Origin of the sequence: Pseudomonas oleovorans subsp. oleovorans, assembly GCF_002197815.1 — a bacterium.
Lineage (GTDB): Bacteria > Pseudomonadota > Gammaproteobacteria > Pseudomonadales > Pseudomonadaceae > Aquipseudomonas > Aquipseudomonas oleovorans.
On sequence record NZ_NIUB01000030.1, the window covers coordinates 1 to 57,498 of the forward strand.

The 57,498-nt window shown below is 60.9% G+C and carries 48 protein-coding genes, 2 tRNA genes and 6 pseudogenes (1 of these 56 only partly in view); 38 read left to right on the plus strand and 18 right to left on the minus strand.

Annotated elements, in window-relative coordinates:
- The first annotated feature begins 973 nt into the window (after nucleotides 1-973).
- From gpmI to PSOLE_RS16875, 3 genes are all read left to right on the plus strand, one after another.
- The gene (gpmI, locus tag PSOLE_RS16865) at nucleotides 974-2,506 is read left to right on the plus strand and encodes a 2,3-bisphosphoglycerate-independent phosphoglycerate mutase (protein ID WP_074858558.1); all 1,533 of its coding nucleotides are present in this window, start codon (nucleotides 974-976) and stop codon (nucleotides 2,504-2,506) included.
- Nucleotides 2,507-2,671: 165 nt separating this feature from the next.
- Entirely contained in the window at nucleotides 2,672-3,913 is a 1,242-nt protein-coding gene (locus tag PSOLE_RS16870; RefSeq protein WP_074858563.1) for a murein hydrolase activator EnvC family protein, read from the plus strand.
- A gap of 47 nt (nucleotides 3,914-3,960) precedes the next feature.
- Nucleotides 3,961-5,277 (plus strand): S41 family peptidase, encoded by a 1,317-nt coding sequence (locus tag PSOLE_RS16875; RefSeq protein WP_074858566.1) that lies wholly within the window; start codon nucleotides 3,961-3,963, stop codon nucleotides 5,275-5,277.
- 244 nt (nucleotides 5,278-5,521) lie between these two features.
- Here PSOLE_RS16875 and PSOLE_RS16880 read toward each other — a convergent pair whose 3' ends face one another.
- The 9 genes and pseudogenes from PSOLE_RS16880 to PSOLE_RS16920 form a co-directional block, all read right to left on the minus strand.
- Entirely contained in the window at nucleotides 5,522-6,277 is a 756-nt protein-coding gene (locus PSOLE_RS16880) for a substrate-binding periplasmic protein (RefSeq protein WP_074858570.1), read from the minus strand.
- Between the two features lie 133 nt (nucleotides 6,278-6,410).
- Nucleotides 6,411-7,166 (minus strand): substrate-binding periplasmic protein, encoded by a 756-nt coding sequence (locus tag PSOLE_RS16885; RefSeq protein ID WP_074858575.1) that lies wholly within the window; start codon nucleotides 7,164-7,166, stop codon nucleotides 6,411-6,413.
- An 85-nt stretch (nucleotides 7,167-7,251) separates the two neighbouring features.
- Nucleotides 7,252-7,983 (minus strand): annotated as a pseudogene (locus PSOLE_RS25205) (substrate-binding periplasmic protein).
- Between the two features lie 186 nt (nucleotides 7,984-8,169).
- On the minus strand, nucleotides 8,170-8,940 hold the full coding sequence (hisF, locus tag PSOLE_RS16895; protein ID WP_004374000.1) for an imidazole glycerol phosphate synthase subunit HisF: 771 nt from the start codon (nucleotides 8,938-8,940) through the stop codon (nucleotides 8,170-8,172).
- A 77-nt stretch (nucleotides 8,941-9,017) separates the two neighbouring features.
- The gene (gene hisA / locus PSOLE_RS16900; RefSeq protein ID WP_074858578.1) at nucleotides 9,018-9,755 is read right to left on the minus strand and encodes a 1-(5-phosphoribosyl)-5-[(5-phosphoribosylamino)methylideneamino]imidazole-4-carboxamide isomerase; all 738 of its coding nucleotides are present in this window, start codon (nucleotides 9,753-9,755) and stop codon (nucleotides 9,018-9,020) included.
- A gap of 40 nt (nucleotides 9,756-9,795) precedes the next feature.
- On the minus strand, nucleotides 9,796-10,050 hold the full coding sequence (locus PSOLE_RS16905) for a DUF2164 domain-containing protein (RefSeq protein ID WP_074858580.1): 255 nt from the start codon (nucleotides 10,048-10,050) through the stop codon (nucleotides 9,796-9,798).
- Nucleotides 10,050-10,688 carry an imidazole glycerol phosphate synthase subunit HisH gene (gene hisH, locus PSOLE_RS16910; protein ID WP_074858582.1) on the minus strand — a complete coding sequence of 213 codons (639 nt, stop codon included), beginning with the start codon at nucleotides 10,686-10,688 and terminating at the stop codon, nucleotides 10,050-10,052. The genes PSOLE_RS16905 and hisH overlap by 1 nt, the downstream gene beginning before the upstream one ends.
- Nucleotides 10,689-11,282: an imidazoleglycerol-phosphate dehydratase HisB gene (gene hisB / locus PSOLE_RS16915; protein ID WP_074858585.1), complete on the minus strand. Its 594-nt coding sequence runs from the start codon at nucleotides 11,280-11,282 to the stop codon at nucleotides 10,689-10,691.
- 148 nt (nucleotides 11,283-11,430) lie between these two features.
- Nucleotides 11,431-13,089: an OFA family MFS transporter gene (locus PSOLE_RS16920; RefSeq protein WP_088339331.1), complete on the minus strand. Its 1,659-nt coding sequence runs from the start codon at nucleotides 13,087-13,089 to the stop codon at nucleotides 11,431-11,433.
- A 375-nt stretch (nucleotides 13,090-13,464) separates the two neighbouring features.
- Here PSOLE_RS16920 and PSOLE_RS16925 point away from each other — a divergent pair, with 375 nt between their 5' ends.
- From PSOLE_RS16925 to PSOLE_RS16975, 11 genes are all read left to right on the plus strand, one after another.
- Nucleotides 13,465-15,690: an AsmA family protein gene (locus PSOLE_RS16925; RefSeq protein ID WP_074858598.1), complete on the plus strand. Its 2,226-nt coding sequence runs from the start codon at nucleotides 13,465-13,467 to the stop codon at nucleotides 15,688-15,690.
- A complete protein-coding gene (gene mutY / locus PSOLE_RS16930; RefSeq protein WP_074858600.1) occupies nucleotides 15,687-16,754 on the plus strand; it encodes an A/G-specific adenine glycosylase in 1,068 nt (355 codons plus the stop codon). Before PSOLE_RS16925 ends, mutY begins: the two co-directional genes overlap by 4 nt.
- On the plus strand, nucleotides 16,751-17,023 hold the full coding sequence (locus PSOLE_RS16935; RefSeq protein ID WP_003464177.1) for an oxidative damage protection protein: 273 nt from the start codon (nucleotides 16,751-16,753) through the stop codon (nucleotides 17,021-17,023). Before mutY ends, PSOLE_RS16935 begins: the two co-directional genes overlap by 4 nt.
- Before the next feature lie 174 nt (nucleotides 17,024-17,197).
- A tRNA-Phe gene (locus tag PSOLE_RS16940) sits at nucleotides 17,198-17,273 on the plus strand.
- Between the two features lie 497 nt (nucleotides 17,274-17,770).
- Nucleotides 17,771-18,544, plus strand: coding sequence for an ABC transporter ATP-binding protein (locus PSOLE_RS16945; RefSeq protein ID WP_003464185.1), 774 nt, complete (start codon nucleotides 17,771-17,773; stop codon nucleotides 18,542-18,544).
- A 15-nt stretch (nucleotides 18,545-18,559) separates the two neighbouring features.
- A complete protein-coding gene (locus PSOLE_RS16950; RefSeq protein ID WP_074858603.1) occupies nucleotides 18,560-19,312 on the plus strand; it encodes an ABC transporter substrate-binding protein in 753 nt (250 codons plus the stop codon).
- 54 nt (nucleotides 19,313-19,366) lie between these two features.
- Nucleotides 19,367-20,062: an ABC transporter permease gene (locus tag PSOLE_RS16955; RefSeq protein WP_074858605.1), complete on the plus strand. Its 696-nt coding sequence runs from the start codon at nucleotides 19,367-19,369 to the stop codon at nucleotides 20,060-20,062.
- A gap of 77 nt (nucleotides 20,063-20,139) precedes the next feature.
- A complete protein-coding gene (locus PSOLE_RS16960) occupies nucleotides 20,140-20,829 on the plus strand; it encodes an ABC transporter permease (protein ID WP_074858634.1) in 690 nt (229 codons plus the stop codon).
- Between the two features lie 52 nt (nucleotides 20,830-20,881).
- Nucleotides 20,882-22,096, plus strand: a complete 1,215-nt coding sequence (locus tag PSOLE_RS16965) for a methyltransferase (protein ID WP_074858637.1) — start codon at nucleotides 20,882-20,884, stop codon at nucleotides 22,094-22,096.
- Nucleotides 22,097-22,390: 294 nt separating this feature from the next.
- Nucleotides 22,391-22,466: transfer RNA gene (locus PSOLE_RS16970), tRNA-Thr, on the plus strand.
- 491 nt (nucleotides 22,467-22,957) lie between these two features.
- Nucleotides 22,958-23,263, plus strand: a complete 306-nt coding sequence (locus tag PSOLE_RS16975) for a hypothetical protein (RefSeq protein ID WP_038664426.1) — start codon at nucleotides 22,958-22,960, stop codon at nucleotides 23,261-23,263.
- On the opposite strand, the gene PSOLE_RS16980 is transcribed toward PSOLE_RS16975, so the two are convergent.
- The gene (locus PSOLE_RS16980; protein ID WP_003464196.1) at nucleotides 23,260-23,514 is read right to left on the minus strand and encodes a helix-turn-helix domain-containing protein; all 255 of its coding nucleotides are present in this window, start codon (nucleotides 23,512-23,514) and stop codon (nucleotides 23,260-23,262) included. The genes PSOLE_RS16975 and PSOLE_RS16980 overlap by 4 nt on opposite strands.
- A 96-nt stretch (nucleotides 23,515-23,610) precedes the next feature.
- Here PSOLE_RS16980 and PSOLE_RS16985 point away from each other — a divergent pair, with 96 nt between their 5' ends.
- The 6 genes from PSOLE_RS16985 to PSOLE_RS17005 all read left to right on the plus strand — a co-directional run bounded on the left by PSOLE_RS16985 (nucleotide 23,611) and on the right by PSOLE_RS17005 (nucleotide 27,278).
- Nucleotides 23,611-24,096 carry a hypothetical protein gene (locus PSOLE_RS16985; RefSeq protein ID WP_003464199.1) on the plus strand — a complete coding sequence of 162 codons (486 nt, stop codon included), beginning with the start codon at nucleotides 23,611-23,613 and terminating at the stop codon, nucleotides 24,094-24,096.
- Nucleotides 24,097-24,100: 4 nt separating this feature from the next.
- Nucleotides 24,101-24,826: a phage antirepressor N-terminal domain-containing protein gene (locus PSOLE_RS16990; RefSeq protein ID WP_003464201.1), complete on the plus strand. Its 726-nt coding sequence runs from the start codon at nucleotides 24,101-24,103 to the stop codon at nucleotides 24,824-24,826.
- A gap of 69 nt (nucleotides 24,827-24,895) precedes the next feature.
- Nucleotides 24,896-25,225, plus strand: coding sequence for a DUF6957 family protein (locus PSOLE_RS16995; RefSeq protein WP_226342867.1), 330 nt, complete (start codon nucleotides 24,896-24,898; stop codon nucleotides 25,223-25,225).
- A gap of 54 nt (nucleotides 25,226-25,279) precedes the next feature.
- On the plus strand, nucleotides 25,280-25,606 hold the full coding sequence (locus PSOLE_RS17000; protein WP_045107818.1) for a hypothetical protein: 327 nt from the start codon (nucleotides 25,280-25,282) through the stop codon (nucleotides 25,604-25,606).
- A gap of 227 nt (nucleotides 25,607-25,833) precedes the next feature.
- Entirely contained in the window at nucleotides 25,834-26,082 is a 249-nt protein-coding gene (locus PSOLE_RS23830; protein WP_125835803.1) for a hypothetical protein, read from the plus strand.
- A gap of 404 nt (nucleotides 26,083-26,486) precedes the next feature.
- Nucleotides 26,487-27,278: a site-specific integrase gene (locus PSOLE_RS17005; RefSeq protein WP_230585266.1), complete on the plus strand. Its 792-nt coding sequence runs from the start codon at nucleotides 26,487-26,489 to the stop codon at nucleotides 27,276-27,278.
- 407 nt (nucleotides 27,279-27,685) lie between these two features.
- Here the strand turns inward: PSOLE_RS17005 and PSOLE_RS23835 are convergent.
- Both PSOLE_RS23835 and PSOLE_RS24135 read right to left on the minus strand, forming a co-directional pair.
- Nucleotides 27,686-27,841: pseudogene (locus PSOLE_RS23835) on the minus strand (IS21 family transposase); the annotation flags it as partial.
- 164 nt (nucleotides 27,842-28,005) lie between these two features.
- Complete coding sequence (locus tag PSOLE_RS24135) at nucleotides 28,006-28,164, minus strand: hypothetical protein (protein ID WP_153529665.1); 159 nt, start codon at nucleotides 28,162-28,164, stop codon at nucleotides 28,006-28,008.
- Nucleotides 28,165-28,253: 89 nt separating this feature from the next.
- On the opposite strand from PSOLE_RS24135, the gene PSOLE_RS17015 reads away from it, so the two are divergent.
- Nucleotides 28,254-30,335 (plus strand): S9 family peptidase, encoded by a 2,082-nt coding sequence (locus PSOLE_RS17015; RefSeq protein ID WP_003464215.1) that lies wholly within the window; start codon nucleotides 28,254-28,256, stop codon nucleotides 30,333-30,335.
- A gap of 338 nt (nucleotides 30,336-30,673) precedes the next feature.
- Here the strand turns inward: PSOLE_RS17015 and PSOLE_RS25210 are convergent.
- The 4 genes and pseudogenes from PSOLE_RS25210 to PSOLE_RS17030 all read right to left on the minus strand — a co-directional run.
- A pseudogene (locus PSOLE_RS25210) lies at nucleotides 30,674-31,075 on the minus strand (very short patch repair endonuclease); the annotation flags it as partial.
- A gap of 319 nt (nucleotides 31,076-31,394) precedes the next feature.
- Complete coding sequence (locus PSOLE_RS24280) at nucleotides 31,395-31,559, minus strand: hypothetical protein (RefSeq protein ID WP_010563435.1); 165 nt, start codon at nucleotides 31,557-31,559, stop codon at nucleotides 31,395-31,397.
- Nucleotides 31,559-32,593: an Lnb N-terminal periplasmic domain-containing protein gene (locus tag PSOLE_RS17025; protein ID WP_003464218.1), complete on the minus strand. Its 1,035-nt coding sequence runs from the start codon at nucleotides 32,591-32,593 to the stop codon at nucleotides 31,559-31,561. Before PSOLE_RS17025 ends, PSOLE_RS24280 begins: the two co-directional genes overlap by 1 nt.
- A complete protein-coding gene (locus PSOLE_RS17030; protein ID WP_244597226.1) occupies nucleotides 32,590-34,512 on the minus strand; it encodes an esterase/lipase family protein in 1,923 nt (640 codons plus the stop codon). The genes PSOLE_RS17025 and PSOLE_RS17030 overlap by 4 nt, the downstream gene beginning before the upstream one ends.
- Nucleotides 34,513-34,812: 300 nt before the next feature.
- Here PSOLE_RS17030 and phaR point away from each other — a divergent pair, with 300 nt between their 5' ends.
- Nucleotides 34,813-35,337: a polyhydroxyalkanoate synthesis repressor PhaR gene (gene phaR / locus PSOLE_RS17035; protein WP_074858616.1), complete on the plus strand. Its 525-nt coding sequence runs from the start codon at nucleotides 34,813-34,815 to the stop codon at nucleotides 35,335-35,337.
- 34 nt (nucleotides 35,338-35,371) lie between these two features.
- Here phaR and PSOLE_RS17040 read toward each other — a convergent pair whose 3' ends face one another.
- Nucleotides 35,372-35,938: a phasin family protein gene (locus tag PSOLE_RS17040; protein WP_003464225.1), complete on the minus strand. Its 567-nt coding sequence runs from the start codon at nucleotides 35,936-35,938 to the stop codon at nucleotides 35,372-35,374.
- A gap of 58 nt (nucleotides 35,939-35,996) precedes the next feature.
- Between PSOLE_RS17040 and PSOLE_RS24140 the strand changes: the two genes are divergently transcribed.
- Genes PSOLE_RS24140 through gltS form a run of 6 tightly spaced genes read left to right on the plus strand, consistent with a single transcriptional unit; the run spans nucleotide 35,997 to nucleotide 42,881 of the window.
- On the plus strand, nucleotides 35,997-36,146 hold the full coding sequence (locus PSOLE_RS24140) for a hypothetical protein (RefSeq protein WP_153336801.1): 150 nt from the start codon (nucleotides 35,997-35,999) through the stop codon (nucleotides 36,144-36,146).
- Nucleotides 36,147-36,185: 39 nt separating this feature from the next.
- Nucleotides 36,186-38,735 (plus strand): DUF3141 domain-containing protein, encoded by a 2,550-nt coding sequence (locus PSOLE_RS17045; RefSeq protein WP_074858619.1) that lies wholly within the window; start codon nucleotides 36,186-36,188, stop codon nucleotides 38,733-38,735.
- Nucleotides 38,732-39,664 (plus strand): phosphate acetyltransferase, encoded by a 933-nt coding sequence (locus PSOLE_RS17050; RefSeq protein WP_003464230.1) that lies wholly within the window; start codon nucleotides 38,732-38,734, stop codon nucleotides 39,662-39,664. The genes PSOLE_RS17045 and PSOLE_RS17050 overlap by 4 nt, the downstream gene beginning before the upstream one ends.
- Nucleotides 39,661-40,869 (plus strand): acetate/propionate family kinase, encoded by a 1,209-nt coding sequence (locus PSOLE_RS17055; RefSeq protein WP_003464233.1) that lies wholly within the window; start codon nucleotides 39,661-39,663, stop codon nucleotides 40,867-40,869. Before PSOLE_RS17050 ends, PSOLE_RS17055 begins: the two co-directional genes overlap by 4 nt.
- Nucleotides 40,866-41,645, plus strand: a complete 780-nt coding sequence (gene fabI / locus PSOLE_RS17060; RefSeq protein ID WP_010563431.1) for an enoyl-ACP reductase FabI — start codon at nucleotides 40,866-40,868, stop codon at nucleotides 41,643-41,645. The genes PSOLE_RS17055 and fabI overlap by 4 nt, the downstream gene beginning before the upstream one ends.
- A gap of 15 nt (nucleotides 41,646-41,660) precedes the next feature.
- Nucleotides 41,661-42,881: a sodium/glutamate symporter gene (gene gltS, locus PSOLE_RS17065; RefSeq protein WP_010563430.1), complete on the plus strand. Its 1,221-nt coding sequence runs from the start codon at nucleotides 41,661-41,663 to the stop codon at nucleotides 42,879-42,881.
- 51 nt (nucleotides 42,882-42,932) lie between these two features.
- Here the strand turns inward: gltS and PSOLE_RS17070 are convergent.
- Nucleotides 42,933-43,913, minus strand: a pseudogene (locus PSOLE_RS17070) (AraC family transcriptional regulator); the annotation flags it as partial.
- Between the two features lie 241 nt (nucleotides 43,914-44,154).
- Here PSOLE_RS17070 and phbB point away from each other — a divergent pair.
- The 10 genes and pseudogenes from phbB to arcA form a co-directional block, all read left to right on the plus strand.
- A complete protein-coding gene (gene phbB / locus PSOLE_RS17075; protein ID WP_074858624.1) occupies nucleotides 44,155-44,910 on the plus strand; it encodes an acetoacetyl-CoA reductase in 756 nt (251 codons plus the stop codon).
- A gap of 36 nt (nucleotides 44,911-44,946) precedes the next feature.
- Nucleotides 44,947-46,125, plus strand: a complete 1,179-nt coding sequence (locus PSOLE_RS17080; RefSeq protein WP_074858625.1) for an acetyl-CoA C-acetyltransferase — start codon at nucleotides 44,947-44,949, stop codon at nucleotides 46,123-46,125.
- A 140-nt stretch (nucleotides 46,126-46,265) separates the two neighbouring features.
- Nucleotides 46,266-47,966: a class I poly(R)-hydroxyalkanoic acid synthase gene (phaC, locus tag PSOLE_RS17085; protein ID WP_011911904.1), complete on the plus strand. Its 1,701-nt coding sequence runs from the start codon at nucleotides 46,266-46,268 to the stop codon at nucleotides 47,964-47,966.
- A 26-nt stretch (nucleotides 47,967-47,992) separates the two neighbouring features.
- Nucleotides 47,993-49,066: an HlyD family secretion protein gene (locus tag PSOLE_RS17090; RefSeq protein ID WP_003464255.1), complete on the plus strand. Its 1,074-nt coding sequence runs from the start codon at nucleotides 47,993-47,995 to the stop codon at nucleotides 49,064-49,066.
- A complete protein-coding gene (gene rbbA, locus PSOLE_RS17095; RefSeq protein ID WP_074858628.1) occupies nucleotides 49,063-51,807 on the plus strand; it encodes a ribosome-associated ATPase/putative transporter RbbA in 2,745 nt (914 codons plus the stop codon). The genes PSOLE_RS17090 and rbbA overlap by 4 nt, the downstream gene beginning before the upstream one ends.
- Before the next feature lies 1 nt (nucleotide 51,808).
- A complete protein-coding gene (locus tag PSOLE_RS17100) occupies nucleotides 51,809-52,924 on the plus strand; it encodes an ABC transporter permease (protein ID WP_038664457.1) in 1,116 nt (371 codons plus the stop codon).
- A 65-nt stretch (nucleotides 52,925-52,989) separates the two neighbouring features.
- The gene (locus PSOLE_RS17105) at nucleotides 52,990-54,441 is read left to right on the plus strand and encodes a TolC family outer membrane protein (protein ID WP_003464262.1); all 1,452 of its coding nucleotides are present in this window, start codon (nucleotides 52,990-52,992) and stop codon (nucleotides 54,439-54,441) included.
- Nucleotides 54,438-54,653: a YgdI/YgdR family lipoprotein gene (locus tag PSOLE_RS17110; protein WP_010563423.1), complete on the plus strand. Its 216-nt coding sequence runs from the start codon at nucleotides 54,438-54,440 to the stop codon at nucleotides 54,651-54,653. The genes PSOLE_RS17105 and PSOLE_RS17110 overlap by 4 nt, the downstream gene beginning before the upstream one ends.
- A gap of 141 nt (nucleotides 54,654-54,794) precedes the next feature.
- Nucleotides 54,795-56,221, plus strand: a pseudogene (gene arcD, locus PSOLE_RS17115) (arginine-ornithine antiporter).
- A gap of 51 nt (nucleotides 56,222-56,272) precedes the next feature.
- Nucleotides 56,273-57,498 (plus strand): annotated as a pseudogene (gene arcA / locus PSOLE_RS17120) (arginine deiminase); it runs 24 nt beyond the window's last position.

Genomic DNA, 57,498 nt, shown 5'->3' on the forward strand with positions numbered 1-57,498 from the left:
TCCCCACACCCATCAGCGCCCCTTGCGGTTTGCCTGCCTGACCATGCTGCTGGTCAGGCGAGTGGTCGGGATTGCCACGTTCCCCGAGTCGCATCTATTCCCCGTTTAGGCTTCGTCTTTCCCCCGGTAGTCGTATTGGTACCGCAACGCATCATCCCACTGCGCTGTCCGACTACATGCCGATTTTGGCTAAGGCCAATAATTGCCGTAGGCCTATCCGTAGTTACGAAGGTTCAGGCGACGATTCACATGCGTTAGCCATGCGGGTTGGGTCATTAGCCTCGTTACGTCCGTGCAATTCGGACGTATAGCGTTCTCCGTCACCGGATAACACCCTCATAAGAGCGAGACATTGTTAATCGGGCTTCACGCCCCAGGGTTGGCCCCTGACGCATGCCGATCTAATGAACTGGCAGGTACATACCAGGCTCGGTGCTTCCTATACAAGCGAAGTTGAGCAATGCGATTCGGAGCTTTTCGCTCCGTGCTTGGTTCAACACCCTACAACGTCTCACGACGGTGAATTGGCTCACTGCCGGACGTGCAGGGGTGAGTTCTGCCCAGAGGGCAAATTCACCCTCGGGTCAGACATTTTTAGTAACAATTCGATGATAGCTGAACGTTACTATCCTGTTTCTGTAACCGCTCATTGACCCATTTTAGGGTTTGAACAGATACAGCTTTTGTTATCCATCCCCGCCAAAACGAAGCGTTTCCAGGGTGTGGATTAACCAGGCTGAGCCGGTTTGTTGAATGCTTTTTCGGGCTTCAAACCCCCTGATAGCAAGGGATTAAGGTGCCTAGGCGCATTAACCAAACCAAGCACGACACGCTCAACGTGTCGCACAATGCCGGCCAGTATACACAGCCCCACAGGTCGGCCAAACCCCGTCTGGCAGTGACGCGCCAGGCGCTTGGCCCTAAAATACCGGGCTGTTTCCTTGCCCCCTCAGACGCAGAGCGAGCCAGTTCAATGAGTGCCACGCCAAAACCCTTGGTTCTGATCATCCTCGACGGCTTCGGTCACAGCGACAAACCCGAGTACAACGCCATCCATGCTGCCAACACGCCGGTCTACGACCGCCTGCGTGCTACCTACCCGCACTGCCTGATCTCAGGCAGCGGCATGGACGTCGGCCTGCCGGACGGGCAGATGGGCAACTCCGAAGTCGGCCATATGAACCTCGGTGCCGGTCGCGTGGTGTACCAGGACTTCACCCGCGTGACCAAGGCGATTCGTGACGGCGAGTTCTTCGACAACGCCACGATCAACCAGGCCGTGGACAAGGCCGTGGCCGCCGGCAAGGCCGTGCACATCCTCGGCCTGCTCTCCGATGGCGGCGTACACAGCCACCAGGATCACATCGTCGCCATGGTCGAACTGGCCGCCAAGCGCGGCGCCGAGAAGATCTACCTGCATGCCTTCCTCGACGGCCGCGACACCCCACCGAAAAGCGCACAACCGTCCATCGAGCTGCTCGATGCCACATTCGCCCGCCTCGGCAAGGGCCGCATCGCCAGTCTCACCGGCCGCTATTTCGCCATGGACCGCGACAACCGCTGGGACCGCGTCGAGCAGGCCTACCACCTGATCGTCGACGGCGCCGGCCAGTTCAACGCCGCCAGCGCCGTTGAAGGCCTGCAAGCCGCCTACGACCGTGGCGAGAGCGACGAGTTCGTCAAGGCCACCACCATCGGCACGCCGGTGCAGGTGGAAGATGGCGACGCCGTGGTGTTCATGAACTTCCGCGCCGACCGCGCCCGCGAACTGACCCGAGCCTTCGTCGAGCCTGGTTTCAAGGAATTCGAGCGCAAGCGTGCACCGCAGGTCGGTTTCGTCATGCTCACCCAGTACGCAGCGAGCATCCCGGCGCCCAGCGCCTTCGCTCCGGAAGCCCTGACCAACGTGCTCGGCGAATACCTGGCGAAGAACGGCAAGACCCAGCTGCGCATCGCCGAGACCGAGAAATACGCCCACGTCACCTTCTTTTTCTCCGGCGGTCGCGAAGAGCCGTTCGAGGGCGAAGAACGCATCCTGATTCCGTCGCCGAACGTCGCCACCTACGACCTCAAGCCGGAAATGAGCGCGCCGGAAGTCACCGACAGGATCGTCGATGCCATCGAGAACCAGCGTTATGACGTGATCATCGTCAACTACGCCAACGGCGACATGGTCGGCCATACCGGCGTGTTCGAGGCGGCGGTCAAGGCCGTGGAAACCCTCGACCGCTGCGTCGGCCGCATCACCGAGGCGCTGGAGAAGGTCGGTGGCGAAGCGCTGATCACTGCCGACCATGGCAACGTCGAACAGATGGAAGACGAGTGCACCGGCCAGGCGCACACCGCCCACACCTGCGAGCCAGTACCGTTCATCTACGTTGGCAAGCGCCCGGCGCGTATCCGTGAAGGTGGCGTGCTGGCCGATGTGGCGCCGACCCTGCTCACGCTGATGGGCCTGCCACAGCCGGCCGAGATGACGGGCAAGACCATCGTCGAGCTGCAATAAGACGCAAGCATCGTAGCCTGGATGCAATCCGGGGAATCTCCCCCCGGATTGCATCCAGGCTACGCGTCACGTTCGCTCTTCTAGCTGCTTGTGGCTTGCAGCTTGCCGCCGGTTTTTTAGGCATACTAAGCGCCATTCGCTACTCCGCCAGGTATCGCCCCGCCCATGCTTCGCATCCTTGCCCTGATTCTGCTCAGCAGCCTGATCGCTCCGGCCATCGCCGATCAGCGCGCCGATACCCAGCGCCAGCTGGAAGCGGCGCGCCAGGACGTCGCCGAGTTGAAGAAATTGCTGGAGAAACTGCAGCAGGAAAAATCCGGCGTGCAGCAGCAGTTGAAGAAAACCGAAACCGAGATGGGTGACCTGGAAGGCCAGGTCAGGGAACTGCAGCGCGAACTCAAGGACAGCGAGCAGGAAATCCGCCGCCTGGATCAGGAGAAAAAAAAACTCCAGAGCGCACGCACTGAACAGCAACGGCTGATCGCCATCCAGGCGCGCGCGGCCTATCAGAGCGGCCGTCAGGAATACGTCAAGCTGCTGCTCAACCAGCAGAACCCGGAAAAATTCTCCCGCACCCTCACCTACTACGACTACCTCAGCCAGGCGCGCCTCGAACAACTCGCAGCCTTCAACGAGACCCTGCGCCAACTGGCCAACGTCGAACAGGAAATCACCCGCCACCAGGCCCAGCTGCAGGCGCAGAAGGCAGGCCTGGATGAACGCCACGCCAAGCTCGCCGAGGCGCGCAAGGAGCGCCAGCAGGCATTGGCCAAGCTCAACCGCGACTTCGCCAGCCGCGATCAGCGACTCAAGGCGCGCCAGCAGGAACAGGCCGAACTGGGCCGCGTACTGAAGACCATCGAAGAAACCCTGGCGCGCCAGGCGCGCGAAGCCGAGGAGGCACGCAAGCGTGCCCTGGCCGCACAGCAAGCGCGCCCGGGTAACCCGGCAAGCGCTCCGGCCAGCGGCCCTCTGGTCAGTACCGGCGCCGTCTACGGCGGGCCTTTCGCCAGTGCACGCGGCAAATTGCCGTGGCCGGTAGATGGCCGATTGGTAGCACGCTATGGAACCCCGCGCGGCGGCGACGCTCGTACTAAGTGGGATGGCGTGCTGATCGGTGCACCTGCCGGTACTCAGGTACGTGCCGTGCACGGCGGTCGCGTGGTTTTCGCCGACTGGTTGCGTGGCGCCGGTCTGTTGGTCATTCTCGACCATGGCAATGGTTATCTGAGCCTGTACGGCCACAACCAGAGCCTGCTGAAGAATGCCGGAGACGTGGTCAAGGCCGGCGACCCCATCGCTACCGTTGGCAGCAGCGGCGGTCAGGAGGCTTCGGCACTGTACTTCGCCATTCGCCAGAACGGTCGCCCGAGTGATCCGGCACAGTGGTGCCGCGCGCAGGGATAGTCAGGCCTCGAGTCTGATGGCGCCTCATTCATTTAGGAGTTCTTTTCATGTCTCATCGCTTCCGCCCCACCTGCCTGGCCCTGGCCCTCGGGCTGCTGCTCGGCGCTCCAGCCCTGCATGCCGCCGAGCCGGCCCCTGCGCCGGCAGCAACGGCGAGCGGCAAGGCTCCGCTGCCGCTGGATGATCTGCGTACCTTCGCCGAGGTGATGGACCGCATCAAGGCCGCCTATGTCGAGCCGGTGAGCGACAAGACCCTGCTGGAGAATGCCATCAAGGGCATGCTCAGCAACCTCGACCCGCACTCGGCCTACCTCGAGCCGGAAGCCTTCGCCGAGCTGCAGGAAAGCACCAGAGGCGAGTTCGGCGGCCTGGGCATCGAGGTCGGCATAGAGGATGGCTTCGTCAAGGTGGTCTCGCCTATCGACGATACTCCGGCATCGAAGGCCGGTATCCAACCCGGCGACCTGATCGTCAAGATCGATGGCCAGCCGACCAAGGGCCTATCGATGATGGAAGCCGTGGACAAGATGCGCGGCAAGGCCGGCAGCAAGATCGAACTGACCCTGGTGCGCGACGGCGGCCGCCCGTTCGACCTGACCCTGACCCGCGCCGTGATCAAAGTGCGCAGCGTCAAGAGCCAGATGCTCGAAGACGGTTACGGCTACCTGCGTATCTCGCAATTCCAGGTCAACACCGGCGAGGAAGTCGGCAAGGCGCTGACCAAGCTGCGCCAGGAGAACGGCAACAAGAAGCTGCGCGGCCTGGTCATGGACCTGCGCAACAACCCGGGCGGCGTGCTGCAGGCCGCCGTGGAAGTGGCCGACCACTTCCTCAAGAGCGGGCTGATCGTCTACACCGAAGGGCGTATGGCCAACTCCGAGCTGCGCTTCAACGCCGACCCGGCCGATGCCAGCGAAGGCGTACCACTGGTGGTACTGATCAATGGCGGTAGCGCCTCGGCTTCGGAAATCGTCGCCGGCGCGCTGCAGGATCACAAGCGCGCGGTACTGATGGGCACCGACAGCTTCGGCAAGGGCTCGGTGCAGACCGTGCTGCCGCTGAACAACGACCGCGCGCTGAAGCTGACCACGGCACTGTACTTCACCCCCAATGGCCGTTCGATCCAGGCCCAGGGCATCATCCCCGATATCGAAGTGGCGCGCGCCAGGGTTACCCGCGAGCAGGACGCCGAAGGCATTAAGGAAGCCGACCTGCAGGGCCACCTGGGCAATGGCAACGGCGGCGCGGATCGCCCGAGCAAGGCCGCACAGGCAACACGCGCCGAACGCCCGCAGGACGACGACTACCAACTGAGCCAGGCGCTCAACCTGCTCAAGGGGCTGAACGTCACACGCGGCAACTGAGCCAAGCCGACCAGATAAGGCTCCCGAGGCACCTACCATAGGTGCCCCGGGAGCCGGCATCGCTACAGAATCGTAGGAGCCGGCTTGCCGGCGATGCTTTTCGCCAGCAACGCCGGATGGCTATCGATACGTCGGATCGCCAGCAAGCTGGCTCCTACAGGCTCATCTTCCTATGCCTCACTGACAGGCATCACCGTTTCCGCAGAGCGCCGCAAAGCCGCCTAGTTCGCGCTATCGCACGGAGTTACAGGTAATTCTCGGTAATGTCGTCGATAAAGCCTTCGCTGCGCAGCTCATCCAGCGCCCTCTGCAGACGCTGCACCACCTCATCCGGGGTGTCCTTGTTCAGCGCCAGGTACAGCTCGGCATCATTGAAGCGCAGCACCGTGTTGAGGCCGCTGACATCTTCCTGCTTGGCCAGGTAGCGACCGACCGGATCGGTGGTGGCCCACAGGTCGATTTGCCCGCGCACCAGCTTCTTCACGTTCTCCTGGTCACGCAGGGCGTTTATCGGAGCTAGCCCCTGGCTTTCCAGGTGCTGGCTGACCGCATCGTTCTTGTAGGCACCGACGCGGTACTTGGCGGCATCCTGCAGGCTCGACACCTTGATATCGCTGCCCGGGGCGGCGAGCAGCACCCAGCCGGTCTTGGCCAGTGGGCCGACCCATTTGAACAGCGGCTTACGCTCTTCGGTATAGGTGGTGGAGAACAACCCGTAGTTGGGCTTGTCCAGGGTCAGGCGATAGAGGCGATCCCAGGGGAAGCGCAGGGTCAGGGTGTAATCGATGCCGGCACGCTTGAACATCTCGCGCACGATGTCGGCACTGATGCCATCGATGCCGTCGTCACGTGCGAAGTTCTTGTCGTCCACCGCCATGTTGAAGGGCGGGAAATTCTCGGTCAGCAGCACCACCTTGTAATCCTGCGGCAACTCCGCGTGGGCGGAGCCGCACAGCATGATCAAAGCGACAAACAGGCTTTTCTTCAGAGTATTCAGCATAAGACGTACCGCTCGCATGATTTTGGTTATGGCTAGCGACATCCCTGCATGGGCCCGAGCCCGCTCATTGGCACTCAGCGGCTCTGCCATCCATGGCCAGCGACCGGCTCGTGGCCGGTCGCGTGTTCGGTGCTTACAGGTAGTTGTTCAGCGTCTCGTCGACAAAGCCTTCGGCGCGCATCTGATCCAGCGCGGCCTGCAGCTTGGCGACGATCTCGTCAGGCATTTCCTTGTTCAGCGCCAGGTACAGCTCGGCGCTGTCGAAGCGCAATACCGTACGCAGACCGGAAATACCCTCCTGCTTGGCCAGGTAACGGCCGGCCGGGTCACCAGTGGCCCATAGATCGATCTGCCCGGCCATCAGCTTGCGCGCATTTTCCTGATCACGCAGCGAAGTGCTGTGTTCGACGCCCTTCTCGGTGAGGTATTGGGAGATGGCATCGCCCTTGTAGGCACCGATGCGATACTGCTTGGCCTCGTCCAGGCTGGTCAGGCTGAGCGGGCTGTCGCCCTTGGCCAGTAGCACCCAGTCGTCCGGGCCGATGGGGCCAACCCATTTGAACAGTTGCTCGCGTTCCGGCAGACGGGCAGTGACGAACACGCCATAACCTGGTTTCTCCAGGGCCAGCTTGTAGATGCGGTCCCAGGGGAAACGCAGGGTCAGGCTGTACTGGACTCCGGCACGCTTGAACATTTCCCTGACGATATCCACGGCGATGCCATCGATATTCTCTTCCTGGGCGAAGTTCTTGCCATTGACCGCCATGTTGTAGGGCGGGAAGTTCTCGGTCAGCAAAACCACGCTGTAATTCGGATCCACTTCGGCGCGCGCGACACCGGTCAGCACCACAAGGGTGCCGCCCAGCGCGACCAGCAGGCGTTTGAACATGGCATTTCTCTTTCTAGTAATGAGGCAGACCGCCACAGGATAACCGCCAAGCCCTCCCCGGCCCAGCGATTGCCGGCAATCTCACTCAGTAGCGGGCCTCGATGCCCTTCAATGCACCCTCGGCCCGCAATGCGTCCGGGGCACTGTGCAACTTCTGAACCAGCTCATCCGGGGTTTGCAGATTGAGCGCCAGGTAAAGATCTACCGAGTTCAAGTGCTGAACGACCTTGAGACTATCCACACCTTCCTGGCCGGCCGTGAGCGGACCGGCCTGACTGGAGGCGATCCACAGGTCGATCTAACCTTTGTCGAGTTTCCGGACGTTTTCGGCATCACGCAGTGCAGCCTGCACCTCTATGCCTCTGTCCAGCAGGAACTGGGGCTTGGCATCGCCTTTGTAGCCGCCTATCCGGTATTGCCGCGCGTCTTCGATGCTGGCCAACTGGATCGGGCTGTCGCTCTTGGCAAAAAGCACCCAGTCGTACCTGGAAATGGGCCGACCCATTTGAACAGGCTCTCACGCTCCGCTGTGCGCGCGGCACAGAACACCCCATAACCGGCATCGTCCAGCGTCTGCTGGTATACGCGCTGCCAGGGGAAACGCAGGATCTGCTGGCACTCGACCTCTGCACGCCCGCATACCGCACGCAGAATATCCGAGCTGATACCGGTGACCCTTCGTCACGGGCATAGTTGGTACCGGATACCGACACATTGAAAGGAGGCATATTTTCCGTCAGCAGCACCAACGGCGCTGCGTGGGCAATGCTGAGGCCAGATGCAAGGGCCAGGTGGTTACGAATCGAAGAAGAAAGATGCAGACTCCGTGTCGAAATGCTCGGCGACAAGCAGCCCCGTGCAATCGCGCGGGTTCTCAAGGCTTGTGATTAGCGCGTAATGCTAGCTGGATCGCTGGCACTTTGCCGTCGACTCGCCCGCAGCTTTCGCACCCGCATTGTCGAGTCCGCCACAAGGCCGCAACTGCGGCCCGAGAATAGAAAACCTAGCGCACCACGATGCCACGGCTGGCCAGATAGGCCTTGGCCTCAGGCACGGTGTATTCACCGAAGTGAAAAATACTCGCAGCCAGCACCGCGTCGGCCTTGCCTTCGAGAATACCGTCGGCCAGGTGCTGCAGGTTGCCGACACCGCCGGAGGCGATCACCGGCACGCGCACGGCCTCGCTGATGGCGCGGGTCACACCGAGGTCGTAACCGCTTTTGACGCCGTCCTGATCCATGCTGGTGAGCAGGATCTCACCGGCGCCCAGCCCTTCCATCTTGCGCGCCCACTCCACGGCATCGAGGCCGGTCGGCTTGCGCCCGCCGTGAGTGAAGATCTCCCAGCGGCCCGGCTCGCCCGGTGCGGACACACGCTTGGCGTCGATGGCGACGACGATGCATTGCGAGCCGAAACGCGCGGCGGCTTCGCCGACGAACTCAGGGTTGAACACCGCGGCGGTGTTGATCGACACCTTGTCGGCACCGGCATTGAGCAGGTTGCGAATGTCCTGCACGGTGCGCACGCCGCCACCGACGGTGAGCGGGATGAACACCTGGCTGGCCATGCGCTCGACGGTGTGCAGGGTGGTATCGCGGCCATCGACGCTGGCGGTGATGTCGAGGAAGGTGATCTCGTCGGCGCCCTGCTCATCGTAGCGACGAGCGATCTCCACCGGGTCACCGGCATCGCGGATGTTCTCGAACTTGACGCCCTTGACCACGCGGCCGTTGTCCACGTCGAGGCAGGGGATAATGCGTTTAGCCAGTGCCATACGGAGCTCCCGTAGGGTGGGTGCAACCCACCGATAAAGATTGCGTCAATTGCGGCGGGTTTCACCCGCCCTACGGTTTAACCCTTGAAGTTATCGCAGAAGCTCTGCGCCTCGGCCACATCCAGGGTGCCTTCGTAGATGGCGCGGCCGGTGATGGCGCCGATGATGCCGGGCGAACGCGCCAGCAGCAGCTTCTCGATATCACCGAGGTTATGGATACCGCCGGAGGCGATCACTGGGATGCGGCTGGCGGCAGCCAGCGCGGCGGTGACTTCGACGTTGCAGCCCTGCATCATGCCGTCTTTGGCGATGTCGGTATAAACGATTGCCGAGACGCCATCGGCCTCGAAGCGCTTGGCCAGGTCGGTCGCCTGCACGCTGGAGACTTCCGCCCAGCCATCGGTGGCGACGAAACCGTCCTTGGCGTCCAGGCCGACGATGACCTTGCCGGGGAAGGCCTTGCACGCCTCGGTGACGAACTCGGGCTCTTTCACCGCCTTGGTGCCGATGATCACGTAGCTGACGCCCGCGCGCACGTAGTGCTCGATGGTTTCCAGGGTGCGGATGCCGCCGCCGATCTGGATCGGCAGGGTCGGGTAGCGCTTGGCGATGGCGGTAACCACTTCACCGTTGACCGGCTGCCCTTCGAAGGCGCCGTTCAGGTCGACCAGGTGCAGACGACGGCAGCCGCCCTCGACCCACTTGGCTGCCATGCTCACCGGGTCATCGGAGAACACCGTGGAGTCTTCCATGCGGCCCTGACGCAGACGCACGCAGGCGCCGTCCTTCAGATCGATAGCGGGGATAATCAGCATCGGTTGAACCTGCTCAAGTCTTGAAAACGAAAAAGAAGGGTCAGCTCATTTCGAGCGCCCAGAGATCGCTCTCGATGCTGTCGAACCTGTCTTTCAGGTGCGCCTGCACATCGAGAATCGCCTTGTTGTAATAGTGCGGCGCCAGCTCGCGGGTGATCTGGTCGAGAACTTCCTGCACTTCGAAGGTGCCCAGTTGCACCTCGAAACGCTCATCGAGAAAGCGCTTCAGCATCAGCAGCGCAGCCTGCTCCTGAGCAGGCTCGAGCGCCAGGCTTGGCACCTTGGCGCGGGCCATTACCAACGACCGTCCCAGGCGGCGAAGTTCTGCAGCAACTGCAGACCGTGGGTATGGCTCTTCTCCGGGTGGAACTGCACGGCGAAGCGCGAGCCTTCGGCCAATGCCGCAGCGAAGTCCTTGCCGTAGTGGCCACGACCGACCACCTGTTGCGGCTTGCCGGCCTCGATGTAGTAGCTGTGCACGAAGTAGAAGCGCGCCTGGTCGGGAATGTCGTGCCACAGCGGATGCTTCACCGCCTGGCTGACTTCGTTCCAGCCCATGTGCGGCACCTTGAGGCGCTCGCCGTCTTCGTTCAGATCCTTGCCGAAGAAGCGCACCTGACCGGGGAACAGGCCGATGCAGTCGACGCCGTCGTTTTCCTCGCTGCGCTCGAGCAGCGCCTGCATGCCGACGCAGATACCGAGGAATGGGCGGTCGGCGCTGACTTCTCGCACCAGCTCGTCGAAGCCCAGACGCCTGATCTCGGCCATGCAGTCGCGGATCGCGCCGACACCGGGAAACACCACGCGGTCGGCTTCACGGATCACCTTGGCGTCGGACGTCACCAGTACGCGGCCGGCGCCGACGTGTTCCAGCGCCTTGGCCACCGAGTGCAGGTTGCCCATGCCATAGTCGATTACGGCTACCGTCTGCATTTACAGGCAGCCCTTGGTGGAAGGCATCTGCCCGGCCATGCGCGGGTCCAGCTCCACGGCCATGCGCAGCGCGCGGCCGAAGGCCTTGAACACGGTCTCGATCTGGTGGTGGGTGTTGTGCCCGCGCAGGTTATCGATGTGCAGGCTGACCAGCGCGTGGTTGACGAAGCCCTGGAAGAATTCCTGGAACAGATCGACGTCGAAGTTGCCAACCACCGCACGGGTGAACGGCACATGCATCTGCAGGCCCGGGCGACCGGAGAAATCGATCACCACGCGCGACAGCGCTTCGTCCAGCGGCACGTAGGAATGGCCGTAACGGGTCATGCCCTTCTTGTCGCCGACGGCCTTGGCGAAGGCCTGGCCGAGGGTGATGCCGACGTCCTCGACGGTGTGGTGGTCGTCGATATGCAGATCACCCTTGCACTCGATATCGAGATCAATCAGCCCATGACGGGCGATCTGGTCGAGCATGTGCTCGAGAAAGGGCACACCGATATCGAAGCGCGCCTTGCCGGTGCCATCCAGATTGATCGAAACCTTGACCTGCGTCTCCAGGGTGTTGCGCTCGACGAATGCCGTACGTTCGGCCATCACCAGCTCCACAAAATTGCCAACGGAAAAAGGCCAGTATTATAGGCGGGGCAGGGCGGCAACGGCTACCGGCGATGGTCGGACGGGCAGATACGAAAAAGCCCGCGCAGGCGCGAGGCCTGAGCGGGCTTTTCCCAGAGGCGCGACGTTACTGGAACAGCACGACGGTCTTCTGCAGGGTGATCCACACACCCCAGGCCAGCGGAATACCCACCACCAGCCAGGCGGCAACCGCCACCGGCTTGCTCGACGGATCAGCCGACCACTCCAGCTCGCTCGCTGCCGGCGCCGACTTCTCGCCATGGGCGCGCTCGGCGGCCAGCTCGGCCTCGGTCATGAAGTACTTCGGCGCCACCGGACGCACCAGGGCGTTGCAGATGAAGCCCAGCACCAGCAGGCCGGCGAGGATGTACAGGGTGATGTCGTAGGCTGCCGCCTTCTCCACACCGATGCTCAGCTGATATTCGCGCAGGTAGTTGACCAACACCGGGCCGAGCACACCGGCCACCGCCCAGGCCGTCAGCAGGCGACCGTGGATCGCGCCGACCATCTGTGTGCCGAACAGGTCGGCCAGATAGGCCGGCACGGTGGCGAAACCACCGCCATACATCGACAGGATCACGCAGAACGCCAGCACGAACAGCGCCAGACTGCCCAGCTGACCCAGCATCGGCACCGCAGCATAGAGCGCGAAGCCCAGGCCGAAGAACACGAAGTAGGTGCCCTTGCGCCCGATGAAATCCGAGCAGGAGGCCCAGAAGAAGCGGCCACCGATATTGAACAGGCTGAGCAGACCGGTGAAGCCCGCAGCGATAGCGGCGATCTCGACCAGTTGCGTGGAGCTGAGCTCGTTGAAGGCCAGGTCGACACCGATCAGCTTGCCGGCGAAGACCTCCTGCAGCAGCGGCGAAGCCATGCCGATGATGCCGATACCGGCCGACACGTTCAGGCACAGTACGGCCCAGACCAGCCAGAACTGCGGGGTTTTCCACGCGGTATTAACGTGCACGTAACCCTTGGTGATCATCGCGTTGTTGGCCTTGGCTGCCGGCGCGGTCCAGCCCGCCGGTTTCCAGCCGGTCGGCGGCACACGGTAGGACAGCGCGCCGCCCATCATGAAGACGAAGTAGATCACCGCCATGACCACGAAGCTCTGCCACACACCGACACCTTCAGGCGAAGCGAAGTGGTTCATCAGCATCGCTGCCAGCGGCGCACCGACCATCGCACCGCCACCGAAACCCATGATCGCCATACCGGTGGCCATGCCACGCTTGTCCGGGAACCATTTGATCAGGGTCGAGACCGGCGAGATGTAACCCAGGCCGAGACCGATGCCACCGATCACCCCCGAGCCCAGCCAGAGCAGCCAGATCTGATGGGTATAGATACCCAGCGCGGAAATCAGCAGACCGCCGCACCAGCACAGTGCGGAAACCACGCCTGCCTTGCGCGGACCGGCATGCTCCAGCCAGCCACCCCAGATGGCAGCCGAGCAACCGAGGAAAACGAAGAACAGGGTGTAGATCCAGCCGAGCATGGAAATCTGCCAGTCGCAGTTGCTGGCGAAGACTTGCTCGAAGAAACCCATTTCCGGGGCACAGGCCGTGGCAGCGGTGATACCGACCGCCTTCGACAGCGGCAACCAGAACACCGAGAAGCCATAGGCCATGCCGATGCACAGGTGAATGGCGAGGGCGGCTGGCGGAACCAACCAACGGTTGAAACCAGGGCGCGCGATGATGCGCTCCTTGGACAGAAATGCAGGCTTCGCCACATCGCCGTCCAATACAAAGGCGTCAGTCATAGGTGTGTCTCTTCTTATGGTTACGAGCAAGCAAAGGCGACCGCATCAGCCCACCAAGGCAAAAGCTTGCGGAGAGTAGCACCAGGGCGCGACAAATCGCCGCGCAAGAAGCCATTTTTTATCAATTTATGCAGTTTTTTTGCTTTTCCCGCAAAAACCCAAAAGACCCTATCTATGGCGCGATAGATGGTGTCGATACACCCCACCCTTGCACGCCTTATTTGCTTGCCGGGGAACCGCCCGCAGTGTTTTCCATCCAAACTCGAGCCGGTTACCGCCCACCCGCCTTGCCAGGCGCCTGGCCGTGAGGCATGGCGTTATAATCGGCGCTCATCTGCATCCGCCATTCCAGCTCTCAAAACCAAGGACCCGTTCATGAAAGCGTTAGGCAAGATCCTGGGCCTGTTCCTTCTCGGCTTACTGCTGATCGTAGTGGCGCTGCTGTTCGCCCTGACTCATCTGTTCGATCCCAACGACTACAAGGACGAGATCCGCCAGATCGCCCACGACAAGGCCAATCTCGACTTGCAGCTCAAGGGTGACATTGGCTGGAGCCTGTTTCCCTGGCTGGGCCTGGAACTGACCGACGCCACCCTGGCCAGCGCCGACACCCCGGACAAACCCTTCGCCGACCTGCGCATGATCGGCCTGTCGGTGCGCGTGATGCCGCTGCTGCGCAAGGAAGTGCAGATGAGCGATATCCGCGTCGACGGCCTCAACCTCAATCTGCAGCGTGACGATAAAGGCCATGGCAACTGGGAAGGTGTCGGTCGCCCCGCTCAGGCCAGCACAACGCAACCCACACCCAGCGAGCCGGCGCCGAGCGCAGAAACGCCGCCGAGTCAGCCAAGTGACAAACCAGCCGGCCAGTCGCTCAAACTGGATATCGACAGCCTGACCCTGAGCAACTCGCGCATCGACTACAGCGACGCGCAGAAGGGCCAGCAATTCACCGTCGAGAACATCGAGCTGAAAACCGGCGCCATCCGCGAAGGCGCCAGTATTCCGGTCAAGCTCAGCGCCTTCTTCGGCACCAATCAGCCGGTGCTGCGCGCACGCAGCGAGGTGGAGGGCGCACTGCGCTTCGACCGCGCGCTCAAGCGCTACCAGTTCGAAGACCTCAAATTGAGCGGCGAAGCCTCGGGCGAGCCGCTCAAGGGCAAGACCCTGAACTTTTCCGCCCAGGGCCAGTTGCTGCTCGACCAGGCCGCCAACGTCGCCGAGTGGAATGGCCTCAAGCTCTCCGCCAACCAGTTGCGCGCCCTCGGCGAAATCAAGGCACGCGAGCTGAATCAGGACGCGAAGATCTCCGGCGGGCTGTCCATCGCCGCGCTCAACCTGCGTGAGTTTCTCGACGGTATCGGCGTCGAACTGCCGGCCATGCAGGCCAGCGATAGCCTCAGCCAGTTCGAACTGGTCACCCGCCTGAATGGTTCGCGCCAGGGCATGATGTTCGAAGAGCTCAACCTCAAGCTCGACGGCAGCACCTACACCGGCAGCGCCGGCGTGAGCGACTTTGCCAAACAGGCGCTGCGTGCCGATATCAAGGGCGACAAGCTCGATCTGAACCGCTACCTGCCGCCCAAAACCCAGGACAGCGCCGCTGCCGCACGCAAGGCCGAAGTCAAGGAAAGCATCGCTGACGCCGGCAAGGACGGCACCACCCCGCTGCCCAATGCGCCGACCCAGCAAGCCTGGAGCAGCGAGAAAGTGCTGCCGGTGGATCACCTGCGCAAACTCGACCTGCAACTGGCCCTCAGCCTCGCCCAGCTCACCTATGACAAGCATCAGCTCAGCGACGTCAACCTCAAGGCCAATGGCCGTGGCGGCCTGATCACCGTGGAAGAAGCGCGCGGCAAACTGCAGGGCGGCAGCTTCGTCGGTAATGGCCGCATCGATGTGCGCCAGGCCGAGCCGATGCTCAGTCTGGAACAACGCATCAGCCGCATGCCGCTGGAACCACTGCTGAAGAAGGACGATCAGCCGTCGCCGATCAAGGGCCTGCTCAACCTGGATGCCAAATTCAACACCCGCGGCAACAGCCAGAAGGCCTGGATCGAAGCGCTCAACGGCAATGCCAGCTTCGTCCTCAATGATGGCGTGCTGGTCGACGCCAATCTCGAGCAGCAGCTGTGCCGTGGCATCGCCACCCTCAACCGCAAGGCGCTGAGCAACCCGCCAACCGGCAAGGACACCCCCTTCCGCGAACTCAAGGGCAGCCTCAGCGTGCGCGACGGCGTCGCCCACAACCCAGACCTCAAGGCTCAGGTGCCGGGCCTGGCAGTCAGCGGCAACGGCGACCTCGACCTGCGCGTGCTCGGCCTCGACTACAAGGTGGGCATCGCCCTGGAGGGTGACCAGCGCGAAATGCCCGATCCGGCCTGCCAGGTCAACGAGCGCTACGTCGGCATCGAATGGCCGCTGCGCTGCCGTGGCCCGCTGGAGCTGGGCGCCAAGGCCTGCCGCCTGGATCAGGACGGCCTCGGCAAGATCGCTGCACGCCTGGCCGGCAACAAGCTGACCGAGAAGTTGGAAGAAAAACTCGGCGACAAGGTCAGCCCGGATCTGAAAGACGCACTCAAGGGCCTGTTCAACCGATGAGTCCCGAGCAATTCAACGGCGCCGTACTGGCCTGGTACGACCAGCACGGGCGCAAGGATCTACCCTGGCAGCAGAACATCACGCCGTATCGCGTCTGGGTCTCGGAAATCATGCTGCAGCAGACCCAGGTCAGCACCGTACTCGGCTACTTCGACCGTTTTCTGGCCGCGCTCCCCACGGTGCGCGACCTCGCCGAAGCGCCGGAAGACGAAGTGCTGCACCTGTGGACGGGCCTGGGCTACTACACCCGCGCCCGCAACCTGCAGAAAACGGCGCAGATCGTCATGCGTGAGCACGGCGGCGAGTTCCCGCGCAACGTCGATGCGCTCAGCGAACTGCCCGGTATCGGCCGCTCCACCGCCGGCGCCATCGCCAGCCTGAGCATGGACATGCGTGCGCCGATCCTCGACGGCAACGTCAAGCGCGTGCTGGCGCGCTACGTGGCGCAGGAGGGCTATCCGGGCGAGCCGAAGGTGGCCAAACAGCTGTGGGACGTCGCCGAGCGCTTCACCCCGCACGAACGGGTCAACCACTACACCCAGGCGATGATGGACCTCGGCGCCACCCTGTGCACCCGCAGCAAGCCGACCTGCCTGCTGTGCCCGGTGCGCAGCGGCTGCCAGGCCCATCTGCTCGGTCTGGAAATCCGCTATCCCATACCGAAGCCACGCAAGACGCTGCCGCAGAAACGCACCCTGATGCCGATTCTGGTTAACAATTCCGGTGACATCCTGCTCTATCGCCGCCCGACCACTGGCCTGTGGGGCGGCCTGTGGAGCCTGCCAGAGCTGGACGATCTCGCTCAGCTCGAAAGCCTCGGCCAGCAGCAACAGCTCACATTCGGCGCACGCCGCGAACTGGAAGGCCTGACCCACACCTTCAGCCACTTCCAACTGGCCATCGAACCCTGGCTGATCGAAACCACCGAGCAACCCAGCCGCGTGGCCGAGGTCGACTGGCTCTGGTATAACCTCGCCACCCCGCCGCGCCTGGGCCTCGCCGCCCCGGTGAAGAAGCTGCTGAAACGCGCGGCGCAAGCCATTACCGCTGGAGAACCGACATGACCCGCACCGTACAGTGCCGCAAATACAAACAGGAACTGCCCGGCCTGGATCGCGCGCCCTACCCCGGCCCCAAGGGCGAAGACATCTTCGCCAACGTTTCCAAGCAGGCCTGGGACGAATGGCAGAAGCACCAGACCATGCTGATCAACGAGCGCCGCCTGAACATGATGAACGCCGAAGATCGCAAGTTCCTGCAGACCGAGATGGACAAGTTCCTCTCCGGCGAGGAATACGCCCAGGCCGAAGGCTACGTGCCGCCAAGCGAATAAGCATGCCTGTGGGAGGGGCTTCAGCCGCGACAACCGCCGCATATCCATGCCCGCGGCCCCGGCTCGCCCTCCCTGTTTTCCGCGCTCACGAACCTAAGCGCCCGAAATAATTAAATATTTTTCAAACCCGCGCTTGACACTGACCCTTCAAATCCGTCTAATAGCGCCCCGTTGGCCCAGGTAGCTCAGTTGGTAGAGCAGGGGATTGAAAATCCCCGTGTCGGCGGTTCGATTCCGTCCCTGGGCACCATGAATACCGAAACCCCCGATACCACTGGTGTCGGGGGTTTTCTGTTTCTAAACCTCCACGCTGCGTCCTTATGGTCGTACAAAGATGGACTTGGCGTCTCTTGCCCCGTAGCAGCGCAACCGAATAATCGCTATCTCGCCTCAAATACGGGTGAGCTCAGCGGCAAATACAGGTGACTTACCCTGTAAATACGAGTGACCTCCGAGCAAATGCAGGTGACCTCGGCGTAAATACGAGTGACCTCGTCAATGCATTGCTCAAAACATGAGCAGCACATTGATGACATGGTCGAGCTGTATTTGAACGACGTACGTTGATTGGCTCGTTTTGCATCTGCGCGACAAGCAACTGTAACCAGGCGACACCTGCGACCCAGCGACCCTCTATCGCCCGGCAAACGGCTTGGCGGTCACGGAAACGCTATGCTAGCTTGGCCGCCAGCCAGGACGGCCCGCCGTACGCCGGAGCGCATTCGAAGAAGAAGAGGACCCCACCCCATGGCCGAGGCGACGCCCGCGCTGGAAATCCGCAACCTGCACAAACGCTACGGCGATCTCGAAGTGCTCAAGGGTATTTCCCTGACGGCCAAAGACGGCGACGTCATCTCCATTCTCGGCTCTTCCGGCTCCGGCAAGTCCACCTTCCTGCGCTGCATCAATCTGCTGGAAAACCCGCACAAGGGTCAGATTTTCGTCGCTGGCGAGGAGCTCAAGCTCAAGGCCGCGAAGAATGGCGATCTGGTTGCTGCCGACAACAGGCAGATCAACCGCCTGCGCAGCGAGATCGGTTTCGTCTTCCAGAATTTCAACCTGTGGCCGCACATGAGCGTGCTCGACAACATCATCGAGGCGCCGCGTCGCGTACTCGGCCAGAGCAAGGCCGAGGCCATCGAGGTGGCCGAAGCGCTGCTGGCCAAGGTCGGCATCGCCGACAAACGTCACGTCTACCCCAACCAGCTTTCCGGCGGCCAGCAGCAGCGCGCGGCCATTGCCCGCACCCTGGCCATGCAGCCGAAGGTGATCCTGTTCGACGAGCCGACTTCGGCGCTCGACCCGGAGATGGTACAAGAAGTGCTTAATGTGATTCGCGCGCTTGCCGACGAGGGTCGCACCATGCTGCTGGTGACCCATGAAATGGGTTTCGCTCGCCAGGTGTCCAGCGAGGTGGTGTTTCTCCACCAGGGCCTGGTCGAGGAACAGGGGCCACCCGCCCAGGTATTTGACAACCCCAACTCGGCACGCTGTAAACAATTCATGTCCAGCAATCGCTAACACGGAGCAACATGCATGCAGAACTATAAGAAGATCCTGCTGGCCGCAGCCGCTACCCTGGCTTTCGGCACCAGCGCTGTCGCAGCTGACAAACTGAAACTCGGCACCGAAGGCGCCTACCCACCCTTCAACCTGATCGACGCCAGTGGCAAGGTCACCGGCTTCGACGTGGAAATCGGCCAGGCGCTGTGCGCCAAGATGCAGGCCGAGTGCGAAGTGGTCACCTCTGACTGGGATGGCATCATCCCGGCCCTGAACGCCAAGAAATTCGACTTCCTGATCGCTTCGATGTCGATCACCGAGGAGCGCAAGGCGGCGGTGGACTTCACCGAGCCCTACTACACCAACAAACTGCAGTTCATCGCGCCCAAGTCGGCCGATTTCAAGACGGACGAAGCCAGCCTCAAGGGCAAGGTGATCGGCGCCCAGCGCGCGACCATCGCCGGTACCTGGCTGGAAGACAACCTGGGCAAGGTGGTCGACATCAAGCTGTACGACACCCAGGAAAACGCCTACCTCGACCTGGCCTCCGGCCGCCTCGACGGCGTGCTGGCCGACACCTTCGTCAACTGGGAATGGCTCAAGAGCGACGCCGGCAAGGACTTCGAATTCAAGGGCGACCCAGTATTCGACAACGACAAGATCGGTATCGCCGTACGCAAGGGCGATCCGCTGCGCGAGAAGCTGAACGCCGCTCTGCAAGCCATCGTCGAAGACGGCACCTACAAGCAGATCAACGACAAGTACTTCCCGTTCAGCATCTACTGATGACCTGAAGGCACCGCGCCGCCCATTGGGCGGCGCAGTTGCCCGAGCCCTCCGATGATTTTTGACCTCCACGGATTCGGCCCCGCCCTGGCCACCGGCACCCTGATGACCATCAAACTGGCGCTGTCCGCGCTGGCTGTAGGTCTGGTGCTCGGCCTGCTCGGCGCGCTGGCCAAGACTTCGCCGTACAAGCCGCTGCAGTGGCTCGGCGGCAGCTATTCCACCATCGTGCGCGGCGTACCCGAACTGCTCTGGGTGCTGCTGATCTATTTCGGCACGGTTGGCCTGATGCGCAGCCTGGCCGACCTGCTTGGCGTCGAGAGCCTCGAGCTTTCCGCCTTCGCCGCGGGCACCATTGCCCTCGGCCTGTGTTTCGGTGCCTACGCCACCGAAGTGTTCCGCGGCGCCATCCTGGCGATCCCCAAGGGCCACCGCGAAGCCGGCCAGGCACTCGGCATGTCCAAGACACGTATCCTCTGGAAGCTGATTCTGCCGCAGATGTGGCGCATCGCCCTGCCCGGCCTGGGCAACCTGTTCATGATTCTGATGAAGGACACCGCCCTGGTGTCGGTGATCGGCCTGGAAGAGATCATGCGCCGCTCGCAGATCGCCGTGACCGCCAGCAAGGAGCCCTTCACTTTTTATATGGTCGCAGCCTTCATTTATCTGGGCCTGACCGTTCTCGCCATGATCGGCCTGCATTTCCTCGAGAAGCGCGCCAGCCGCGGCTTCGTCCGGAGCGCCTCATGAGAAAGAACGCCGCCATCATCGCCTGGCTCGCAGCAGGCGTGCTCATCGCACTGGCGCTCTGGACGAGCCTCTCCAACCTGAACTGGGCGGTGATCATCAAATGGCTGCCGCGTCTGTCGCAAGGCGCACTGCTGACCCTGGAGCTGGTGGCCATCGCGGTCGTCGCCGGCCTGATCCTCGCCCTGCCGATGGGCATCGCCCGCGCATCCAAGCACTGGTACGTGCGCGCCCTGCCCTATGGCTACATCTTCTTCTTCCGCGGCACACCGCTGCTGGTACAGCTGTTTTTGGTCTACTACGGCCTGGCGCAGTTCGATGCCGTGCGCCAGGGCCCGCTCTGGCCCTACCTGCGCGACCCATACTGGTGCGCGATCATCACCATGACCTTGCATACCGCCGCCTATATCGCCGAGATTCTGCGTGGCGCCATCCAGGCCGTACCACCCGGAGAAGTTGAGGCGGCGCGCGCACTGGGTATGTCGCGGGCCAAGACCATGTTCTATATCGTCCTGCCGCGCGCTGCGCGCATCGGCCTGCCGGCCTACAGCAACGAAGTGATCCTGATGCTCAAGGCCAGCGCCCTGGCCAGCACCGTGACGCTGCTCGAGCTGACCGGCATGGCGCGCACCATCATCGCGCGCACCTATCTGCCGGTGGAGATCTTCTTTGCCGCAGGCCTGTTCTACCTGGTCATCGCCTTCGTTCTGGTGCGCGCCTTCCGCCTGCTGGAGCGCTGGCTGCGCGTCGACGCCTGCCAGGGTCGCTAAGCCAATCGGGCGGCCCACTTGGCAGCCCGGTTCAACCAGACGCATGAGCGCCGTGTCCGAGCCCATCCTTACCTCTGGCGATCTGCTCGCTCGCTTCCGGGCCCTGGACAGTTTTCTTCTGCAGCATCAGGCGCTCTGGCGACCTCGGCCGTTTCATCACCTGCAGCTGCCCTGGGAAACGGAGCTGGCGGAACTCGCTACCTGGCTGCGCAGCCGCTCCCTGGAGCAGGCTGAGGCCAGCGACAACAGCCCCTTCACACTCTCTGCACCAGCGCCCTATCCCGACCTGGCCCGCCAGGCGCAAGCGCTTAGCCAGTTGGGTGAGATTCCAAGTCTGGACAGTCCGCCGCGTGCACATGCCCTCAGCGTCGATGTACCCGGCAGGAAGCTGGCGCAGATCCAGGCCTTTGCCAGCCACCTGCAGTTTCGCCAGCGCCCCGCGCACTGGCTCGACTGGTGTTCCGGCAAGGGCCACCTCGGTCGCTGGCTGACTCAGGATGACCAGTACCTGACCTGCCTGGAGTACGACCTGGCACTGATCGAGTCCGGTAGCGCACTGAGCAAGCGCCTGGGACTGGGTGCCGCACACCTACAGCAGGATGTGCTTGCCGATGATTGCGACGAGCGCCTGACGAAAGAACATACTCCCGTGGCCCTGCACGCCTGCGGCGACCTGCATGTACGCCTGCTGCAACTGGCCAGCCGCAACGGATGCCCGCAACTGGCGGTAGCGCCCTGCTGCTACAACCGCATCGCCGGCATGCACTACCAGCCGCTGTCGGCAGCGGCGCAGGGCTCAGGCCTGCAACTATCCCGCGATGACCTCGGCCTGCCGCTGAGCGAAACCGTCACGGCTGGCGCCCGCGTGCGCAGACAACGCAATCAGTCGATGGCCTGGCGCCTGGCTTTCGATCTGCTGCAACGTCAGCTACGTGGTATCGATGACTACCTGCCAACGCCATCACTGCCCAGCGACTGGTTCAGCAAACCGTTCGCCAGCTTCTGTCATGACCTCGCCGAACTGCGCGATGTGCCGTCGCCCGGTGAGCAGGACTGGCACGCGCTGGAAGCTCGCGGCTGGCAACGCCTGGCCGAAGTGCGCAATCTGGAACTGCTGCGCAACCTGTTCCGCCGGCCACTGGAACTCTGGCTGCTGCTCGACCGCGCCCTGTATCTGCAGGAACAGGGCTACAAGGTGAAGCTAGGCACCTTCTGTGATTACCAACTGAGCCCGCGCAACCTGCTACTGCTGGCCGAGCGCGCCTGAGTTGCGCACAGAAGCTGTGGATAACTCTGTTGATCCTTTCTGGGCAAATGCTGCAAAGCCACTTGGGAATTGCCTCGTAGACATCTGATCATTTTTCGCACAGCACTCGAAGCTATAGCAAAAACAATGACTTGCGAAAAATCGTGATCCAGCGCACAGAGCCGGTGCACGGCTATCGGATACGCCTTCTCTTTGTGCATAAGCCGAAAGCTGCTGATAGCCGAGCCCGGAAAAACCTGGCTCGAAGGTGGCTTTACTCAGGCTGACGAATGGATATAATGGCGCCCCCACAATGCCGGTATAGCTCAGCTGGTAGAGCAACTGACTTGTAATCAGTAGGTCCCGGGTTCGACTCCTGGTGCCGGCACCATACAAATCAAAGGGTTACGTGAAAGCGTAGCCCTTTTTTGTGCCTGAAATTCGGCTTGGGGTAGGATTGGGGTAGGGATTTGCCACCACACCACCACTCGGTTAGAAAAAATCTGCGCCAGTCTTACGACCGCTCATCGGGCTATTTCATCCGCCATCACCGATGACGCCCTCCGCATCACATCCCCCGCCATCAAAATCTAGGCATTACCAGCATCTTGAAGGCTACTCATGGTCAGAGCCTTTTTCGCCGATATCCCGTAAAGTGCCACCTTGCAGGGCCTCTGCGGGCAGCATAGGGTGATTGGGCGGGTCGACAGACCTGGCTTCAGGAACACAGCGCCAGAGGATTCTTGTGTCATGGTGGCTGCATGCGGGGCGCTTCGGCGCGCCGAGTTCCTAGAGTCTCGGTCTTCCACACCCGCATGCAGCCGCCACCCTTCGTGTGGAAGCGAAAGGTGGTGGCCTCTCTAAAACTCTAGAGGTCACCCTATGCCGCAGACCAACATCCCTTCGGGCACCACCGACTCAGTGCCCCAAGCCCTCGACGCGTTTAATGGCCTGTTCACTGTTCGCACTGACGTCACCTCCGGCCAACTGCATGATGAAGCCCAGCTTCGCCAAAACGCCGCAGTCGGCATGCTCCACGCACTCTCCAGTGCAAGTGACTTGAACACCTTGGAAAACCATTTGCTTCTGGACTGCATCATGGCACTACGGCTGCTGTGCTCCGATGCGGCTGCGCTGTACGCGGCAGCATGCGAACGCAGCAAAGCAGAAAATCTGCTCCAGCCTTAAGCGTCCTTACGCGCTAACTCGGTCTCGAAGCGCTGCACGAATTCGACGAGGCCGATGTTCAGCGCGTGGCAGATATCCCGCAGTTGGACGAGATCAATCCGGCGCAAGCCGCGCTCGATATCGCTAGCAAACGACTGTGGGCGCTCCAGCGCTTGGGCGAATTGCGCCTGGGTCAAACCAGCTTCCACTCGACACTGCTTTAGCAGTCTGAGCAGCACCAGGTTCTCATCCCGATACACCGACTTTTCCAACGGGTACACCTCACGCTTGACAATCCGGCAAGGGTATATCTAATCTACAGATATCTGATTTACAGATTATCTGGATAAAGGTTCACGGAGCCATTCATGGATACCCTCACCAAGACACCATCGAGCAATTCGGAAATCCTGTTTTTGATCGACAAGAAAACACAGCAAACCAAGATCGAACTTGGCTCACTGCTCTGCGCGTTCAGCGCACCCACCACCCTGGCTAAAGCTGCAGCTTCGATCTGGGAAAACGAGCTCTTAATTAAAGAGGATCCCGACTCAGGATCACCGCTGTACTACTTACCAATGCAGCTATCTGCTGACTTCATCGATCTGATTCTTGACCAGTTGGATTCAGATAGCAGAACAGATGCCGTGCAATTCCGAGATGCTTGCCGAACCATTGAAGCTAGCGCCAACAAGATTTCCAGGCTGCAACAGACCAAACCCCACGTCTACGAGACATGGCTGAAGTGGATGGACTCTGATGAAGCCACGCAAACAATGCACAAGATCCTCAGCAGACAGCATCAACACCCACCGGCCACTTCCCCCAACCATGCAGCTCCGGGAGGACAGTAATCCGATGCGCGCCACCAAAATCAAAATCCAGGGACTGTCGATTCCAAGTCTGATCAGCAGCGACAATGAGCGTTACTGGCCGATACGCCCCATTTGCGAAGCTATGGGTCTTAACTGGCATGCTCAAGCCGCCAAACTGCAGCCCCCTCGCTACAGCCCGACCGAGCATGACGTTGCCCTGCCTGGGGAACCACTGCTGAAACGAATGCTGTGCCTGCCGCAGTCGGAATTCGAGTTCTGGCTGAAAAGCCTTAGCTCGCGCAAGGTTTCCCCCGGCGCCCGCATGCGACTCGATCAGTTGCGCGCACATTTCTTTGGTGAGCCCACACCGCTGGCAGGGCCGACACCGCCAACTGCAACGGCAGCACCTGCGGTGCTGAAGCGGATTCTGAACTGGCGAGCGCAACAGGCTGAGCCAGGAAACCGCAAAGCCGTGCTCAAAGAGCTCTCCGACCAATTCAGTGCGAAAAACGGTTTTGAAATTGCTGAAGCGCAGGAGCACCAGTTGCGTGGAGCCGTCGCTTCGCTCAGCACGATCATTTATCAGCATGACCGCTCGAAATCGCCAAGCCAGATGCCTGTTTCACAACGGGTCGACGCGATCATCAAATCCATCGTGGATGCCCGCCCTCAGCGCATTCATCTGCTCGACTCGGACTTTGCGGCCCTGTTGTGCAGCATTGAGCTTGAGGAGCACCACCATAGCAGCGCTCAGCACGAACAGCCTTAGACCATGGCCACACTTAGGGAAATGGCGGACTTGCTGTATTCAGCAGGCGAGCCGATGAGCGGCAGTGGCATGAACGACACTGAGGCCATGGCCTATGCACGGCAGCATTTTGTTTATGGCGGCTATTGCTTGGTGCGGAACTGGCGGTGGCTTGATCTGGATGTCACTGAAAGCCAGCGCCTACAACTGGCAAAGACCCGACGACAACCTGCTCTGGTCTATGCACACACGGTTATCTTCGACAGTGAAAGACGGTGGGATGTCGGAGACTTCGTCCGAACGTCGCTTCTGCACCATCACGAGGAGTTCCATTTCAGAACGCTCAATACAGCCTACTTGCTTCTAGGACCAGGCACGCGCATCCAGGTCAGCGCAGACGCCGTTGCGAGCATTTTCTGATCGAGCCAACACATTTACTGATCTGTCGACATAGCCATGTATACACACCCAGTCTTGCAGAAGCTGCTGGAGCAGGTCGAAGACCTTCCTTTCAGCAGACCCGTCACCGGATACCTGACTGATGCCTATATTCGCGGATCAAGCGGCTACGGGATCACTTACCGGCATGTGAGAGCTGATCGTTTCAGTGACGGTGCCTACATTCATACATCAGCCATCGTTCAGGCTGAGCGAGAGGGGCCGTTTTGGGTGCTGCACACGCTAAGTGGCAGCTTCTACGTAATCCTCAGCTTCAACATTTTAAAAGGTGCGCAATCGCTGGATGACTATCTGCATCGAATGCTAACTATGGAGTATCCAGAGCCATGGCAGCTGCACTAGCAGTGCGATGGGATAGCCGATGCGACATGACCTGCGTATCGCAGGAGGCACTGCGACACTCAGTGAGTGTCGCGGAACCCCTATGCGACACACGTGGACTGTCGCACAGATACGCTGCGACACGCTGGCCATGTCGCAACGATACACCGTGTATGTCGCACCATGACTTTGCGACACTCGGGGTCGTGCCGCTAGCGGCAGTTTGAGTGCCCAATACGGCGCTGAAAGTGGCCCAAACCGACACCGAGCTGGCCAGTTATGGCGCTCAGCGTGCCAAAACTGGCACTCCTTTTTTTGGTTATATTATCGCTACAACCCTTGAAAACACTGACTTCGGCGACTTTTTTCATAACCAAATCGCCACTGCGTGGCTAGCATTTTTGAATGCCCCATTTCGACACGCCAGCCACGCACCGCTTCGCGCTACCCCGGCTCGTCCTTTCAGCGCCATGGCGCTGGCTGCTCTTCGATTTTGATGACAAAACGCTTGCGCGCGCTTTTGCTCACGGCGCACGCTGAATTTAGATGAAGCGGGTCGCGTGAGTGAGAGCGCGCAACCCTTACTCGCGCCGCGAGTAAGGGGGCGTTGAGGCAGTTCGGACGTAACGAGAAAAACGGAGCGGCTGCGGAGTGTTTCAGTGGAGTTCGAGCTGACACAACGCCGTTCGCGAAGCGGCTTAGCTTTGTCATCAAAACAACAAGAAGAGAGATGACAGCGATGCAACCTACGACCTTGCAGCGGTACCAAACCCGGGCACAAAACTTTTATCGGTCTCACTGCGGTGAGGACGATCCATCTTCGGCGCAGATCTGCGCAGCTTTGCTTGCCTGTGCACCGGACTATCGACCGAATGCGTTCAGCACCCTCAAGAACACCCTAATGAATGACCAGCTTGCCCGGCGAAACATCGAGGCAGCAAACACCATCAGAGCGCTGGTCAACCCGGTCACGGCACCAGGCAGTCAGATAGTGAAAAAGCCCAAGCCGGGGCAGATTCGGAAAGTCCCCTTCGAAGACTTTAAATTGCTGCACCAGCACCTGCGCGCAGGCGGCAATCTCGACGAAGCCGCATCACTGGTGCTCGCTTATTGCCTCGGTGTACGCCCATGCGAGATGCGCACGATCACTATCTCCGGCAACCACGTGCACATCATTGGAGGCAAGAAATCGGCTGAACTGCACCGTGGCGCTGACCGCACCTTGGTAATCGACAAACCAAGAACGCTGAAGTTGGTGGAATGGGCCGCGCAGTGGATGGCCGGGTGCCCACGCACTAATACCGCCATCAGAGACTGCCTGCGCAAGGAGTGCCGACGCCTCTGGCCCAAGAGGAAAAAGCAGCCAACGCTGAAAAGCTTCCGGCACCAGATGGGATCAATTCTGAAAGCATCCGGAGAAAGCCCAGAAAGCATGGCTTACATCATGGGGCACCAGTCCATCTCGTCGATCAGCGTGTACGGTGATGGCCGACTGGGCGCAGGCATGAAATCACATGTACGCCCCGCAGAGAGCGCCGTCTTGGCGAGCATTCGCCAGCCGCAGAAGCCACCTCGATATGGTCAGGGGCGCATTCTGGGAGCAATCGAATTTCCCGCCGCAACCCGGGGCCATTGGTATACGGAGATGAAGCAACGGCAAGCAGGCAAGATCCTACCTGCTCCGCAGTCGTAGCCACGTGACTGCTGTGAGTGGCCCCTAGTCGCAGGGATCTATAGCTCGCATGAAAAATCTCCAGACATGCTCGGGGCTATTGAATGAGCTATTGCGGCCAAGCACTCTGGGGCCGGGGAAGTATGGCTGTGGCACCTTGTGACCACCACCGTGGATGGGCACCAGCTCCACACTTGCCGTCCTAGCCTCCTGCCACTGGAATAGCTCAGGCTAGGGCTCGCTCGCATCACCTGGAAGCCGGAATACGCTGGACTAGTGCAGGCTGTGTATATCCAGCAAGTCGAGCAAAGTAGCTCTCGCTCACCTGCGCTGAAATCACCTAGCCTCGCTCGCTCATCCCCCAGAAGCCAACGTCTCCGCCCTCTACGGAATTGATAGGATCATCTGTGCCGTTGACCAGTATCACCAGCAATGCCTTGCTGACCGCGCCAGGCGCGGATGAACGCAGTGAGTAGGCTGCTCCCCACGTACCCTTCAGGCTTGATCTGCGCTAACAGCACTTTGGCGGCACGCCGTTGCGATTTGGGGTGCAGCGCATCAGCTTTTAATGCCTGGCGACATGTCAATTTACGGTGTGGGCGCTTGAGGTTCTGACACGTTATTCCGGGGGTTCTGACCCACTCGCGCTGATGGTTCTGTCCCTCCATTCCAGTGATTGTGAGCCACTTTGCTGGTGATTCTGACCCATCCCTCAAGCACTAAACTGTCTGCTCTCACGTCCTGTAGGTCACCGCAATTGATTGAGGAAGGCAGCAAAAATGTCTATGCCGATCTCGGTTGCACCGATGCTGACGTAATGCAGCGCAAGGCCAGTAAACGTTCGGCCAAGCCACCTTCCGAACTCCTGCATTAAGTCCTCGTTTTTTAAGCGGACGGCATCGCTCATCGATAGCGGTGATCACCCAGGTTGCAGGTGATGGTAGGCTTTACGCCAGCGGCTCTTTCACCAGCGAGCCATGAAGCCAGGAGTGCTCAATGGCCCACGTCTGGATAACATCCAAGCTTGCCAGCTTGGCCATATGCATAGCAGGGTTGATGTCGACTTCTCACCTAGTGGCTTCAACACAAGCCACAGAAAAACGGATATTCAAAACCGAAGATATCGCCAGGGTAAAAGAACTCGGCGAGCTGGCCATTTCTCCCGACGGGACAACACTAATTTTCCAAGTAACCGAACTGAACGGTGATGGCGATCAGCGGGAGGGCGCGCTCTGGAAGATGAGTCTGAAGGAACGACGCGCTTCGAAACTTTTCCCTGATCAGCATGATGACAGCATGCCTGCCTGGTCGCCTGATGGTTCGAAGCTGGCGTTCCTTCGAGCCGATGAGGGAGCGACGCAGCTTCATGTCCTGGATTTGACACGAGGACTGGTCTGTTCACTGACCGATCTGGAGAACGGCGTTAACGACTATCGATGGTCACCTGATGGTCAAAACATTGCCTTCACCTCGGCTGTAGCCATCGCTCAGGCGCCCGTGCCGCCGCCTGGGGTCAGGATAATCACACGGGCCGATTTCCGATCTGAAGAAGTAGGGGGCGGTACTGCCTCTTTGCCCCAAATTTGGGTGGTGGCGGTCGACTCTCACTGTGGCACGCAGACCCCAAGACAGCTGACGCAGGCGTCTGTAGCAGCCACGTTGGCATTCTGGTCTGTCGATAGCCGCTCTATCCTGTTCACCACGAACGATACGATGGAAGCCTATTACGGCGCAGGCACGTCTACTTTGCGCAGTGTTGCCCTAATTGATGGCCAGCAGAGCGTGGTTAGGCCTTTCAAGGTGCCGGGAACCAGCACAGACATGGAAGCGGCTCCGCAGCTTTACCTCAGCCCCAACGGTTCGAAGGTCGCCTTTTCAATGGGCAATCCAGAAGCCCCGTCGGACTTCGCCCAAGATGATGTTTTCGTGATGGATATGGTTACTGGCGAAACTACCAACATAACCGTGGGCTATGACCGTGAGGTGGGCGGTGATGGATTGATGTGGCGGGATGATCGCCGACTGATCAGTATCAAAAGCGACGCGGGCAACGCCAATCTGATCGAGTTGGACATCCTGACCCAGAAGGTTCGGCCACTATGGATTGGCCGCCACGTGGTACAGAGTTTTCATCTAGCTCAGGAAAGCAATCGGCTGATTGCTGTCGCCTCTAGCTTCGTAAGCCCGCCTGAGCTTTATGAGGTTGCTGATGGTACCGGCATGCAGATATCCGAGATCAATCGGCATATTCGAGATGAATTGCTGCTCACTGCCCCTGAAGAAATCACATACGAAGGCCCAGGCGGCGAAACAATTCATGGCTACTTGCATCAGCCACCGATGCTCACTGCCTCGCAGAGGTATCCCCTGATCGTATGGGCGCACGGCGGGCCATATAGCTGGTGGAGCAGCGCTTTTGACGGAGATATCCAGGCCATGGCTGCTGCTGGCTATTTCGTCTTGTATGTGAACCCGCGAGGCAGCATGTCATACGGCCAAGTTTTTGCCGGCAGCCTCGCCGGAGAATGGCCAGGGCCTGAGTATGATGACACGATGGCGGGCGTGGATTACGTGCTTGCCCACCATGAGATCGATGCAGAAAAAATCGGCATCGCAGGTGGTTCAGCAGGCGCGATCCTGACGGACTGGGCCATAACCCACACGAACCGATTCGGCGCTGCCGTTTCGATCAGTAGCGTTGCGGATAATTCGCTCTATTGGTTCTTGGGCGATCAGCCTGACATGGCAGACCCCGATAAATATCCCTGGCTGGATGAAAAGGATAAGGCTCGGTCGCCGATAACTCATGGGCTCGACGTCTCGACGCCTACGCTTTTCATGAGTGGAACCAGAGACTATCGAACGCCTTCATCCGTAGGCAGCGAGTTGATGTTCAAGTTGCTTAAGCACCTGAGAGTGCCCACTGCACTGATTCAATTCGAGGGTGCGGGGCACGTTATTAGAGGAAGTAATGACGCGCGCCACCGTGGTCTCAGCATTCACTACCTGCTGCGCTGGATGGATCTGCACCTGAAAGGAAGAGCCGCCCCGGAGTTTCAGGTACGCCCCGCAGGCTAGCGCGCCATCTGGTGCGTTGAGAGTTCGATTGGCTCAGTGCGAGGGCGCAATCGCTGGAGCTGGGTGTCAGCATCACTGGAATACACACATAAGCCTGGGCTTACGATTCTTTAGGCGGTGTGGTCTTTCTCGATGGTGTGCCCGCTGGGCTCTGGCTCCCATATCGGGACGTGGATCAAGTCGCGCTGCACCCCAAAAACGGAAATCGGTTGATCTAGCTTGACCTGGTGAATGTGGGCCGGGCTCTGGCTATGCGGTGTGGATGACGTCACCACGCCGCGATATGGAGCAAGTTCCGTCGAGAGGTCAGGCCAAGAGACCGTTTTTTGATTAGAATTACGGATTGCATCCAAGACCCAGATTATCTCGGCATCAGGTGCACGTATCCCACATTCCCACAGCTGTATCACCCGCCACCCCGATGCCAGTAACACAGCCTTGTTCCTGGTATCTCGGGCGACGTTCTGGTCAAATTTTCTCTGCCAGAAGTCCAACCGGGTCTTGGGGCTAGTAGCGTAGCGACATCCGGGGTGTCTGTGCCAAAAGCAACCGTGAACAAAAATGCAGACACGATAGCGAGAAAGCACCAAATCAGGCTTTCCAGGAAGATCCTTCTGGTGCAGGCGATACCTGAAACCATGCCGATGCAGCAGGCGTCGGACCTTCATTTCTGGTGACGTGTTGCTGCCCCGAATGCCCGCCATCATGCGAGACCTGACTTCCTTACTGACTATGTCCATGACTCAAGGCCAAAAGAATCTTTTCGATAGTACGCCCACAGACCCTACAGGTGAGCTCGACCACGCCATTCAGGTGGTGGACCTCTTCGCGGGGCCGGGTGGCCTGGGTGAGGGATTCACTTCATTCGGGGACGGTAGACGGTTCGACATAGTTGTGGCAACCCAAGCGACATCACCCATTGGTAAAGTCATCAGGCTACTTTATCGAAATTCAAAACTAGCTCACCAATACCCCATCGAGAGCCTCCGCCCCGACTTAAGCTCACGGAACGGGCGCTCTGCTGCAAAAACTAACAAACAACGAGTGCAGGATGGTTCATTACCTCAGCTCAATGTAGATTTTGTAACCAATGGTAGCCAACATCACCACTATCCCTGTGGCCATCACCAGCACACCACTGTCCCGTTCCCGCCGGCTGTAGCCGACCATCAGGAGCAGGAATCCCAGGCCGATCAGGCCAATCATCACTTCAAGTTCTCGCATCAGTCTCTGCCTTCATCATTGTGGCTGGTATCGGTGGGAGACACCCAGCCGGGCACTCCGCGCCGGATCTGCCTGGAAAAATCGCTCGCATCGTTGGCCATCCGTGCCCGTTCGGTAAAGCGCCCGTGCTGACGCAACGTATCGAGGCTGTAGCCACCCTGCAGGCCACCGACCGACATGACATAGGCCGGCAGGTAGCCTGTCAGCAGCAAACGGTAATCGACCGGCAGTCCGCCAATGATCGTCTGCAGCATGTCGAAAACGATGGTGGTGCAGTTGGCCGTAATGGTGTTGTAGAAACGCGGCTGATCGACCAGGGCGTTGGCCTGCTGCACATAGGAGAGCAGCAACGCACGCATCGCCTCGTCGGGCATAGCAATACGATAGAGATAGCTGTCTTCGCCGCGCACGTTGGTGCGCACGCGCAAGGCATCACGCTCGTCAGTGGCGACGATGCTCAACTCGAACTGCTTGAAGAAACCACCAATCTCCGAATAGGCCTCGCCTTGCTCCTTGCGCACCTCAACGGTGAACGTCAGAAAACGCCCATCCGTGAAGCCGAAAGAAACCAGAACATGGGCGATGGCCGGCATGCCCCAATAGGAGGTGATCAGGTCGACCGAGGCGAGCTGGTCGAGATCGTAGCGACGTGTTTCCCAGGCAACGTCATAGTCATCATCGCTGCGCCAGTTGAAGTTGCGCACATTGTGCAGGATGAGCTGATTGCCCACGAGCTCGCCCTGGGTCATCTGCGCGACATCACCAGCCCAGATACGCTGGTTTGACGGTTCCAGGCTTGTCCACCAGACCAGCAACGCGGCGAAGACAAGCACCTGACCGACAAGCGCCAGTATGGGACGCCCGCGCCACAGCAGAACCTGCAGAATGCAGCCAAGCAGGCACCAGCCCGCAATCAGCACCCAGGTTGCCAGCCCTCCAGTCTGGTAGAACAGCGCCAGCACGCCCCAGGCCATGATCAGAAAAAACGACAGCGCGAGGACACTGCGCAGGAGAAGACCCAACAGCCCGTTCATGGCGCTCGTACCGTAGCCACCTTGGGGCTGGCCAGGCCGGTGAGGTGTTCATGCAGCACGCGGCGAATTTCGATGATCGCCTGCGGTGTTTCCTGCACGCTGTGCCACGATGGCACGACCAGCTCCGAGTCGGCGCCAGCCAGGTGCGAGCTGGCGTACGGCACCACGCCGTCACTGGACAGCAGGACCTCGAGGTCTGGCGTGTAGTTGCCGATGATCGAGTGATAGTGCACTCGTGGCGAAATGGGCAGGTCGGCTGCGGCCTTGACGAAGGGGTCCTGGTTGCTCAGGTTGTCGATGCTGTTGAGGGGGCGCACCAACGCGACCGGTGCCGCCGCATTGGGGTCAACCAGCACTTGGGCAACCTCCTTGAAACGGTTCAACATCGACACCGGCATCTTCACCAGCCCTGCGGCCCAGCGCGACACGCGATTTTCGGCAAACGGGGTACCCCGGTGTGGCGCCGCAGCGAATACGGCCCGGCTCACCTGAGGCAATGGCTCGAAATACAGGTAGGGCCCGAGCTTCGCCCGGGCTTTTTCCAGGCGCGCGCCTTGCATCCCGTAACTTCCCAGCATGGCATCCCACAACTGGTCACCCGATGAGGACAGCATCAGCCGTGACAACACGCCCCCCATGCTGTGCCCGACCAGCACCATATCGTGGCTGGCCTTGGCCGTGCCTTGCGGATCGAAATTCGCCAAGGTCTGCTCGATGGCCTCGCGGATGGCCTGATTGTTGACGGCCAGCGGCAGGTTGGTCGGGTAGTAGACCTGCCAGATCTGGTAATTGCGGCGCAGTTCCTCGTCGCCCAGCACTTCATTGGCCACGTTGATCCAGGCCTCCGGGCTGCTGGCCAGGCCATGCAGCATGACCACGATGCGCCGGTCGGGATCGAACGGCTGCAGCAGGTAGACATGGGGGCGTTCCAACACTTCGCCGCGTCCGACCAGAGTCAGCAGGGACTGCCGGGCAAACCCGGAACGCGCCAGCCACAGGCCATAGCCCGACGTGAAGTTGGCCGCCAGGGGCGCCTGCACACCTGCCATGTCCACCGAATCCTGCCGGTAGGGGTCATAACCGATCACTTCCACCTGATAGGTGGACAACACCTGCTCCAGGGTCTCCCCGGGAAAGCGCGCCACGGCAGTAATCGCCGGGAAGGGGGTTTCGCTCCAGGGTATTTCATCGCTCCCCTTGCTCACCACGCGCTTGGCCGTCACCGCTACCAACTCGGCACCCAGTCCATCCCGACGGTACTGGTTGCGCAACCCGCCAAAGGACAGGGACGCAGCCGGAATCAGCTCCTTCGGCAACAGGCGGTCATCGGCCAGCCTCACATCGGTCATGCGCCCGCCGATCGTCCAGCGCCCGGTCTTGAGGCGGAAATTACCCTGAGTGTCCTCGGGTGATGGTGGCCGTCCACGGTAGCGATCGAAGACCTCGACGAGCGCCTGCTGCACCGAAAAGTTGTAGTAGTCGCGCACCTGCGTCTGCCGGTCTTCCAGGGCGCGCTGGCTCGGTGTGCGGGTGGTCAGGAAGAGGTAGGCGTAGGCATACCGGGCACTCTCCAGGTAGGCATCGGTGCGGGCCTCCGCCGCCATCACCTTGCCGCCGTCCTGGGCTTCCTTCAGCCACAGCTCGGCCGGCGTGGAAAGCCGCTGTTCGTCACGCAACCCCGTTGTGCTGTCCAGCGCCTCGCGGCAGGCCGGCAGGTCAGCAAGGCAGCGCTTCTCATCACTGCCCACGACCTGCAGGGCAGCAACCGCCGAAGCACTGAGGTTGCCGGTGGTCAACACATCACCGCGGCGCTGGGCCAGGTAATCATTGTTGCTGACCGCCGTGACCTTGACCCCTGCACACCCGGCCAGCACTAGAACCAGCAGGACTGACGGAAAGCAACGCAGTGAACGACTCACAGTGAACGAAGTGGTGGTATAAGTTGAAGAGCTCACAATCGGTAGATACCCATTACGTCGGAAATGGCGCGGATCATCACGATCCGCATATGGTTCAGACGCCATCTCGACTGATACAGCGCGAAGTGATTCTGCTGGCGGTAGATGCCAGCCCCAAGTAAGTATCTGCGAATATCTTACGGCCTTATATCCGAAAAACTAAAACAACCAATTATCCCCGCATTAACAATATATCTACACCGGGAGAGGCCTGAGATAATACCTGCCACAGACACTCCGACTCATAATGAGACGCTACACATGTCCGATGACGGCCACAGAGCCCCACGCCTGATCAAGAAATACGCCAACCGCCGTTTGTACGACACCCATACCAGCACCCACGTCACCCTCCCCGACATCCGCCAGTTGGTCATCGACGAAGTACCGTTCCAGGTGGTCGACGCCAAGACTGGCGAGGATCTGACTCGCAGCATCCTGCTGCAGATCATTCAGGAAGCGGAAAGCGACGGCGAGCCGCTCTTCTCCAGCGATATGCTCAAGGGCGTCATCCGTTTCTATGGCCCATTCCAGGGCATGCTCGGCAACTATCTGGAAAAGAGCATCCAGACTGTGATCGAAATCCAGACCCAGACCGGGGTGCAATCCTCACAGGCCTGGAGCGACTTTATGCACAAGCAGGTGCCCGTCATGCAGGAGATGATGAGCCAGTACGTAGAACAGTCGAAGAAGCTCTACTTGGGCACCCAGAACCTATTCGGTATGTTCGGCGGCATCCCACCCGGCAATTTCAGGCAGACGAAAAAAGACGGTGATGAGCAATGAAACTCATCACCGTCCGTGACACGGCCGCCCTGCCTTACTTGCGCCCGCCCGCAGCCTTGCCGGCTTCACGAGTGGCCTGACCGGCCGCGGAAGCGGCGGCAGCGATGCCGTTCTCAGCGATCTCGGCTGCCTGCTTGGCGGCTTTCTGCGCGCTTTCATAGACACTGCCGGCGCTTTCCAGTGCCGACTTGAGCACGGCTACCGCCGGTTCCGCACCCGCCGGGGCGTTTTTGGCGATAACGTCCACCAGTTCCCGCACCTGCTTGGTGCCCGCCTCGACCTGGCGCTCGGCAAGCTTGGCGATATCCGCCTGCGTGCTGGAGACCAGATCGTACACCTCGCGATTGAACTCCAGCAGGCGCTCCGCCTGGGCTGCCGGCTGAGCGAAGGACGCCTGCAACTCGGCGAAGGCCTGCGGGTCACGCACTGACAGCAGCTTGCGCAAGCTGTCGAACTGCTCGCCACTGGAAGCGCGTAGCGCCTTGAATTGCAACTGACTGAGCTGCTCGACGCTCTCGAATACCTTGCCACTGATCTGCTGCAGCAGGTCAAGGTTGGCTTTCTGTGCGCTTTGCAGTTTTTCCGAATCGAAAAAAGACATGGTCGGATCTCCTGGCAATGGGGAAGGCCACCTACGGCCTGACACGCGAAAGCCATCCATGATGGAGCTGCCGCGCCAGCATAATATTGCACCGCACAAAAAAGATCGCAAGAGCTTTTTTGCACTGCAAAAAAATTTTGCCCAAGCCGCAGCGATTCGCTATAAACCTAGCCTTAACGCCATGCAGCCTCTCCAAGGGGAGGATTGAGCGCAGGCCTTTAGCACGCCACCGAGATAGGAAATGCTCATGAGCCAGGAAAGTTTTTTTGCGAAGCGAGAAGACAGCTTTTCCTCATTCCATAATCTGTTCGAACACCTCAGCCGTCTGCAGCAGTTGCACGGCAAGCTTATGCTCGATGCCTTCGGCCAACGCCATGCGGCCCTGCTCGCGCCCCTCAACGAAGGTCGCCTGCGTGCCCCCAGCCCGGGAGACTGCTGGGAATACCTGGTCGACTGCGGGCAACGCGGCCTGCTGTTCTGGGATGCACTGCGCCAGCGTGGCGACAATACCCTGGCCCACGAGCGCGCCGGCTATCCCCTGCTGCTCAAGTTTCCCTACGAGGTGCTGATCGACGGCCACGACCTGCCTCATCCGGTCAACTATTCCCTGCTGCGCATCCTTCCAACGGCTGACCAGCCAAGCGATGCCACGCGTCAGCCGGTCATCGTCATCGATCCGCGCGGCGGTCATGGCGCCGGCATCGGCGGCTTCAAGCAAGACTCCGAAATTGGCGAAAGCCTGCGCGCCGGGCATCCGACCTATTTCATCGCCTTCAGCCATGCCCCCGCGCCCGGCCAGACCCTGCTCGACATCGCCGCCGCCGAAGCCCGCTATATCGAAGCGGTCAGCGCACGCCATCCCGAAGCCGGCAAGCCGGTGGTGATCGGCAACTGCCAGGCCGGCTGGGCACTAATGGGCCTGGCGGCGGCACGTCCGGAACTGCCGGGCCTGGTGATCGTCAACGGTGCGCCGCTGTCCTACTGGGCCGGCGTCAACGGGCGCAACCCGATGCGCTATGCCGGCGGCCTGCTCGGCGGCGCCTGGATGACCCGCCTGGGCAGCGACCTGGGCAACGGCCGCTTCGACGGCACCTGGCTGGTCAGCAACTTCGAGAGCCTGAACCCGGCCAACACCTACTGGAGCAAGTACTACAACCTGTTCCGCGACGTCGACGCCGAAACCCCGCGCTTTCTCGATTTCGAACGCTGGTGGGGCAGCCCGACCCTGCTCAACAGCGAGGAGATCGAGGTGATCGTCGACGACCTGTTCATCGGCAACCGCCTGGCCGGCGGTTCCGGGGGCAGGAGCAGCATCGACCTGAAACGCATCGAGGCCCCCGTGGTGGTGTTCTGCTCGTATGGCGACAACATCACCCCGCCGCAACAGGCGCTGAACTGGATAGCCGACGTCTACCCCAGCGACCTGGCACTGCGCAGCGCCGGACGCACCATCGTCTACCTGCAGCATGCCAGCATCGGCCACCTGGGCATCTTCGTCTCCGGCAAGGTCGCCCGGCGCGAACACCGGCAGCTGCTCGGCGCCATCGATGCCATCGCCCTGCTGTCGCCTGGCCTGTACGAGTTGATGATCGACGATCTACCGGCATCCCCCAGTGGTGACCAGGCGTATCAGGTACATTTCGAACCACGACGTATCGCCGATATTCTCGCCCACGATGAAGATGGCCGAAGCGACGAGCGTGAATTCGCCCTGGTCGACCGCGTCTCCGGACTCAACAGCACGCTTTACGACTGGTTCGTGCGGCCCTGGATGCGCAGGGCGATCAACGAACCACTCGCCGAATCCCTGCGCAAGAGCCACCCATTTCACCAGCAGCAGATCGTCTGGAGCAGCCTCAATCCAGCCCTCTGGTGGCTGGCGGGAAGCGCGGCCCTGACCCGCACCAATCGCCGCCCGGCATCCCCCAACAACCCCCTGCTTGCCTGGCAAGAGGTATTCTCCAGCGTCATCGAGGCCCAGCTCGATGGTTATCGCGACATCCGCGATGCATCCCAGGAGTTGCTCTTCCACAGCTTCTACGGCGGGCTGAGCACCCTGACCGGAGGGCAAGCACCGCGCTCGCAACAGAGCCACATAGAACAACGGGACAAGGCTCTGATCGAGCATCTGCACGACTCGCTTCTCCAGGGTGGGGAGCGGGAAGCGCTCATTCGCATTTTCTGCCTGCTCGCACGTGCCAGCGGCAGGTTCGGCAAAGAACGCATCGAAGAGCTCGCCCAGCGCGCTCGCACGCTCTCGCAACAGCTCGGCATCGACCCTCTCGCCGTACGTGACAGCGTCCGCCTGCAGGATCTACTGGTCTTCGCCCACCCCGAGGAAAGCCTGAACACCTTGCCCCTTTTGCTAGCCAAGGCCAGCCAGCGTGAAGTCGTCCTGACAGCCGCCACGCACCTCGTGCCTGAGTTGCTGTACGCCGAGGGTGCCGTGGGTGATCTTTGGCGTCGGTTGCATGATCTGCTCGAACACCCATTGCCGGATTTCGCCCAACCATCCGTGCCACTCATCACGGTGGACAGCCCGCCAGAGCAAATCCAGGCAAGCCTGCGCCTCCCCGAGGCGGACGCCCCTACGTCCAAGGCCGCCACGCGACCAAGGAAGAAAAATGCCGCCCGGCCTGCCAAGGCGCAGGCACAGACTGATGCCAGCCCGCCCCCGGCAGCGACCCGGAGCAGGAGCCCAGTGGCCGCGCCGGAAAAACCAGCACGCATCAAGGCAACCCGCTCCGCGCCCGCACCTGGCCTCGCGAGCCCGGACAAGGGAGGCAACGCCGAATGAGCTTGGATCACTACCAGGCGCTGCTGAACCGCTGCGCCGAGATTGGCCCGCTGCCCACCATCGTCGTGCATCCTTGCGAGGCGAACGCGCTACGCGGGGCGCTGGAGGCCACCCAGGCCGGGCTGATCACACCGATTCTGGTTGGCCCGCGCCAGAAGATTGCGGCAACCGCCAGCGAAGCCGGTCTGGATATCGACGGGCTGACCGTGGAGGACGTGCCACACAGCCACGCCGCCGCCGAGCGTGGTGTCGCCCTGATCCGCCAAGGCCGTGGCGAGTTGCTGATGAAAGGCAGCCTGCACAGCGATGAACTGCTGCATGCCGTGGCCGACCGCGAAAACGGTCTGCGCACGGAACGGCGCCTCAGCCATGTGTTCGCCATGAGCGTGCCCAGCTACCACAAGCCGCTGTTCGTCACCGACGCGGCGGTCAACATCTTCCCCGGCCTGGAAGACAAGGCCGACATCTGCCGCAATGTGATCCAGATGCTGCACGCTCTCGGCATCGAACAGCCCAAGGTGGCGCTGCTGTCGGCGGTGGAAACCGTCACCGCCAAGCTGCCTTCAACCCTGGAGGCCGCCGCACTGGTGGTCATGTCCCGGCGCGGACAGATCGACGGCGCGCTGCTCGACGGGCCACTGGCCTTCGACAATGCGATCAACGCCGAAGCCGCGCGGGTCAAGGGTATCCACTCAGAAGTCGCCGGCGACCCGGACATCCTGCTGGTACCGGACATGGAAGCGGGCAACATCCTCGCCAAGCAGCTGATCTATCTAGCCGGAGCCGAAGCTGCTGGCATCGTCCTTGGCGCCCGAGTACCTATTGTTTTCACCAGCCGCGCTGACAGTCCAAGAGCGCGCATCGCCAGTTGTGGGCTGGCCGTGCTACTTGCCGAAGCACGGCGCGCTCGCCTGGGGATACCTGTATGAGCCCTGTTCAGGACGAACTCATCGTCACCGTCAACGCAGGCTCTTCGAGCATTAAGACCGGCCTATTCTCCGGTCGCCGGGGCGAAGATCAACCTCGCTTGCTGGCGCGCGGAAAGCTGGACGGGATTGGCGTGGCGCCACGTCTACAGGTCGTCATGGCCGACGGAACGATAATGCAGGACACGAGTTTCGAGCCGGAACAGATTGCCAATATGCAGGCGGCCTTCCAGCAGATCTATCGTGTCCTTGAAGAAGGCCTACAGGATCGCCCACCGGTGCTGATCGGCCATCGTGTGGTGCACGGGGGCATGGATTTCAGCGCACCGGTGCGCGTGGATCACACTACACTGGCACGTCTGAAGACGCTGGAGCCTCTGGCACCACTGCATCAACCGCACAACCTCGCGGCAATCCATGCCGCGCTCGAGCACGACCCTCAACTGCCCCAGATCGCCTGCTTCGACACGGCTTTCCATGCTGGACGCAATGAAATCAGTCAACTCTTCGGCTTGCCCTACGCGCTATACGAACAGGGCGTACGCCGTTACGGCTTTCATGGCCTGTCCTTCGAATACGTCAGCCAGCGCCTAATCGACAAAACACCGGAGCTCGCTACTGGCAAGCTGGTCATCGCTCACCTAGGCAATGGTTCCAGCCTTTGCGCTATCGAAGCTGGCCGCAGCATCGAAATGACAACAGGTTTTAGTGCTCTCGACGGCTTACCCATGGGAAGCCGCTGCGGCGCCGTGGATCCAGGCGTATTGCTGTACCTGCTGGGGCAAGGCATATCTGTTGATGAGCTGGAAAAACTGCTGTACAGACAATCCGGCCTGCTCGGCATATCCGGGGTCAGCAGCGACATGCGCAAGCTACGCGCCAGCAACGAGCCGCGCGCGGCCCTGGCCATCGACTACTACGCCTACCGTATCGCCCAGGAAGTCGGTCGGCTTGCCACATGCCTGGGCGGACTGGACGCACTGGTATTCACGGCCGGTATCGGCGAGAAGGATGCTGAGCTGCGTGCCCAGGTACTACAGCATCTCGCGCCGCTCTTCGGGCTGCAGCTAGACGACACGGCGAACCGACGCAACGCCGAGCTTATATCCGGTACATCCAGCACCCGATCAGTATGGGTCATCCCCACCGACGAAGAGAGCATCATCGCGCGCCATAGCTGGCACCTGTATCAGGAGCAACACCCATGAGCATCAAAGAAAGTCTGTCCCTGGCTGGCAAGCGCGGCCTGGTGGTAGGCATCGCAAACACCCATTCGATCGCCTGGGGCTGTGCCCAAGCGCTACATGAAATGGGCGCGGAACTGGCCATCACCTGGCTGAATGAGAAAGCCAGGGCGCATGTCGAGCCCCTGGCGCAACAGGTGCAAGCCAGCGTGCGGATGCCGCTGGACGTCACCCGGCCCGGCGAGCTAGAGGCTCTATTCGAGCACATTACAGAGCAATGGGGATCACTGGACTTCGTCGTACACTGCCTGGCCAGCGCACCCAAAGAGGAAATCCGCGGCCGCCTGCTGGACAGTTCCAGCAGCGGCTTTCAGCAGGCCATGGACATTTCCTGCCACTCCTTCATCCGCATGGCGCACCTGGCCGAGCCGTTGATGCCCCAGGGCGGCAGTCTGGTAACCATGAGTTACTTGGGAGCCCAGGAAACGATCGAAGGATACGCACTGATGGGCCCAGTCAAAGCCGCCCTGGAATCAAGTGTGCGCTACCTGGCCACCGAGCTGGGGCCACACAACATCCGCGTGCATGCCATTTCCCCCGGCCCCATGCCGACTCGAGCAGCATCCGGGCTGAAAGACTTTGATCACCTGCTGCAAACCTCTACCCATCGCGCGCCCCTGCGCCGCCTAGTCAGCTTGGAAGAAGTCGGCGGTCTGTGCGCATGGCTGGTCAGTAATGCCAGTCAGGGCCAAACTGGCGGCGTCCACTTCGTCGATGGCGGCCTGAACATCCTCGGCTAACCGCAAGGACTCTTCATGCAGGACAATACCTTTCTCGTTGAGGGGCTGGTCAGTTTTACTCTGGCGATCATGCTGCTGTTCGCGGGCAAGAGGCTCGCACAGCGTTACGAACCACTAGGCCGCTACAGCATTCCAGAACCAGTGCTCGGTGGCTTCCTTTGTGCCGCTGTTACCGCCGTTCTGTTCTACATACTGGATATCGAAGTGGTCTTCGACCTGGAGGTACGCGATGTACTGCTGCTCTACTTCTTCGCAGGCATCGGGTTGAAGTCGGATATCCGCAACCTGGTCAAGGGTGGCCGCCCGCTGCTAATTCTGCTGGTACTCGCCAGCGTGTTCATCGTCTTGCAGAACCTGCTGAGTATGGGCGTGGCCAGCGGTTTCGGCCTGGATCCCAGAGCCGGCCTGATGCTCGGCTCGATCTCGCTCACCGGCGGCGTCGGTACCACCCTGGCCTGGGCACCGCTGTTCACCGAGCAATTGGGCATCGAAAATGCCATGGAGCTAGGTATTGCCAGTAACACAGTGGGGTTGATCGCAGCGTGCTGTATCGGCGGGCCGATCGCTAACTACCTGATACGCCGCCACGCCTTAACCCCCTCTCGCGATTCAGACCTGGAAGTTGGAGTACCAGCAACCTCGGCAGACATCTCCGCCCCCATCAGCCATTACGACATCCTGTGGGCCTGGATGTGGTTGAACATGACGCTGATGTTGGGCCACGGCTTCAACTTGCTGCTGCTCAACAGCGGAATCACCCTCCCCTCGTTTGTCAGTTGCCTGTTGGCCGGGATCGTCATTCGTAACCTGTTGCAAGCAGCCATCGGCGGTCAACGCATCAAGCACTGGAGCGGAGCCGGCCAAGGGTTGGCGCTGATATCCGATATCTGCCTGGGTATGTTTCTAGTCATGGCGCTGATGGGACTGCAGTTGTGGCAGTTAGGCGGTGTTCTGGTCTTCGTCGTCACAGCCCTGACATTGCAGATAACATTGACGATCCTCTATACCGTATTGCTGGTTTTCCGTTGTATGGGCCGCAACTACGAAGCCAGCGTGATAGCCGCCGGCTTCGGCGGCATCGCCCTGGGTTCAACTGCAACGGCCATCGTCAACATGACGGCAGTTACTCAGCGCTACGGAGCCGCGCACCAGGCGTTCATTATCGTTCCGCTGGTCTGCGGCTTCTTCATCGATATCGTCAATGCACTGATCATCAGCCTGATGAGCGGCATCTGAGACATCCTCATGGGGCGTACTCTGCTCGCCTTCGTCCAGCCGGTATCGACCCGGAGACCTCCCGAACCAGCGCAGGCAGGCCTTGTGGAAACTGCTCTGATCGTGGAACCCCAGGTACTCGGCCACCTGGGTCAGACTGTATGAGCTGCGGCACAGGTAATAATCGGCCGACTGCCGGCGAACATCACCGAGAATGTCCTTGAACTTCAGCCCTTCCTTTTCCAGGCCTCGCTGCAGGGTACGCTTGCTTATGCAAAGAGCCAGTCCGATCGACTCCATGTCGCATCCTTCCTGACCCAGGCGCTCGATTATCAGGCCACGCACGCGCCCCCCCAAGGAGACACCACCCAACTGCCCCAGACGAAACTCGGCGAAGCGCTTATGTAACAACGCAAGCGCCTCATTGGCCGTGCTCAACGGGCGCAACAATTCTTGCTGGTCGAACAGGACACTAGTGTGCTGGGCACCGAAACGTAACGAACACCCGAATAACTGCTGATATTCAGGGAGATTACCCGGCTCGTCATGGACAAAATCGAATTGCAGCGGTTGCGGCAGCCCTCCCCCCATCAGCCAACGGCAAAAACCCAACAGGGCAGCGGCACCGGCATCCTCAAACGCTCGATTTCTGGGACAGCCCTCTTCAGGATGCTCCAAACATGTCAAACGCAGACGCCCGCCTTGCTCAGGAGACAGTGCGAGAGTGACACCATTGCCAAGTAGCAAGTGAAAACGCACAAAATGCTCCAGAGCCTGTTTCAGGTTGGCACTGGACATCATCACGTAGCCCACCAACTGGAAACTGCCAGGTTTGAAATGCACGGCAGCCTTGAGGCCGAGATTCGGATTGTCCGAATCCAACTCGGCCAGCGCCATCAGTCGATAGGCGCTAGCGCGCGTGAAGAACGCATCCTCCTGTGCCAGCAAACACATATCGATTCCTGCCTCACGACACAAACGCACCGCATCCAGTCCCTCCGCCTGCAGCATAGCCACCAGCATCCCGACGTAACTGGAACTGATCCTGTACATAGCATCCCTCTGCGCCCGTTCCCAGCCGAAAGGCAAACGATTGATCGCCGTGAAATACGCATATTAGAGGCCCGCAAGGCATTCTTCCTGATCCAGATCAAGACCAGGCCGAACCACTGTCAAAACGCGACAGAATTGGCGCGCAAGGACAACCCAGCGTCACCCAGAAACATTGTTCCTGCCCGTGAAGCACCGGAAGCTTGACCAAAATATCAAGGCTTCGATTAAGGAGGCATGGTCAATGGCTACTTCGAGTAATTCGACACGTATAGCACTGGTCACCGGCGGCATGGGCGGCATCGGCACAGCGATCAGCCAGCGCCTGCACCAGGATGGTTTCACCGTAGTGGTGAGTTGCAGCCCCTACTCAAGCCGCAAAGCCTCTTGGATGGCGAAGCAATTAGAGGCTGGCTTCCACTTCCACTGCATCGACTGCGACATCACCGACTGGGACAGCACCCGCCAGGCTTTTGAGATGGTGCGCGAAAATGTCGGCCCGATTGATGTACTGGTCAACAATGCGGGGATCACCCGAGACGGTACGCTACGCAAGATGCCTCCCGAAAACTGGAAAGCAGTGATCGATACCAACCTCACCGGCCTGTTCAACACAACCCGTCAGGTCATCGAGAGCATGCTGGCCAAGGGCTGGGGGCGTGTCATCAACATATCCTCGATCAATGGACAGCGGGGTCAGTTCGGCCAGACCAACTACTCTGCAGCCAAAGCCGGTATCCATGGTTTCAGCATGGCTTTGGCCCGAGAAGTGAGTGGCAAGGGCGTGACCGTCAATACGGTTTCCCCTGGCTATATCAAGACAGATATGACTGCGGCAATTCGCCCAGACATCCTTGAAGGCATGATTGCCGGAATCCCCGTCGGTCGCCTCGGCCAGCCTGAGGAAATTGCCTCGATCGTAGCCTGGCTAGCCTCTGATCAATCCGCCTATGCCACCGGCGCCGACTTCTCGGTGAACGGCGGCATGAATATGCAGTGATGCGCAATCGACTAGTCATAACATGAGGCATTCCAGATGATCGACGTCGTTATCGTCGCTGCAACCCGCACCGCCATCGGTAGCTTCCAAGGCAGCCTGGCCGAGATTCCGGCACCGGAACTCGGCGCCATCGTCATCCGGCGCCTGCTCGAGCAGACCGGCCTCGATGCTGCCCAGGTCGATGAAGTGATCCTCGGCCAGGTGCTCACTGCCGCGTCCGGACAGAACCCCGCACGCCAGGCTGTGATTCGCGCCGGCCTGCCCCACGTCGTTCCTGCGATGACCCTGAACAAGGTCTGCGGCTCGGGCCTCAAGGCCCTGCACCTGGCTGCCCAGGCTATCCGTTGCGGCGATGCCGAGGTGATCATTGCCGGCGGCATGGAGAACATGAGCCTGTCGCCCTACGTGCTGCCCAAAGCCCGCACCGGCCTGCGCATGGGCCATGCGCAGATGCTCGACAGCATGATCGTCGATGGCCTGTGGGATGCCTTCAACGATTACCACATGGGCATCACCGCCGAGAACCTGGTGGACAAGTACGGCATCAGCCGTGAAGCCCAGGACGCCTTCGCCGCCGCCTCGCAGCAGAAAACCGTGGCCGCCATCGAGGCCGGTCGCTTCGATGCCGAGATCACGCAGGTTTTGATCCCACAGCGCAAGGGCGATCCAATCGCCTTCGCCCGTGACGAGCAACCGCGTGCCGGCACCACCGCCGAGTCGCTGGCCAAACTCAAGCCGGCGTTCAAGAAGGACGGCAGCGTTACCGCCGGCAATGCCTCCAGCCTCAACGATGGCGCCGCCGCCGTGCTGCTGATGAGCGCAACCAAGGCCAAAGCGCTGGGCCTGCCGGTGCTGGCGAAAATCAGCGCCTATGCCAACGCAGGCGTCGATCCGGCGATCATGGGTATCGCCCCGGTCTCGGCCACCCGCCGCTGCCTGGACAAAGCCGGCTGGAGTCTGAACGAGCTAGACCTGATCGAAGCCAACGAAGCCTTCGCCGCCCAAGCACTGGCCGTTGGTCAGGAGCTGGGCTGGGATGCCGCCAAGGTCAACGTCAACGGCGGCGCCATCGCCCTGGGTCACCCGATCGGCGCCTCCGGCTGCCGCGTGCTGGTCAGCCTGCTGCACGAGATGATCCGCCGCGATGCCAAGAAAGGCCTGGCGACGCTGTGCATCGGCGGCGGCCAGGGCGTGGCGCTGGCCATTGAACGCTGACTAACGATTTCGCGGATCTATCGGGCGAGCTCCCCTGCACCCTCACCGCCTGGATGGCGGTGAGGGTATTCCCCCAAATGATCGCACCGTGCCCTTTGCCGGGCGCGGCCTTTTTTCATTTTCTTGGACAAACCATGAACATGAACAATTCACATTCTTTCGCTCACTACTGGTCAGGACAGGCGCCTTTCATCACCAGCTTCGCCCTACAGCAACTGCGCCTGTACGTAGCGCAAAACTCTTGGTTCAACGGGCATGACCAAAGCCAGTGGTTCAATGTCTCCCCCGAAGCGTTGGAACAATTGCAGGTTGACTACCAGCAACAATGGACAGCGCTTGGCCAGCAACTGCTGGCCCGTCAACCGTTCGACTTCGACGACCGGCGTTTCGCTAGTGGCAACTGGAGTGAACCGTTGTTCGGTTCCATGGCCGCCTTCTACCTGCTGAATTCCGGATTTCTGCTGAAATTGCTGGAGCTGCTCACCATCAAAGAAGAGAAGCCACGTCAGCGTCTGCGCTACCTGATCGAGCAGGCAATCGCCGCAAGCGCCCCGAGCAACTTCCTGCTGAGCAATCCCGATGCCCTGAAATGCCTGGTGGAAACCCAGGGGGCCAGCCTGCTCAGTGGTCTATTGCATCTGGCCGGAGACCTACAAGAAGGCAAGTTGCGTCAATGCGACCGAGGCGACTTCGAAGTTGGCGTGAATCTCGCCGTCACTCCCGGTGAGGTGGTGCTGGAAACTCCGCTGTTCCAGTTGATCCAATACCTGCCGCTCACCGATACACAGTACCAGAGGCCAATATTTATCGTCCCGCCGGCCATCAACAAGTACTACATCCTCGACCTCAGCCCGGAAAATTCTCTGGTTCGCCATCTGCTGGAACAGGGTCACCCGGTATTCCTGATGTCCTGGCGCAACTTCACCCAGAAACAGGCTGACATCACCTGGGAGCAGATCATCCAGGACGGAGTGATCAGCGCCCTACGCACTACCCGGGTCATCAGTGGCGAGCGTCATCTGAACTGCCTGGGCTTCTGCATCGGCGGCACCCTGCTGAGCTGCGCGTTGGCAGTGCTGGCTGCGAGGGGCGACCACGACATTGCCAGTCTGAGCCTGTTCGCCACCTTCCTCGACTACCTTGATACCGGGCCGATCAGTGTCTTTGTCGATGAGCAACTGGTGGCCTACCGCGAGCGCACCATCGGTGGCCATGGTGGTAAATGTGGCCTGTTCCGCGGAGAGGATATGGGCAACACCTTCTCCCTGCTGCGGCCCAACGAGCTGTGGTGGAACTACAACGTCGACAAGTACCTCAAGGGACAGAAACCACGCGCCCTAGATCTGCTGTTCTGGAACAACGACAGTACCAACCTACCTGGCCCCATGTACTGCTGGTATCTGCGCCACACCTACCTGCAGAACGACCTCAAGTCGGGCGAGCTGGAGCTGTGCGGGGTCAAGCTGGATCTGCGCTCCATAGAGGCGCCAGCCTACCTCCTCGGAACCCACGATGACCACATAGTCCCATGGCGCAGTGCCTATGCCAGCACGGCTCTTCTTGGGGGATCGAAACGCTTCGTCCTCGGATCTTCTGGCCACATCGCCGGAGTGATTAACCCACCAGCAAGCAACAAACGCCATTACTGGGTAAACGAGCACATCACGCCGATTGCTGACGACTGGCTACAAAGCGCTCAACAACACGCAGGTAGTTGGTGGGTCGATTGGTTCGCCTGGCTGGCCGGGCATGCCGGCGAGCTCCGGCCCGCCATCACGCGGATGGGCAATGCCGAATACCCTCCCCTAGAACAAGCGCCTGGGCGCTACGTGAAGCAATGACCGCCCGAAGTTTAGGAAAACCCTCGATGAAGCCACAACAGAAGAAAACCCTGATCCACACGGCCTCCGCCGTCGCCCTGGCCGCCGTGGCCGCACTGGTCTGGCTGGAACTGCGCCCGAGCGGCCTGGGTTCCGGTTTCGCCAGCGCCAATGGCCGGATCGAGGCAACCGAAGTGGACGTCGCCACGAAACTAGCTGGCCGTCTGCTGCAGATCGACGTCGACGAAGGCGATTTCGTCGCCGCCGGACAAGTACTCGCGCAAATGGACATCCAGGTGCTCACCGCCCAGTTGAGCCAGGCCCAGGCCCAGGTTCGCCAGGCGCAGAACGCCACCCGCACGGCCCATTCCCAAGTTTCCCTGCGCATCAGCGAGAAAGCCACCGCCGAAGCCGTTGTGCACCAGCGTCAGGCCGAGCTGACTGCGGCGCAGAAGCGCTACGCCCGTACCGAGACCCTGGTCAGACGCAATGCCTTGCCCCAGCAGAAACTCGACGATGACCTGGCCGCCCTGCAAAGCAGCCAGGCCGCACTCAGCGCCGCCCGTTCCCAGGTTCTGTCGAGCCAGGCCGCCATAGATGCTGCGCAATCGCAGGTGATCGAGGCCGAATCCAGCGTGGAGGCAGCCCAGGCCAGCGTCGAGCGGCTGCAAGCGGATATCGAGGACAGCCGGCTAAAGGCGCCCCGAAGTGGCCGTGTGCAGTATCGCGTCAGCCAGCCAGGTGAAGTCTTGGGTGCCGGCGGCAAGGTACTCAATCTGGTCGACCTCAACGACGTGTACATGAACGTCTTCCTGCCGGCGCAACAGGCTGGTCGAGTCGCCCTGGGCGCGGACGTGCGACTGATCCTGGATGCCGCACCGCAATATGTAATTCCAGCCAAGGTGACCTTCGTCGCCAGCGTCGCACAGTTCACCCCCAAGACAGTGGAAACCGCCAACGAACGGGAAAAACTGATGTTCCGGGTCAAGGCCCGAATCGATCCAGAACTGCTGCAAAAACACCTCGAACAGGTCAAGACCGGGGTTCCCGGCATGGCCTACCTGAAACTTGACGCCGCCGCCGAGTGGCCCGAAAGCCTGCACGTGCGAATCACACCATGACAGCGAACGACCCCAGCGTGGTGCAACTGATCGAGGTCAGCCTGCGCTACAACAAAACCTGCGCGGTGGACGCGGTCACCCTCGACATCCCCGCCAACCGCATGGTCGGCCTGATCGGCCCAGATGGCGTGGGCAAGTCCAGCCTGCTGGCCCTGATCGCCGGGGCGCGTAGGATGCAGGACGGCACGATACGGGTGCTCGACGGCGACATGGCCGATGCCGGCCACCGCCGCGACGTCTGCCCGCGCATCGCCTACATGCCCCAGGGCCTGGGCAAGAATCTCTACCCGACCCTGACCGTGTTCGAGAACCTCGACTTCTTCGGCCGCCTGTTCGGCCAGGATGAGCAGGAGCGCAGGGCGCGGATTGCCGACCTGACGCAAAGCACCGGCCTGGCGCCGTTTGTCGAACGCCCGGCGGGCAAGCTGTCCGGCGGCATGAAACAGAAGCTCGGCTTGTGCTGTGCGCTGATCCACGATCCGGATCTGTTGATCCTCGACGAACCCACCACCGGCGTCGACCCGCTGGCGCGCAACCAGTTCTGGGAATTGATCGAGCGCATTCGCAAGCGCCGCCCCGGCATGAGCGTGCTGGTCGCCACCGCCTACATGGACGAAGCCCAGCGTTTCGACTGGCTGGTGGCCATGGACGACGGCAAGGTGCTGGATATCGGAACCCCTGGCGAACTGCTCGAACGCACCGGCACCGACAATCTGGAAGAAGCCTTCATCGCCCTGTTGCCCGAAGCCAAGCGCAGCGGCCACCATACCCTAGTGATTCCACCGCGCCCGGCGGCCAGCGGCGAGAATGCGGTGGCCATCGAGGCGCACGGCCTGACCTGCCGCTTTGGTGATTTCGTCGCCGTCGATCATGTAGATTTCCGCATCGAGCGCGGGGAAATCTTCGGCTTCCTCGGCTCCAACGGCTGCGGCAAGTCGACCACCATGAAGATGCTCACCGGGCTGCAGCCGGCCAGCGAAGGCGAAGCCTTCCTGTTCGGCAAACCGGTCGACCCAAGGAACATCGACACCCGCCGCCGGGTCGGCTACATGTCCCAGGCGTTCTCGCTGTACAGCGAGTTGAGTGTGCTGCAGAACCTCGACCTGCATGCCCGGCTGTTCGAAATCCCGCCGCAACGGCGTCCCGCGCGCATTCAGGAAATGCTCGACAGGTTCGATCTTCAGGGAGTCGCCGAGCAGTTGCCGGAGGATCTGCCCCTGGGGGTGCGCCAGCGCCTGTCGCTGGCGGTGGCGGTGATTCACCAGCCGGAGATCCTGATCCTCGACGAGCCGACTTCCGGCGTCGACCCGGTAGCCCGCGACGGCTTCTGGGAGCTGTTGATCGACCTGTCGCGCAATGACGGCGTGACCATCTTCATCTCCACCCACTTCATGAACGAAGCGCTGCGCTGCGACCGCATGTCAATGATGCATGCCGGCCGAGTGCTGGACAGCGACACGCCTCAGGCACTGATGGACAAGCGCGGCCTGTCCACCCTGGAAGAAACCTTCATCGCCTACCTGCGCGATGCCACTGACGACAACGACACACCGACAGACACTTCGCAGGCGGCCCTGGAGGAGACGGCATTCGCCCAGACCAACGCAGTGAAATCACGTTTCAGCCCTAGGCGTCTGTACAGCTACGCCCAGCGCGAAGCCATGGAACTGCGACGAGATCCTATCCGCGCCACCCTGGCCTTGATCGGTACGGTTCTGCTGATGTTCATCATGGGCTACGGCATCAACCTGGATGTCGAGGACCTGAGCTACGCGGTGCTCGATCGCGACCAGACCACCACCAGCGCCGCCTATGCCGAGACCCTTACCGGCTCGCGCTATTTCCAGGAAAAACCGCCACTGCGCGACTACGACGAACTCGAACGGCGCATGCGCCAGGGCGATATCAGCCTGGCCGTGGAGATTCCGCCAGGCTTCGGTCGCGAGCTCAAGCGCGGTGACACACCACAGATCGGCTTCTGGGTCGACGGCGCCATGCCAACCCGCGCTAACACGGTCAAGGGATACGTACAGGGCATTCACCAGAGCTACCTGCAAGATCTCGCCGAACAGGCTCCGCAGGGCGCAGCAGGCACAGCGTTCGATGTCGCCCTGCGCTACCGATACAACCCCGATGTGCAAAGCCTGCAAGCCATGGTGCCAGCGGTGATCCCGATTTTGTTGATGATGATTCCGGCAATGCTCACCGCCTTGGGCGTGGTGCGTGAAAAGGAACTGGGTTCGATCACCAACTTCTACGTCACACCGGTGACCCGCCTGGAATTCCTGATCGGCAAGCAGTTGCCTTATATCGCCTTGGGCATGGCCAACTTTTTCATGCTGGTGGCATTCTCGGTCTGGGTCTTCGACGTGCCAATCAAGGGCAGCATGCTGACCCTGACACTCGGCGCACTGCTCTACGTGACCTGCGCCACCGGTCTCGGCCTGCTGATCTCCTCGGTGCTCAACAGCCAGATCGCTGCAATCTTCGGCACCGCCATTGCCACTCTGGTGCCGGCCACGCAATTCTCCGGTCTGATCTACCCGGTATCGGCCTTGGAAGGCGCCAGCGCCTTGATCGGCAACCTCTACCCGACCAGCCATTTCCTGATCATCAGCCGTGGCGTGTTCTCCAAGGCGCTGGGCCTGGCCGAACTCTACCCCTACTTCATTCCCTTGCTGATCACCATCCCCACACTGACCCTGCTCAGCGTCGCCGGCCTGAAGAAGCAGGAGAAATAAGATGCGCAAACTGAACAACATCCTGCAGTTGGGCATCAAGGAACTGCGCAGCCTGTATCGCGACCCGGCCCTGTTGCTGCTGATCCTCTACGCCTTCACCCTGAGCATTTACTCCCAAGCCAACAGTGTGCCGGAGTCGCCGCACCGGGCCAGCATTGGCGTGCTCGACGAGGATCGCTCGCAACTGTCGACGCGCATCGTCGGCGGCTTCCAGTTGCCCTACTTCATCAAGCCCGCGGCCATCGACCTGGAAACCATGGACAGCGGCATGGACGCCGGGCGCTATACCTTCACCCTGAACATCCCGCCGCAGTTCCAGCAAGATCTGCTAGCCGGACGCCAGCCAACCATCCAGCTCAATGTCGATGCCACACAAGTCAGCCAAGCGTTCACGGGGGCTGGACATATCCAGCAGATCATTAATGACGAGGTCGGCGAGTTCCTCAGGCGCTTTCGTGGCGCCAACGCGGTACCCGTCGAAGCGGTGGTACGCATGCAGTACAACCCCAACCTGGTGCAATCCTGGTTCGGCTCCGTCAACGCAATCGTCAGCCAGATCACCATGCTGTCGATCATCCTCACCGGCGCCGCACTGATCCGCGAACGCGAACACGGCACCATCGAGCACCTGCTGGTGATGCCCGTCACGCCGTTCGAGATCATGTCGGCCAAGGTCTGGTCGATGGGCCTAGTGGTGCTGGCCGCCACCGCCCTGTCCATGCGCATCATCATCGAGGGCTGGCTGGCCGTCCCCATTCCCGGCTCCGTGCTGTTGTTCCTCGGCGGTGTCGCCCTGCACCTGTTCGCCACCACCTCGATGGGCATCTTCTTCGGCACCCTGGCCCGCTCGATGCCACAGCTGGGCCTGCTGATCATTCTCGTGCTGATGCCTCTGCAGATTCTCTCCGGCGGCATGACCCCGCGCGAAAGCATGCCGGAAGTCGTACAGAACGTCATGCTGGCGGCACCCACCACGCACTTCGTCGAGCTAGCCCAAGCCATTCTCTTCCGTGGCGCCGGCCCGGCTGTCGTCTGGCCGCAAATGCTTGCCCTAGGCGCCATCGGTAGCGTGTTTTTCATCGGTGCCTTGTCGCGGCTGCGCAAATCCCTGCATTGAGAAGGCCATCCACACGGTGCCATTCGAATAGACATGCAAGACAGACCAAATAAGGAAACTAATACGTGGAGATAACCACAACCGCTAGGTTGGCCCTGGTGACAGCCATCTGCCTGGGCATCCCAGCACAGGGCTGGGCAACCTCCCTACCCACCCCGGCCAAAACCGACCTGGTCACCGTGTACAAACAAGCAGCGAAGAACAACGCCGATATCGCTGCCGCTCGCGCCGACTACCAGGCGCGTCGCGAAGTGGTGCCGCAGGCGCGTGCCGGGCTGCTGCCCAACCTGTCGGCGGGGGCCAATTATGGCGATACCCGCACCGAGCTCGATTCGCCGAGTAACACCCTGTCGCGCAGCGGTCTGGTGTATCAGGCCAACCTGAGCCAGCCACTGTTCCGTGCCGATCGATGGTTCCAGCTGCAGGCTGCCGAAGCGACCAGTGAGCAGGCGGCGCTGGAGCTGTCAGCGACCGAGCAGAGCTTGATTCTGCAGAGCGCCGAGACCTACTTTGCCGTGTTGCGCGCCCAGGACACCCTGGCCTCGACCCGTGCCGAAGAGGCGGCGTTCAAGCGCCAGCTGGATCAGGCCAACGAGCGCTTCGATGTTGGCCTTTCCGACAAGACCGACGTGCTCGAAGCACAGGCCGGTTTCGATACCGCCCGGGCTAACCGCATTCTCGCCGAGCGCACTGTGGATGACGCCTTCGAGGCCTTGGTGGCGCTGACCAATCGCAGCTACACGGCAGTCGAAGGTATTGTGCATACGCTGCCGGTATTGGCGCCGACGCCGAACGACGCCAAGTCCTGGGTCGATACCGCCGCTGCGCAGAACCTCAATCTGCAAGCCAGCTTCTTCGCGGTCGATGCTGCCGAGGAAAACCTGCGCCAGCGCAAGGCCGGCCATGCGCCGACCCTGGATGCCGTGGCCAGCTATCAGAAGGGCGACAATGACAGCCTGGGCTTTACCAACTCTGCTGCGTCACCCACTACATACGGTGGCGATGTTTCGCAGCGCTCCATCGGCCTGCAACTGAATATCCCGCTGTACAGCGGCGGCCTGACCAGCTCGCAGGTGCGTGAGGCCTATCAGCGCCTGGGGCAGACCGAGCAGTTGCGCGAAAGCTTGCGCCGCCAGGTGGTGCAGAACACCCGTAACCTGTTCCGTGCGGTGAATACCGACGTGGAGACCGTGCAGGCGCGCCGCCAGTCGATCATCTCCAACCAGAGCGCCCTGGAAGCCACCGAGATCGGCTACCAGGTCGGCACCCGCAACATCGTCGATGTGCTCGATGCCCAGCGTCAGCTGTACAGCGCGGTGCGCAACTACAACGACGCGCGCTATGACTACATCCTCAACAACCTGCGCCTGAAGCAGGCCGCCGGCACCCTCAGTCCGGCTGACCTGGAAGCGCTGGACAGCTTCCTCAAGCCTGACTACAACCCGGACAAAGACTTCCTACCGGAAGAAACATTAGAAGCCAACTTTACTGACGACAACTTAGGAGCATCATCATGAAAAAAATCTGCCTTGTACTTTCCGCTCTGACTCTCAGCCTGCTTGCTGGCTGTTCTACCCCCTCGCTGATCGTGCTCAACAGCGGTCAGGAAATCCAGACACTAGACGAACCCAAATACGATGCAAAAAGTGGTTTCTACGAATTTAAGCAACCTGACGGGAAACCCCAACGTATAAATAAAGATCAGGTGAATACCATCAGGACGCTCTGATTCAGCAATGACAGCGGTTTCGTGATACCACCTTCAAACTTTCTAACCCCATTTATCACGACTGCATTGAACTTGTTAAACATTAGGAAAACTCCGAAAGAGTCTGCCCGGTAGTTATTACTAGACCAAGGAGGTCTCGCTATGTCTGACTCGACTCAAAAACTGCGCCTCGGCGCGTTGATCGCTCTGGTTGTTGGTTCAATGGTTGGCGGCGGGATCTTCTCCCTGCCGCAGAATATCGCCGCCAGTGCCAGTGCCGGCGCCACCCTTATTGGCTGGCTGATCACCGGTGTCGGCATGCTCACCCTGGCTTTCGTCTTCCAGACCCTGGCCAACCGCAAACCCGACCTCAATGGCGGGGTGTATGCCTACGCTAAGGCCGGCTTCGGCGACTACATGGGTTTCTCCTCGGCTTGGGGTTACTGGATCAGCGCCTGGATCGGCAACGTCAGCTACATGGTGTTGCTGTTCTCCACCCTCGGCTACTTCTTTCCGGTATTCGGCGAGGGCAACACCCTGCCGGCGATCATCTGCGCCTCTATCGTGCTCTGGCTGCTGCACTTTCTGGTGCTGCGCGGGATCAGGGAGCGGCCTTCATTAATACCATCACCACCATCGCCAAGATGCTGCCGCTGGCGCTGTTCATCGTCATCGCCGCCGTCGCCTTCAAGATGGACGTGTTCACCTCGGACTTCTGGGGCAGCGGCAACACCGAGCTCGGCAGCGTGATGGATCAGGTGCGCAACATGATGCTGGTCACCGTCTGGGTGTTCATCGGTATCGAGGGTGCGAGCATCTTCTCCGCCCGCGCCGAGAAACGCAGCGATGTCGGCAAGGCCACCGTCATCGGCTTCATCGGCGTGCTCCTGCTATTAGTGCTGGTCAACATCCTCAGTCAGGGCATCCTCGCCCAGGCCGAACTGGCCGGACTGAAAAACCCGTCGATGGCTGCCGTGCTGGAACAGGTAGTCGGCCCCTGGGGGGCGCAACTGATCTCCATCGGCCTGATCATCTCGCTGGCCGGGGCGCTGCTGTCGTGGACACTACTGTGCGCCGAGATTCTCTTCGCCAGCGCCAGTGACCACACCATGCCGGAGTTCCTGCGCAAGGAGAACGCCAACCAGGTCCCGGCTAACGCGCTGTGGCTGTCCAACGGGCTGATCCAGCTGTTTCTGATCATCACCCTGTTCAGCGAGTCCACCTACCTCAGCCTGCTGTATCTGGCCACCTCGATGATTCTGGTGCCGTACTTCTGGTCGAGTGCCTACGCCGTGCTGCTGGCCTTGCGCGGCGAGACCTACGAAAACGCCGCCGGCGAACGCAACAAGGATCTGCTGATCGCGCTGATCTCCACGCTGTATGCGGTGTGGCTGGTGTACGCCGCCGGCGTGCAGTACCTGCTGCTCTCCGCGCTGCTCTATGCCCCTGGCGCAATCCTGTTCGCCAAGGCCAAGCGCGAGCTGGGCCAACCGGTGTTCACGGGCGTCGAGAAGCTGATCTTCATCGCCGTACTGATCGGCGCCGGCATTGCCGCATTCGGCCTGTATGACGGTTTCCTGAGTTTGTAAAAGTGCCGCCCCGGACCTTCCGGGGCCACGTTCCACGAGAAGGAGTTTGACATGTCCAAGAAAGCCCTAGGCGTTCATTCCGAAGCCGGCAAGCTGCACAAGGTGATGGTCTGCTCGCCCGGCCTTGCGCACCTGCGCCTGACCCCCGCCAACTGCGACGAACTGCTGTTCGACGACGTGATCTGGGTATCGCAGGCCAAGCGCGACCATTTCGATTTCATGACCAAGATGCGTGAACGCGGTATAGAGGTCGTGGAGATGCACAACCTGCTCGAAGAGACCGTGCGCAACCCGCAAGCGCTGCAGTGGATTCTCGAGCGCAAGATCACCCCCAACAGCGTCGGCCTCGGTCTGCAGAACGAAGTTCGTTCGTTTATCGAAAGCCTGGAGCCACGGCGCATCGCCGAATTCCTGATCGGCGGCGTGTCCGGCGCAGACCTGCAGAAATACAAAGATTCGGAAGCAGCGAAGATGTTCAACGCCTATCTGGGCGAGTCCAGCTTCATCTTCCCGCCGCTGCCCAACACCCAGTTCACCCGCGACACCACCTGCTGGATCTACGGCGGCGTAACCCTCAACCCGATGTACTGGCCGGCGCGCCGCCAGGAAACCCTGCTCGCCAGTGCCATCTACAAATTCCACCCGGACTTCATCAATGAAGAGTTCGAGGTCTGGTATGGCGACCCGGATCAGGATCACGGCTCGGCCACCCTCGAAGGCGGCGACGTGATGCCAATCGGCAACGGTACCGTGCTGATCGGCATGGGTGAGCGCAGCTCGCACCAGGCATCGGCCAGGTGGCGCGTACCCTGTTCGCCAAAGGCGCCGCCGACAAGGTGATAGTCGCCGGCCTGGGCAAATCGCGCTCGGCCATGCACCTGGACACCGTGTTCAGCTTCTGCGACCGCGACCTAGTGACCATCTTCCCGGAAGTGGCCAACTCCATCGTGCCCTTCGTGCTGCGCCCGGATGAAAGCAAGCCTGGCGGTATCGACCTGCGCCGCGACGAGCGCAGCTTCCTCGACGTGGTCGCCGAGTCGCTCAACCTGAAGAAACTGCGCGTGGTGGAAACCGGCGGCGACGCCTACGAGGCCGAACGCGAGCAGTGGGACGACGGCAACAACGTGGTCTGCCTGGAGCCCGGCGTGGTGATCGGCTACGACCGCAACACCTACACCAACACCCTGCTGCGCAAGGCTGGCGTCGAAGTCGTCACCATCAGCGCCAGCGAGCTGGGCCGCGGCCGTGGCGGCGGCCACTGCATGACCTGCCCGATC

Excerpts from the sequence above, each read along its gene's own strand:
- gpmI (WP_074858558.1), top strand. The coding sequence starts at position 974 with ATGAGTGCCACGCCAAAACCCTTGGTTCTGATCATCCTCGACGGCTTC.
- PSOLE_RS16870 (WP_074858563.1), top strand. The coding sequence starts at position 2,672 with ATGCTTCGCATCCTTGCCCTGATTCTGCTCAGCAGCCTGATCGCTCCG.
- PSOLE_RS16875 (WP_074858566.1), top strand. The coding sequence starts at position 3,961 with ATGTCTCATCGCTTCCGCCCCACCTGCCTGGCCCTGGCCCTCGGGCTG.
- PSOLE_RS16880 (WP_074858570.1), bottom strand. The coding sequence starts at position 6,277 with ATGCTGAATACTCTGAAGAAAAGCCTGTTTGTCGCTTTGATCATGCTG.
- PSOLE_RS16885 (WP_074858575.1), bottom strand. The coding sequence starts at position 7,166 with ATGTTCAAACGCCTGCTGGTCGCGCTGGGCGGCACCCTTGTGGTGCTG.
- hisF (WP_004374000.1), bottom strand. The coding sequence starts at position 8,940 with ATGGCACTGGCTAAACGCATTATCCCCTGCCTCGACGTGGACAACGGC.
- hisA (WP_074858578.1), bottom strand. The coding sequence starts at position 9,755 with ATGCTGATTATCCCCGCTATCGATCTGAAGGACGGCGCCTGCGTGCGT.
- PSOLE_RS16905 (WP_074858580.1), bottom strand. The coding sequence starts at position 10,050 with ATGGCCCGCGCCAAGGTGCCAAGCCTGGCGCTCGAGCCTGCTCAGGAG.
- hisH (WP_074858582.1), bottom strand. The coding sequence starts at position 10,688 with ATGCAGACGGTAGCCGTAATCGACTATGGCATGGGCAACCTGCACTCG.
- hisB (WP_074858585.1), bottom strand. The coding sequence starts at position 11,282 with ATGGCCGAACGTACGGCATTCGTCGAGCGCAACACCCTGGAGACGCAG.
- PSOLE_RS16920 (WP_088339331.1), bottom strand. The coding sequence starts at position 13,089 with ATGACTGACGCCTTTGTATTGGACGGCGATGTGGCGAAGCCTGCATTT.
- PSOLE_RS16925 (WP_074858598.1), top strand. The coding sequence starts at position 13,465 with ATGAAAGCGTTAGGCAAGATCCTGGGCCTGTTCCTTCTCGGCTTACTG.
- mutY (WP_074858600.1), top strand. The coding sequence starts at position 15,687 with ATGAGTCCCGAGCAATTCAACGGCGCCGTACTGGCCTGGTACGACCAG.
- PSOLE_RS16935 (WP_003464177.1), top strand. The coding sequence starts at position 16,751 with ATGACCCGCACCGTACAGTGCCGCAAATACAAACAGGAACTGCCCGGC.
- PSOLE_RS16945 (WP_003464185.1), top strand. The coding sequence starts at position 17,771 with ATGGCCGAGGCGACGCCCGCGCTGGAAATCCGCAACCTGCACAAACGC.
- PSOLE_RS16950 (WP_074858603.1), top strand. The coding sequence starts at position 18,560 with ATGCAGAACTATAAGAAGATCCTGCTGGCCGCAGCCGCTACCCTGGCT.
- PSOLE_RS16955 (WP_074858605.1), top strand. The coding sequence starts at position 19,367 with ATGATTTTTGACCTCCACGGATTCGGCCCCGCCCTGGCCACCGGCACC.
- PSOLE_RS16975 (WP_038664426.1), top strand. The coding sequence starts at position 22,958 with ATGCCGCAGACCAACATCCCTTCGGGCACCACCGACTCAGTGCCCCAA.
- PSOLE_RS16985 (WP_003464199.1), top strand. The coding sequence starts at position 23,611 with ATGGATACCCTCACCAAGACACCATCGAGCAATTCGGAAATCCTGTTT.
- PSOLE_RS16990 (WP_003464201.1), top strand. The coding sequence starts at position 24,101 with ATGCGCGCCACCAAAATCAAAATCCAGGGACTGTCGATTCCAAGTCTG.
- PSOLE_RS16995 (WP_226342867.1), top strand. The coding sequence starts at position 24,896 with ATGAACGACACTGAGGCCATGGCCTATGCACGGCAGCATTTTGTTTAT.
- PSOLE_RS17005 (WP_230585266.1), top strand. The coding sequence starts at position 26,487 with ATGAATGACCAGCTTGCCCGGCGAAACATCGAGGCAGCAAACACCATC.
- PSOLE_RS24135 (WP_153529665.1), bottom strand. The coding sequence starts at position 28,164 with ATGAGCGATGCCGTCCGCTTAAAAAACGAGGACTTAATGCAGGAGTTC.
- PSOLE_RS17015 (WP_003464215.1), top strand. The coding sequence starts at position 28,254 with ATGGCCCACGTCTGGATAACATCCAAGCTTGCCAGCTTGGCCATATGC.
- PSOLE_RS24280 (WP_010563435.1), bottom strand. The coding sequence starts at position 31,559 with ATGCGAGAACTTGAAGTGATGATTGGCCTGATCGGCCTGGGATTCCTG.
- PSOLE_RS17025 (WP_003464218.1), bottom strand. The coding sequence starts at position 32,593 with ATGAACGGGCTGTTGGGTCTTCTCCTGCGCAGTGTCCTCGCGCTGTCG.
- phaR (WP_074858616.1), top strand. The coding sequence starts at position 34,813 with ATGTCCGATGACGGCCACAGAGCCCCACGCCTGATCAAGAAATACGCC.
- PSOLE_RS17040 (WP_003464225.1), bottom strand. The coding sequence starts at position 35,938 with ATGTCTTTTTTCGATTCGGAAAAACTGCAAAGCGCACAGAAAGCCAAC.
- PSOLE_RS24140 (WP_153336801.1), top strand. The coding sequence starts at position 35,997 with ATGATGGAGCTGCCGCGCCAGCATAATATTGCACCGCACAAAAAAGAT.
- PSOLE_RS17045 (WP_074858619.1), top strand. The coding sequence starts at position 36,186 with ATGAGCCAGGAAAGTTTTTTTGCGAAGCGAGAAGACAGCTTTTCCTCA.
- PSOLE_RS17050 (WP_003464230.1), top strand. The coding sequence starts at position 38,732 with ATGAGCTTGGATCACTACCAGGCGCTGCTGAACCGCTGCGCCGAGATT.
- PSOLE_RS17055 (WP_003464233.1), top strand. The coding sequence starts at position 39,661 with ATGAGCCCTGTTCAGGACGAACTCATCGTCACCGTCAACGCAGGCTCT.
- fabI (WP_010563431.1), top strand. The coding sequence starts at position 40,866 with ATGAGCATCAAAGAAAGTCTGTCCCTGGCTGGCAAGCGCGGCCTGGTG.
- gltS (WP_010563430.1), top strand. The coding sequence starts at position 41,661 with ATGCAGGACAATACCTTTCTCGTTGAGGGGCTGGTCAGTTTTACTCTG.
- phbB (WP_074858624.1), top strand. The coding sequence starts at position 44,155 with ATGGCTACTTCGAGTAATTCGACACGTATAGCACTGGTCACCGGCGGC.
- PSOLE_RS17080 (WP_074858625.1), top strand. The coding sequence starts at position 44,947 with ATGATCGACGTCGTTATCGTCGCTGCAACCCGCACCGCCATCGGTAGC.
- phaC (WP_011911904.1), top strand. The coding sequence starts at position 46,266 with ATGAACAATTCACATTCTTTCGCTCACTACTGGTCAGGACAGGCGCCT.
- PSOLE_RS17090 (WP_003464255.1), top strand. The coding sequence starts at position 47,993 with ATGAAGCCACAACAGAAGAAAACCCTGATCCACACGGCCTCCGCCGTC.
- rbbA (WP_074858628.1), top strand. The coding sequence starts at position 49,063 with ATGACAGCGAACGACCCCAGCGTGGTGCAACTGATCGAGGTCAGCCTG.
- PSOLE_RS17100 (WP_038664457.1), top strand. The coding sequence starts at position 51,809 with ATGCGCAAACTGAACAACATCCTGCAGTTGGGCATCAAGGAACTGCGC.
- PSOLE_RS17110 (WP_010563423.1), top strand. The coding sequence starts at position 54,438 with ATGAAAAAAATCTGCCTTGTACTTTCCGCTCTGACTCTCAGCCTGCTT.